At 72.4% G+C, this 57,671-nt stretch carries 45 protein-coding genes and 2 pseudogenes (1 of these 47 running past the window's edge); 17 read left to right on the forward strand and 30 right to left on the reverse strand.

Annotation, left to right across the window (positions count from 1 at the left end; all coding sequences use genetic code 11):
• Positions 1-138: 138 nt before the first annotated feature.
• The 4 genes from ACFTZC_RS25700 to ACFTZC_RS25715 form a co-directional block, all read right to left on the reverse strand.
• Positions 139-1,026 carry a FadR/GntR family transcriptional regulator gene (locus ACFTZC_RS25700; RefSeq protein WP_382893537.1) on the reverse strand — a complete coding sequence of 296 codons (888 nt, stop codon included), beginning with the start codon at positions 1,024-1,026 and terminating at the stop codon, positions 139-141.
• A 159-nt stretch (positions 1,027-1,185) separates the two neighbouring features.
• The gene (locus tag ACFTZC_RS25705) at positions 1,186-3,162 is read right to left on the reverse strand and encodes an ATP-binding cassette domain-containing protein (RefSeq protein ID WP_382893539.1); all 1,977 of its coding nucleotides are present in this window, start codon (positions 3,160-3,162) and stop codon (positions 1,186-1,188) included.
• 164 nt (positions 3,163-3,326) lie between these two features.
• Positions 3,327-4,091 (reverse strand): NUDIX domain-containing protein, encoded by a 765-nt coding sequence (locus ACFTZC_RS25710; protein WP_382893541.1) that lies wholly within the window; start codon positions 4,089-4,091, stop codon positions 3,327-3,329.
• Between the two features lie 89 nt (positions 4,092-4,180).
• Positions 4,181-5,506: a DUF4192 domain-containing protein gene (locus ACFTZC_RS25715; protein WP_382893543.1), complete on the reverse strand. Its 1,326-nt coding sequence runs from the start codon at positions 5,504-5,506 to the stop codon at positions 4,181-4,183.
• A 110-nt stretch (positions 5,507-5,616) separates the two neighbouring features.
• Between ACFTZC_RS25715 and ACFTZC_RS25720 the strand changes: the two genes are divergently transcribed.
• On the forward strand, positions 5,617-7,788 hold the full coding sequence (locus ACFTZC_RS25720) for a RecQ family ATP-dependent DNA helicase (RefSeq protein WP_382893545.1): 2,172 nt from the start codon (positions 5,617-5,619) through the stop codon (positions 7,786-7,788).
• A gap of 236 nt (positions 7,789-8,024) precedes the next feature.
• Positions 8,025-8,654, forward strand: coding sequence for a hypothetical protein (locus ACFTZC_RS25725; RefSeq protein WP_382893547.1), 630 nt, complete (start codon positions 8,025-8,027; stop codon positions 8,652-8,654).
• A 164-nt stretch (positions 8,655-8,818) separates the two neighbouring features.
• On the opposite strand, the gene ACFTZC_RS25730 is transcribed toward ACFTZC_RS25725, so the two are convergent.
• From ACFTZC_RS25730 to ACFTZC_RS25755, 6 genes are all read right to left on the reverse strand, one after another.
• A complete protein-coding gene (locus ACFTZC_RS25730) occupies positions 8,819-9,475 on the reverse strand; it encodes a hypothetical protein (protein WP_382893549.1) in 657 nt (218 codons plus the stop codon).
• Between the two features lie 231 nt (positions 9,476-9,706).
• On the reverse strand, positions 9,707-10,417 hold the full coding sequence (locus ACFTZC_RS25735; RefSeq protein WP_382893551.1) for a ribonuclease HII: 711 nt from the start codon (positions 10,415-10,417) through the stop codon (positions 9,707-9,709).
• 198 nt (positions 10,418-10,615) lie between these two features.
• Positions 10,616-12,361 carry a DUF4153 domain-containing protein gene (locus ACFTZC_RS25740; protein ID WP_382893552.1) on the reverse strand — a complete coding sequence of 582 codons (1,746 nt, stop codon included), beginning with the start codon at positions 12,359-12,361 and terminating at the stop codon, positions 10,616-10,618.
• Between the two features lie 261 nt (positions 12,362-12,622).
• Positions 12,623-13,546 (reverse strand): ADP-ribosylglycohydrolase family protein, encoded by a 924-nt coding sequence (locus ACFTZC_RS25745; RefSeq protein ID WP_382893554.1) that lies wholly within the window; start codon positions 13,544-13,546, stop codon positions 12,623-12,625.
• Between the two features lie 42 nt (positions 13,547-13,588).
• Entirely contained in the window at positions 13,589-14,248 is a 660-nt protein-coding gene (locus ACFTZC_RS25750) for a histidine phosphatase family protein (RefSeq protein ID WP_382893555.1), read from the reverse strand.
• A gap of 175 nt (positions 14,249-14,423) precedes the next feature.
• Positions 14,424-15,029 (reverse strand): YdbC family protein, encoded by a 606-nt coding sequence (locus ACFTZC_RS25755; RefSeq protein WP_382893557.1) that lies wholly within the window; start codon positions 15,027-15,029, stop codon positions 14,424-14,426.
• A gap of 204 nt (positions 15,030-15,233) precedes the next feature.
• Between ACFTZC_RS25755 and ACFTZC_RS25760 the strand changes: the two genes are divergently transcribed.
• Positions 15,234-15,755, forward strand: coding sequence for a TerD family protein (locus tag ACFTZC_RS25760; RefSeq protein WP_382893559.1), 522 nt, complete (start codon positions 15,234-15,236; stop codon positions 15,753-15,755).
• Between the two features lie 136 nt (positions 15,756-15,891).
• Here ACFTZC_RS25760 and ACFTZC_RS25765 read toward each other — a convergent pair whose 3' ends face one another.
• Both ACFTZC_RS25765 and nrdR read right to left on the reverse strand, forming a co-directional pair.
• A complete protein-coding gene (locus ACFTZC_RS25765; RefSeq protein ID WP_382893561.1) occupies positions 15,892-18,792 on the reverse strand; it encodes a vitamin B12-dependent ribonucleotide reductase in 2,901 nt (966 codons plus the stop codon).
• 144 nt (positions 18,793-18,936) lie between these two features.
• Positions 18,937-19,446: a transcriptional regulator NrdR gene (nrdR, locus tag ACFTZC_RS25770; protein ID WP_365819865.1), complete on the reverse strand. Its 510-nt coding sequence runs from the start codon at positions 19,444-19,446 to the stop codon at positions 18,937-18,939.
• 600 nt (positions 19,447-20,046) lie between these two features.
• Here nrdR and lexA point away from each other — a divergent pair.
• Positions 20,047-20,838 (forward strand): transcriptional repressor LexA, encoded by a 792-nt coding sequence (gene lexA, locus ACFTZC_RS25775; protein ID WP_382893564.1) that lies wholly within the window; start codon positions 20,047-20,049, stop codon positions 20,836-20,838.
• Positions 20,839-21,013: 175 nt separating this feature from the next.
• On the opposite strand, the gene ACFTZC_RS25780 is transcribed toward lexA, so the two are convergent.
• The 5 genes from ACFTZC_RS25780 to ACFTZC_RS25800 form a co-directional block, all read right to left on the reverse strand.
• Entirely contained in the window at positions 21,014-22,984 is a 1,971-nt protein-coding gene (locus tag ACFTZC_RS25780) for an ATP-dependent DNA helicase (protein WP_382893566.1), read from the reverse strand.
• Between the two features lie 38 nt (positions 22,985-23,022).
• A complete protein-coding gene (locus ACFTZC_RS25785; protein WP_382893651.1) occupies positions 23,023-24,879 on the reverse strand; it encodes an IucA/IucC family protein in 1,857 nt (618 codons plus the stop codon).
• Positions 24,880-25,140: 261 nt separating this feature from the next.
• Positions 25,141-25,878: a GNAT family N-acetyltransferase gene (locus ACFTZC_RS25790; RefSeq protein WP_382893568.1), complete on the reverse strand. Its 738-nt coding sequence runs from the start codon at positions 25,876-25,878 to the stop codon at positions 25,141-25,143.
• Positions 25,879-25,923: 45 nt separating this feature from the next.
• Positions 25,924-27,804, reverse strand: coding sequence for an IucA/IucC family protein (locus tag ACFTZC_RS25795; RefSeq protein WP_382893570.1), 1,881 nt, complete (start codon positions 27,802-27,804; stop codon positions 25,924-25,926).
• Positions 27,805-27,843: 39 nt separating this feature from the next.
• Positions 27,844-29,139, reverse strand: coding sequence for an aminotransferase class III-fold pyridoxal phosphate-dependent enzyme (locus ACFTZC_RS25800; RefSeq protein WP_382893572.1), 1,296 nt, complete (start codon positions 29,137-29,139; stop codon positions 27,844-27,846).
• Positions 29,140-29,432: 293 nt separating this feature from the next.
• On the opposite strand from ACFTZC_RS25800, the gene ACFTZC_RS25805 reads away from it, so the two are divergent.
• Positions 29,433-30,659, forward strand: a complete 1,227-nt coding sequence (locus ACFTZC_RS25805) for a trypsin-like serine peptidase (protein ID WP_382893574.1) — start codon at positions 29,433-29,435, stop codon at positions 30,657-30,659.
• A 66-nt stretch (positions 30,660-30,725) separates the two neighbouring features.
• The gene (locus ACFTZC_RS25810) at positions 30,726-31,931 is read left to right on the forward strand and encodes a trypsin-like serine peptidase (RefSeq protein ID WP_382893576.1); all 1,206 of its coding nucleotides are present in this window, start codon (positions 30,726-30,728) and stop codon (positions 31,929-31,931) included.
• 124 nt (positions 31,932-32,055) lie between these two features.
• Here ACFTZC_RS25810 and hflX read toward each other — a convergent pair whose 3' ends face one another.
• From hflX to miaA, 6 genes are all read right to left on the reverse strand, one after another.
• Complete coding sequence (gene hflX / locus ACFTZC_RS25815) at positions 32,056-33,546, reverse strand: GTPase HflX (protein ID WP_365817757.1); 1,491 nt, start codon at positions 33,544-33,546, stop codon at positions 32,056-32,058.
• A 37-nt stretch (positions 33,547-33,583) separates the two neighbouring features.
• Positions 33,584-35,158 carry a M1 family metallopeptidase gene (locus ACFTZC_RS25820; RefSeq protein ID WP_382893579.1) on the reverse strand — a complete coding sequence of 525 codons (1,575 nt, stop codon included), beginning with the start codon at positions 35,156-35,158 and terminating at the stop codon, positions 33,584-33,586.
• Positions 35,159-35,344: 186 nt separating this feature from the next.
• Entirely contained in the window at positions 35,345-37,459 is a 2,115-nt protein-coding gene (locus ACFTZC_RS25825; protein ID WP_382893581.1) for a RelA/SpoT family protein, read from the reverse strand.
• Positions 37,460-37,599: 140 nt separating this feature from the next.
• Positions 37,600-38,520 (reverse strand): diaminopimelate epimerase, encoded by a 921-nt coding sequence (dapF, locus tag ACFTZC_RS25830; protein ID WP_382893583.1) that lies wholly within the window; start codon positions 38,518-38,520, stop codon positions 37,600-37,602.
• Between the two features lie 164 nt (positions 38,521-38,684).
• A complete protein-coding gene (locus tag ACFTZC_RS25835; protein ID WP_382893585.1) occupies positions 38,685-39,122 on the reverse strand; it encodes a hypothetical protein in 438 nt (145 codons plus the stop codon).
• 129 nt (positions 39,123-39,251) lie between these two features.
• On the reverse strand, positions 39,252-40,190 hold the full coding sequence (gene miaA / locus ACFTZC_RS25840; RefSeq protein WP_382893588.1) for a tRNA (adenosine(37)-N6)-dimethylallyltransferase MiaA: 939 nt from the start codon (positions 40,188-40,190) through the stop codon (positions 39,252-39,254).
• Between the two features lie 262 nt (positions 40,191-40,452).
• On the opposite strand from miaA, the gene ACFTZC_RS25845 reads away from it, so the two are divergent.
• Entirely contained in the window at positions 40,453-40,695 is a 243-nt protein-coding gene (locus ACFTZC_RS25845) for an antitoxin (protein WP_382893590.1), read from the forward strand.
• 79 nt (positions 40,696-40,774) lie between these two features.
• Here ACFTZC_RS25845 and ACFTZC_RS25850 read toward each other — a convergent pair whose 3' ends face one another.
• Together ACFTZC_RS25850 and miaB are read right to left on the reverse strand one after the other, a co-directional pair.
• Entirely contained in the window at positions 40,775-41,497 is a 723-nt protein-coding gene (locus tag ACFTZC_RS25850) for a hypothetical protein (protein WP_382893592.1), read from the reverse strand.
• A gap of 154 nt (positions 41,498-41,651) precedes the next feature.
• Positions 41,652-43,169 (reverse strand): tRNA (N6-isopentenyl adenosine(37)-C2)-methylthiotransferase MiaB, encoded by a 1,518-nt coding sequence (gene miaB, locus ACFTZC_RS25855; RefSeq protein ID WP_382893594.1) that lies wholly within the window; start codon positions 43,167-43,169, stop codon positions 41,652-41,654.
• A 92-nt stretch (positions 43,170-43,261) separates the two neighbouring features.
• On the opposite strand from miaB, the gene ACFTZC_RS25860 reads away from it, so the two are divergent.
• The gene (locus ACFTZC_RS25860) at positions 43,262-44,260 is read left to right on the forward strand and encodes a TAXI family TRAP transporter solute-binding subunit (protein ID WP_382893596.1); all 999 of its coding nucleotides are present in this window, start codon (positions 43,262-43,264) and stop codon (positions 44,258-44,260) included.
• Between the two features lie 75 nt (positions 44,261-44,335).
• On the opposite strand, the gene ACFTZC_RS25865 is transcribed toward ACFTZC_RS25860, so the two are convergent.
• Positions 44,336-45,739: an ATP-binding protein gene (locus ACFTZC_RS25865; protein ID WP_382893598.1), complete on the reverse strand. Its 1,404-nt coding sequence runs from the start codon at positions 45,737-45,739 to the stop codon at positions 44,336-44,338.
• The gene (locus tag ACFTZC_RS25870; protein ID WP_365817737.1) at positions 45,736-46,443 is read right to left on the reverse strand and encodes a response regulator transcription factor; all 708 of its coding nucleotides are present in this window, start codon (positions 46,441-46,443) and stop codon (positions 45,736-45,738) included. The genes ACFTZC_RS25865 and ACFTZC_RS25870 overlap by 4 nt, the downstream gene beginning before the upstream one ends.
• A gap of 278 nt (positions 46,444-46,721) precedes the next feature.
• Here ACFTZC_RS25870 and ACFTZC_RS25875 point away from each other — a divergent pair, with 278 nt between their 5' ends.
• The 8 genes from ACFTZC_RS25875 to ACFTZC_RS25910 all read left to right on the forward strand — a co-directional run bounded on the left by ACFTZC_RS25875 (position 46,722) and on the right by ACFTZC_RS25910 (position 53,312).
• Entirely contained in the window at positions 46,722-47,507 is a 786-nt protein-coding gene (locus ACFTZC_RS25875; RefSeq protein WP_382893601.1) for an amino acid ABC transporter ATP-binding protein, read from the forward strand.
• A gap of 258 nt (positions 47,508-47,765) precedes the next feature.
• A complete protein-coding gene (locus ACFTZC_RS25880) occupies positions 47,766-48,605 on the forward strand; it encodes a glutamate ABC transporter substrate-binding protein (protein ID WP_382893603.1) in 840 nt (279 codons plus the stop codon).
• A gap of 75 nt (positions 48,606-48,680) precedes the next feature.
• Complete coding sequence (locus ACFTZC_RS25885) at positions 48,681-49,355, forward strand: amino acid ABC transporter permease (protein WP_382893605.1); 675 nt, start codon at positions 48,681-48,683, stop codon at positions 49,353-49,355.
• Complete coding sequence (locus ACFTZC_RS25890) at positions 49,352-50,263, forward strand: amino acid ABC transporter permease (protein WP_382893607.1); 912 nt, start codon at positions 49,352-49,354, stop codon at positions 50,261-50,263. The genes ACFTZC_RS25885 and ACFTZC_RS25890 overlap by 4 nt, the downstream gene beginning before the upstream one ends.
• 149 nt (positions 50,264-50,412) lie before the next feature.
• A complete protein-coding gene (locus ACFTZC_RS25895) occupies positions 50,413-52,116 on the forward strand; it encodes an FAD-dependent monooxygenase (RefSeq protein WP_382893609.1) in 1,704 nt (567 codons plus the stop codon).
• A 47-nt stretch (positions 52,117-52,163) separates the two neighbouring features.
• On the forward strand, positions 52,164-52,235 hold the full coding sequence (locus ACFTZC_RS25900; protein WP_309544753.1) for a putative leader peptide: 72 nt from the start codon (positions 52,164-52,166) through the stop codon (positions 52,233-52,235).
• Between the two features lie 76 nt (positions 52,236-52,311).
• The gene (locus ACFTZC_RS25905; RefSeq protein WP_382893611.1) at positions 52,312-52,869 is read left to right on the forward strand and encodes a cysteine dioxygenase; all 558 of its coding nucleotides are present in this window, start codon (positions 52,312-52,314) and stop codon (positions 52,867-52,869) included.
• Between the two features lie 2 nt (positions 52,870-52,871).
• A complete protein-coding gene (locus tag ACFTZC_RS25910; RefSeq protein ID WP_382893613.1) occupies positions 52,872-53,312 on the forward strand; it encodes a rhodanese-like domain-containing protein in 441 nt (146 codons plus the stop codon).
• Between the two features lie 443 nt (positions 53,313-53,755).
• On the opposite strand, the pseudogene recX reads toward ACFTZC_RS25910, so the two are convergent.
• Together recX and recA are read right to left on the reverse strand one after the other, a co-directional pair.
• A pseudogene (recX, locus tag ACFTZC_RS25915) lies at positions 53,756-54,433 on the reverse strand (recombination regulator RecX); the annotation flags it as partial.
• Positions 54,346-55,473 carry a recombinase RecA gene (gene recA, locus ACFTZC_RS25920; RefSeq protein ID WP_382893615.1) on the reverse strand — a complete coding sequence of 376 codons (1,128 nt, stop codon included), beginning with the start codon at positions 55,471-55,473 and terminating at the stop codon, positions 54,346-54,348. The pseudogene recX and the gene recA, both read right to left, overlap by 88 nt.
• Positions 55,474-55,966: 493 nt before the next feature.
• On the opposite strand from recA, the pseudogene ACFTZC_RS25925 reads away from it, so the two are divergent.
• Positions 55,967-57,070: pseudogene (locus tag ACFTZC_RS25925) on the forward strand (MMPL family transporter); the annotation flags it as partial.
• A 13-nt stretch (positions 57,071-57,083) separates the two neighbouring features.
• On the opposite strand, the gene ACFTZC_RS25930 reads toward ACFTZC_RS25925, so the two are convergent.
• On the reverse strand, positions 57,084-57,671 hold the final stretch of the coding sequence (locus ACFTZC_RS25930) for an AI-2E family transporter (RefSeq protein ID WP_382893617.1). Its footprint extends 696 nt past the window's final position; the window shows 588 of its 1,284 coding nt (coding positions 697-1,284); its start codon lies off the right edge, out of view; the stop codon is at positions 57,084-57,086.

Here is a 57,671-nt window from a genome sequence, read left to right on the forward strand (position 1 = left end):
CCGGGGCCCCTACACACCCCAAAGGGGCCCAACGGCGCCCTGCGGGTTTAACCCCCCCCCCCCGGTGGGGCGGCGGCGCCGGCCCCCCCGCCCACCCACGACGCGTACTTCCCCGTACGCCCTGGCCCCGGGGAGCGCTCAGTGCTCGCGCGGCGCCGGCACGACACGCTCCACGTCGGGCTGGACGGTGAGCAGTTGGCGCATGGCCGATTCCGCGGCGTGCGCGTCCCCGGAGGCGAGGGCGTCGACGATCCGCGCGTGGTGGTCGAGCGACGCCTCCGTGGGGCGGTCACAGCCGGTCACCGGACCGCCGGAGACCTGGAGGGCGGCCGAGACGATGCCCGCGAGGTGCTCCAGCATCCGGTTGCCGGCGAGCTGGATCAGCAGGGAGTGATATTCGGCGTCGGCCCGCGCGAAAGTGATCGCGTCGCCCTGGGCGAGGGCGTGGCCCATGATCCCGACCATGTCCGCGAGGCGCTGCTGCACATCGGCCCGGCCGTGGCCGGCCGCCAGCCGCGCGGCGAGGGGCTCGATCGTCCAGCGCAACTCGCTCAGCTCACGTCGCTGATCGTCGCGCTGCGGCCCGAAAGCGCGCCATTCGATGATGTCGGGATCGAGCAGGTTCCAGTCACTGACCGGCCGGACCCGGGTACCGACATTGGGCCGGGCACTGACGAGTCCCTTCGCCTCAAGAACGCGCAGCGACTCCCGCACCACCGTGCGGGAGACCTCGAAGCGCTGGCCGATCTCCTCGGGAACGAGCGGCCGGTCGGCGCCCAGATCACCGGAGACGATCATCTGTCCGAGCTGCTGGACGAGTTGGCCGTGCAGTCCGCGGCCCCGGCTGCTTGTCGTACGCCGTCCCACGCGGCCCAGATCGGTATCGGCGCCGTCCCAGACAGGTGCGGCCATACGGTCGGCGCCGGGTGCCTCGGCGAAGGGGTAGCGGTCGAGTTCACCGGGTTCGGCGAGGCCGGACTCGGCGGAGCGGGCGGCGGTCATCATGGTGTGCGCAAGGGTACTCACGCATCCTTTGTCGGCGTTGCCTCCACGCGCCTTGAGGTCTTTGGTGAAAAGCACACGAAAGGGTGATCGGCGCCCGCCCTTCGATTGACGCCTTATCGGAAAGAAGCGGGCGTTATCAGGGGAGTTACGGCCAGGAGGTGACTCTCCGGTCGTACATGGTCACCAACGGGGCCTGCGGCGAAGGCCGGTGAGCAGATACGCGCAGAGCAGGGCCGACAACGACAGGGTGAGCGCCGCCGCGACGGGCTGGGACGCGAGCTTGAGCGTCGCCGTCAGCCACAGGTCGGCCTGGCCGGGCCAAGCCGGCCAGGCCAGGTCCCGCAGTCTGCCCGGGAGTCCGGCGACCGAGCGCACGGACGGCCCGGCGAACACCTTCTGGATCAGCGGACCGACCAGCGTCGGTACGGCGACCACGGCGGCCATGCCCGCGATCGTGATCCGGAAGACCCCGGCACCGAGCAGCCCGGCCCAGGCGCAGCCGACCGCCAGTCCGGCCCAACCCGCTGACAGAGAAGCCCAGTTGGAGGGAACAGGGAAGGCGGCGGCGCCGTACACGAGGCGTAGCGCCGCGCCGTCGGCCAGTACCGCGAGGAACGCGAGGAAGAGGGCCACGGCGGCCGTGACGGCGAGCTTGGCGAGGAGCAGGGCGAGGCGGCGCGGAACGGTGCCGCGCGCGCTCCCGAGGGTGGGGTGGCGGAACTCGTCGCCGAAGGAGAGCGCGCCGAGCAGACCGGCGCCGAGGACGGCGGGCGGCAGCGGCAGGATCACGGGCCAGGCGGCGAGCAGTCCGGGCAGCGGGGTCCCGCCGGTGCGGGCGAGGGGCACGGCGAGGGCGACGGACGCGACGAGCGCGGCGGCCATGATCAGCGGCGCGGTGCGCACGCCGAACATGCGGCGCAGTTCGTAGCGGACGGGCCGGAGCGGGGAGCGGACCGGACGCCCGGGCAGTGGCGACGGCAGCCGGGCGGGTTCGCCGGCGCGGGGACGGCCGGTACGGGGACGGGGGTCCGCGACAGGACGGGCGGGGGGCCGGGTTCCCGCGCGGGCCTCCGGGGCGACGCCGGGACCGGGCACGGGCGCGCAGGCCGGGCCGGGGATGGGAACGGTGGTGCCGGCAGGGGCAAGGGCGGGAGCCGGGGCGGAGGCATGCACGGGAGCGGGGGCAGGGGCGGGGGCGGGTACGGGAGCCGGGGCGGAGGCAGGGGCGGGAGCCGGGGCAACGGCGGAGGCGGAGGCAACGGCGGGAGCGGGGGCGGGCGTGGGGCCCATGTCGCCGGTCTCGTCGGCGAGCCGGTGGACGAGGACGCCGTGCCGGAAGGCGGTCTCCCCGATCTCCGGGCAGCTGCTGCCGTAGACGGTGAGCAGGCTGCCCGCCTCGGCGACCACTTCGACGGAGCGCCGCCCGGCGCGGGCCTCGCGGTTCAGCGCGTCGGCGAGCCGGGCGGCGTGCGGGGTCCGGACGGCGACGCGGGGCCGCAGGCGGGTACGGGCGAAGGCGGCGGTGTCCTGGTCGGCCACGAGCCGGCCCTCGTCGAGGGTGACGACGCGGTCCGAGGCCCGGGCGGCCTCCTTGGGGTCGTCCGTGGTGTAGAGCACGGTGCCGCCCTGCCCCGCGTGGGCGCGCAGCAGTCCGTGCAGCCAGTTCCTCTCGCGCGTCGAGAGCTCCGCGGACGGCGCGTCGAGCAGCAGGGTGTGCGGATCGCCCAGCAGCGCGACGGCGAGGCCGAGTCTGCGGTCCGTGCCGCGCGACAGGGAGCCGAGCCGTTCGTCGCGCAGGGGGGCGAGCCCGACGACGTCGAGGAGTTCGTCGGCGCGGGAGGCGGGCACACCGGCGGCGGCGCAGACCAGCTTGAGCTGGCCGCGGACGGTGCGCGCGGGATGACCGGGCACGTCGCCGAGGAGCACCCCGATCTCGCGGGCCGGGTGGGCGACCCGGTGGAGCGGACGTCCGCGGAAGTAGGTGACGCCGCGGCCCGGTTCGAGTTCGAGCATCAGCCGGAGCGCGGTGGTCTTGCCCGCGCCGGGGGCACCGAGGAGCGCCGTGACCGAGCCGGGTCGCGCCTCGAAGGTCAGATCGTCCACGGCGGGCGTGAGGTCCCGGCGGGGGGCACTGGTCAGTCCGATGGCCTGGAGCATCGCTTCTCTCGCAAGGAGGTGAGACCGCACGACGGCAGCGGTACCGCAGCACGATAACGCGATATGTCCGATTCGCCAGTCAAGGGCGCCCGTTCGAGTTCCGCCCGTCGGACCTCGGACACCGCATCTCACCCGCCGGATCTCACCCGCCGGCACCGCACACGTCAGACCTCGGGGCGCAGCATCGGCGGGTTGAGTACGGTGGCCCCGCCGGCCCTGAACAGCTGTGCGGGCCGACCGCCCTGACGGGTGGTGGTGCCCCCGGACGGGACCAGGAAGCCCGGGGTGCCGGTGACCTTGCGGTGGAAGTTGCGGGGGTCGAGCACCACGCCCCACACGGCCTCGTACACCCTGCGCAGCTCGCCGACGGTGAACTCGGACGGGCAGAACGCCGTGGCGAGCGAGGAGTACTCGATCTTGGAGCGGGCGCGCTCCACCCCGTCCGCGAGGATCCGCGCGTGGTCGAAGGCGAGTTGCGCGGGCTGCTCGTCCTCCCGGCCGAAGCCGCCCTCCTGGCCGAGCAGCGCGTCGACCGGGGCCCAGCGGGCGTTGTTGGCGTCGCCCCCGGCCCGGGGCGCGGGCAGGTCGGGCGAGAGCGCGAGGTGCGCCACGCTGACCACCCGCATCCGGGGATCGCGCCCGGGATCGCCGTACGTGGCGAGCTGTTCGAGGTGCGCGGCGTTCCCGGGGGCCGGCGAGACCGGGTCGTGGGCGCAGAGCCCGGTCTCCTCCACCAGTTCGCGCGCCGCCGCGCCCGCGAGGTCCTCGTCGGCCTTGACGAAGCCGCCGGGCAGCGCCCACCGTCCCTGGAAGGGCGGCTCTCCGCGCCGCACGACCAGCGCGCAGAGCGCGTGACGGCGGACGGTGAGCACCACCAGATCAACGGTGACGGCGAATGCCGGGTAGGCCGAGGGGTCGTAGGGCGACATGCCGCGATCTTAGGCGTCTGCCTGACGATAAACACTCCTTCCGTCATTCACGCCCACTACTTCCGGGCCGTCACCGCCGCCGCCCGCCGTCATCGCCCGCTCCTGGTCCCGCGCTGTCCGCCGCGCCGTACCGCGACGTCCCGGCCGCGCGCCGCCCCGGCGCCGGGGCGCGGCCGCTTCGGCTCGGGGACCCTCCGCGGCGCGGGCGGACGCGCGGCCCGCGGCTTGGTCCGGCGGCTCGTGGCGCGCGGGCCGGGCAGCGCGCGGGCGACCCGCTCCTCGCGCAGACAACGGCGTAGCGTCTCGGGGTCCAGCCCCTCGTTGCACGCCTGGTGGAGCAACTGGGCGAAGACATACCGGGGATCGAGCCGCAGCGCGAGCCCGAGGGCCACCCGGGCGCCCGGGTCGTCCCCGGTGGACCAGGCGACCCAGCCGGCCAGGGTGAGCGGCGCGGTCGCGTGTTCCGCGTACGGGCCGACGCAGCGGCGGGACAGCGCGCGCCAGAGCCGTAACGCGGGTGCGGCGTCCGGCCCCTCCATCCACTCCGCGGCCCGGTCCCGGGTCACCCGGTCCTGGAGGCCGAGAAGGACGGCCGCGGCCTCGTCGTCCGTGATGAGCCGGTCGTCCTCGGCGTCCGCGCCGGTCCCGCCGGTCCCGCCGGTCCCGCCGGTCGGCGTACCGCCCAGCCGTTCCATCAGGGAGCGGGCCAGCGTCAGCGTCTCGGCGCCGACCTTCTCCCTGCTCCCCTCGATCAGGATCCTCGGCACGAGCGAGGCGCCCGCGTGGTCGAGCGCCCGCTCCTGCGCGATGACGGCGGCCGGGTCGGTCCAGGGCGCCAGCCGCGCCTCCATCTCCCGTAGCGAACCGCGCACCTGGACCCCGGCGTACGCGGCGGCCGCGGCCATCACCGAGGTGCCCGGCAGGGCGAGGCCGGTCCCCTCCGGCGGACAGCAGCGCGGGTCGGGGCAGCAGTAGGACCAGAAGCGGCCGTCTGAGATGCAGAGGACCTCGTGCACGGGGACGTCGAGGGCACCGCACGCGGTGCGCAGCCGCTGGGCGAGGGGGCGCAGCCGCTCCATCACCTGCCGGCCCGTCTCGTCCGCGCCCGGGTCCTGGCAGAGGAAGGCGACGATGGCGTCGGGGCGGGAGCCGCGGCGCTCGCTGCCCTCGATCAGGCACTCGGCGAGCTGGTCGGCGACGGGCGGCCACTCCGCGGGCGAGCGCGGGATGCCCAGCCTGAGCCGCCCGCCGAAGCGTCCTCGCTCGCCGTGCAGGGCGACCATGACGACGGAGTCGGAGGGATGGAATCCGAGGAGATAGGGCAGGGCGTCGGCGAGCTCGCCGGGGCTGCGCAGGGTGATCGGCTGCTCGGCGGCGGATCCGGCCGGTTCGTGGTGTTCGCGGTGCGTGTTCATGGCTCGACCGTGCCGGATTCCGCCGGATCCCGCTCGGGCCTGTGGATAACTTGTCCACAGGTCGCCGGCGCCATTCGCGGTTTGCCGGACCCATCGGGTTGCATGGGGCCATGACCAACGCAGACCGCGCCGCGCTCCGGGCCTCCGCCGACTCCGTCCTCGCCCGCCTGGTCGGTGACGCCACCGGCACCGCCCGGCTGCGCGAGGACCAGTGGCGGGCCATCGAGGCGCTCGTCGCCGACCGGCGCCGCGCGCTGGTCGTCCAGCGCACGGGGTGGGGCAAGTCCGCGGTGTATTTCGTGGCGACGTCGCTGCTGCGGCAGCGGGGCGCGGGCCCGACCGTGATCGTCTCGCCGCTCCTCGCGCTGATGCGCAATCAGGTGGAGGCCGCCGCGCGGGCCGGGATCCGCGCCCGGACGATCAATTCGTCCAACGCGGAGGAGTGGGACACGATCCAGGACGAGGTGTCCGCGGGCGAGGTCGACGTGCTGCTGGTCAGCCCGGAGAGGCTCAACAACCCCGACTTCCGCGACCAGGTGCTGCCCCGCCTCTCGGCGGCGACGGGCCTGCTGGTGGTCGACGAGGCACACTGCATCTCGGACTGGGGCCATGACTTCCGCCCCGACTACCGGCGGCTGCGCACGATGCTCGCGGAGCTGCCGGCCGGTGTCCCGGTGCTCGCCACCACAGCCACGGCCAACTCCCGGGTGAGCGCCGATGTCGCCGAGCAGTTGGGCACGGGCGCCGGGACGGACGCGCTGGTGCTGCGCGGGCCGCTGGACCGGGAGAGCCTCAGCCTCCATGTGCTGCGGCTGCCGGACGCGGCGCACCGGCTGGCGTGGCTGGCCGACCACCTCGGCGAGCTGCCGGGATCGGGGATCGTCTACACCCTGACGGTCGCGGCGGCGGAGGAGGTCACGGCTTACCTGCGGCAGTGCCGGCACACCGTCGCCTCGTACACCGGTCGTACGGAGAACGCGGAGCGGCAGCAGGCCGAGGACGATCTGCTGGGGAACCGGGTGAAGGCGCTGGTGGCGACGTCCGCGCTGGGCATGGGGTTCGACAAGCCCGATCTCGGCTTCGTGGTCCATCTCGGCTCGCCCTCCTCCCCCATCGCCTACTACCAGCAGGTGGGGCGCGCGGGGCGCGGGGTGGCCCACGCCGAGGTGCTGCTGCTGCCGGGCAAGGAGGACGAGGCGATCTGGGAGTACTTCGCGTCGGTGGCCTTCCCGCCGGAGGAGCTGGTCCGCCGCACGCTCGACGTGCTGGGGCGCGCCGACAAGCCGCTGTCGCTGCCGGCCCTGGAGCCGCTGGTGGAGCTGCGGCGGACCCGGCTGGAGACGATGCTCAAGGTGCTGGACGTGGACGGGGCGGTGCACCGCGTCAAGGGCGGCTGGACGTCGACGGACCGGCCGTGGGTGTACGACACGGAGCGGTACGCGTGGGTGGCGCGGCAGCGGGAGAGCGAGCAGCAGGCGATGCGTGACTACGCGTCGGCGACGGGGTGCCGGATGGAGTTCCTGCGGCGTCAGCTCGACGACGAGGAGGCGGTGGCCTGCGGACGGTGCGACAACTGCGCGGGGACGCGCTTCGAGGCCAAGGTGACCGCCGCCGCGCTCGACGCCGCCCGCGGCGAGCTGGGCAGGCCCGGGGTGGAGATGGAGCCCCGCAAGATGTGGCCGACCGGCCTCGCCGCGGTCGGGGTCTCCCTCAAGGGGCGGATCGCGCCCGGGGAGCAGTCCTTCCCGGGCCGGGCCCTGGGGCGCCTCTCCGACATCGGCTGGGGAAACCGGCTCCGCCCGATGCTGGCGGCGCGCGCCACCGACGGTCCGGTGCCCGACGACGTGGTGGGCGCCGTGGTGAGTGTGCTCGCCGACTGGGCGAAGGGCCCGGGCGGCTGGGCCTCCGGCGCCGAGGACGCGCCGCCCCGTCCGGTCGGTGTGGTCACGGTCGCCTCCCGCGCCAGGCCCCGGCTGGTGGACTCGCTCGGCGCCCGCATCTCGGAGATCGGCAGGATGCCGCTGCTCGGTGCGGTCGCGTACGCGCCGGGGGCCGCCGACACCCGGATCTCCCGCACCAACGGCGCGCAGCGGGTGCGAGGTCTGCACGAGTCGCTGACCGTGCCCCCGGAGCTGGCGGCGGCGCTGGCGGCGGCCGGCGGGCCCGTCCTGCTCGTCGACGACCTCTCGGAGAGCGGATGGACGCTCGCGGTGGCCACCCGGCTGCTCCGCAGGGCCGGGGCCGAGGGTGTCTTTCCGCTGGTCCTCGCCGTTCAGAGCTGAACCGGAGCCGGAGCTTCAGCACATGGAGCGCGGCACGGCGGGGACCGCGCGGGTATATAGCGGTCAAACCCCTCCATTCCCACCAGCGGCGCCAATTGCTCGTTGCCGCACGCCCCCGTGCCGGTGAGAATTGGAAGTGCCCCCGCACGGTCTCCTCGCGCTCCGCAAGGGCTGTGCCGCGGCGCGTCCCCACCCGACCCTGCCCGCATTGTGGGCGCGTATGCGAAGGGAGGAACGTGACCTTCGGATTCGCTCCGTCCACAGCCACTTCGATCAACGGTCAGGCCGCTTCCGTCAGCCGCCTCGCCAGAATGCTCGAACCCGCCGAGTGGGCCGCCGCCGGGATTCCGCTCCTGCGCAATCCCCGTGAGGTCGTCAGCGGTCTGCACAGCCGGCACGCGCCGACCCCGGCGACCGCCGTGGTGGCCGTGCTCGATCCCGAGGAACGGCTGGCCGCCAGCGCGTCGTTCGTGCCACGCGCCGCGCCCGTGGACGGCTGGGAGTTCCGCAACGCGCTGCTGGCACACCTGCGTCGGGTCATCCCGCACGATCTGCGTCGGCGCACGCCGGTGCGCACGGCCGTGCTGCTCTACTGCCGCGAGGGCGACGAGCGCTGGACGGAGGAGGACGGCGCCTGGATGTGGGGGCTGCGCGACGCGTGCACGCTGCACGGGCTGCGCTGCGGCGCGTACATCACGCTGACACGCGGCGGCTGGCAGGTACTGGGCGAGGGCCGCGGGGGCCGTCGCCCCAGCTCGGACTCGCCCCCGGCGAGCCTCGCGGAGACGGCGGCCGATCCCGTCATGTCACCCCTGCGGGGCGGTGGTGGCGCGGTCGAGGCGCTGCGCCGTACCGCCGCCCGCTGAACGGCCGCCCGCCGAGGGCGGAGCGGCCGCCGCGCGCATCCCCCGCGGACGGCTCTCCGAAGCGGCCCGGCCACCCTCCTGAAAGAGGCGGCCGGGTCACCGTCGGAACGTACCGGACGTACCGGCGTGACCGCTCCCGGCGGACGCGCCGGATGGCGCCCGGCTCAGACGCCCGCGCCGAGCACGGCGTTGATCCGCTCGGCGTCGCCGCAGACGACGAGCAGCGCGGTGGCCCGCGAGCGGGCCAGGGGCAGCGCCTTGGCGACGGCGGCGTCACCGCCACCGTTGACGGCGACGACCACGACGGGCCGGGACTGCGCGCGGGAGACGGCGGCGGCGTCCGCGAAGAACACGTCCTCGCGGGCGTCGTGCTGGGCCCAGTACGCGCTCTCGCCGAACGACAGCTCGTGGGTGGCCCACGGGTGCTGTTCGCCGGTGGTGAGCACCAGGATGTCGCCCGGCGCCCGGCCCGCGTCCAGCAGCAGGTCGATCGCCTCCTCGGCGGCGTCCAGCGCGCCGCCCACCGGAGCCGGGATCACCTGGACCTGGGGGGCGGTGGAAGAGGTGGAAGGGGCGGAGTCGGCGGTGCCGGACGCCTTCGGCTGACCGGCGGAGCTGTGCGAGCGCTGCGCCGGCGGCGCGGGCCTCGCGGGACCGGGACCCGGACGTCCGGGCCTCGGTGTCGTCGCGGAACGCGGCCCGGGTACGGGACGCGGACCGGGTACGGGACGGGGGGTCGAAGCGGTGCGACCGGTGGCCGGCGTGGCGCTGGGACCCTGGGCTCTCTCGTGAATCTGAGGCTCCTGAGGGATGAGAGGCATGACTGGATGTCTATCAAACACCGGTGCGAAAAGCATCGGTGGGTGGGCTCATTCGTGCCCGTGCCCGAGGCCGTGAGGCACCCGGGCGGGGTTCGCCGGACGGGTCACCGGGGTGACCCGGAGAGGACCCGTACCGGAAGTCTCACGTTCCGAGGCCGGATGTTCCGGAGCCGAACGTTCCGGAGCCGGATGCTCCGGACGCCGGACGGTCCGGTGTCGGATGGTCGACGGTCAGAAATCGAAGCCGAGTTGGCCCCCGCCTTCCATAGCGGCGACCTGTTCGGGGACCCGGACCTTCTTGAGGTGCCGCCACCGGGGCAGCGCGTCGAGATAGGACCACGAGAGCCGGTGGTGCGCCGTCGGCCCCCACTCCGCCAGCGCCGCCCGGTGCACCGGTGAGGGGTAACCGGCGTTGGCGCCGAACGCGAAGGGTACGTACTCCTCGGACCCGGCGCCCAGTTCGGCCATCATCGCGTCCCTGCGCACCTTGGCGAGCACCGAGGCGGCCGCCACGGAGACGCAGGACTGGTCGCCCTTGATGACCGTACGCACCCGCCAGGGTCCTCCGAGATAGTCGTGCTTGCCGTCCAGGATCACCGCGTCGGGCCGTACCGGCAGCGCCTCCAGGGCGCGTACGGCGGCGAGCCTGAGTGCCGCGGTCATCCCGAGGGCGTCGATCTCCTCCGGGGAGGAGTGCCCGAGGGCGTACGACGTGACCCACGCCTCCAGTTCATCGGCCAGCTCCGTACGGCGCTTGGGGGTGATGAGCTTGGAGTCGGTGAGACCCGCCGGGGGTCTGCGCAGTCCGGTGACGGCCGCGCACACCGTGACCGGACCTGCCCACGCTCCGCGTCCGACCTCGTCGACGCCGGCGATGATCCTGGCGTCCGTGGTGGCGCGCAGCGAGCGCTCAACGGTGTGCGTGGGTGGTTCGTACGGCATGGCACCTGCCAGGTTACGCCGCCCGCACGCCACACGACAGACCGGGTACCGGCCGTACGGCGCCGGGGAGTCGGGCACATCACCGCGAACCCGCCCAGCACGCCCCCGCGCGGGCGGAGTTCGCGGGGCATCCGGGGGCACGCGGGTCCGACGCGCGGCGGCGTCAGACCCGGATCCCGTCACCTGCGGCGCCCGGTCTCACCACCGGTAGCGGTTCTCCCCCGGGCAGGTCGCATCGCTCCGTACGCCGCGCTCCGCCAGCAGGTCGCGGGCCCGGCTCTCGGCCAGGCTGGTCGCGTACCAGGGCTCGTCCCCGGGCCCCAGGCCGTCGGCGATGCCGCGCAGGGCGCACGAGCGCAGCGGCTCGGGGAGCCGGTCCAGCGCCGGTACCGCGTCGGCGGACAACTCGCGGAAGTACTCGACGTCGATCTTGTGGGTGCGCTCGTACCGCTGTACGTTCCGCTCCGCGACCAGCGCGTCCGGCGAGACCAGGCCGAAGGCGAGGACGCCGGCCCCGGCGCTCGCGGCGACGGCGCGCGGCAGCCAGCGGCCCTTCGTGGCGCCGGCCACCAGCATCAGGACGATCACCAGCCCGAGCCACAGCTCCATCGCCGTCACGGAGACCCGCAGCCGGGTCAGGCCGAAGGCGTCGACGTACAGGTCCATCCGGCGCAGCGCGGCGGCGACCACGACGAGGGTGAGCACGCAGAGGGTGCCCAGTACCGCGCGGACCAGTACGGCGTCGCGCGCCCCGCCGCGCGGGGCCCACCGGATGGCCGCCACGATCACCACCAGGACGAGCAGCGTGACCCACAGGAGCTGCCAGAAGCCCTGGCGCGCGTACTGGGCGGGCGTCAGCCCGGTCTCCGCCGCCACCGCGTCGTATCCGGCGAGGAGCACCACGAGCTGGACGGCGATGAAGGCCGCGAAGAGCAGGTTGAGGACGATCAGCGGAAGCGCCCATTCCGTACGGCCCCGGGCCTTCCCTGGCCGTACGGTCACCCGGTCCCAGCGCGGCGGCGACGCGGCGGTGTGCGCGGCGGCCAGGGCGCCGAGGAGGCCGAGCCCGAAGAGGAGAAGCTGCCAGGGTGCCCCGGAGTCGGAGACGTCGGGGGTGAGGGAGCCGAGGAGTTCGGCGAACGCGGCGTCGGCGCTCGCGAAGAGCGTGCCGAACACGATCAGCAGGACGCCGGCGACCGCGAGCGCGCGCAGTACGGGGACCACCCGGCCGCGGGTTCCGCCCGCGCGCTCGCGCAGACCGCGCAGGGCCCAGACGGTGCCGGGGCCGACCGCGCCGACCAGTCCCACGGGCCCGAGGAGCACCCCCGGCCAGGTGCGGCTCCCGTGCAGCGCCAGCGCGCCGAGCGCCACGGCGGAGACGACGGCGAGGAAGACGGGCAGGCCCGCGTCGCGCAGCGCGGGCACGGCCAGCAGCACGAGTCCGCCGCCCGCCCAGACCAGCGTCCAGGGGCGCGGCAGCCGACCCGCGGCCCGGGCGGCGAAGAAGGCCGCGAGAGCGGCGGGGACGGCCACGAACAGCAGGTTCAGGCCGATCCCGTCGCGCAGCAGCAGGGCGCTGAGCAGGGCGGTCGCCAGGGACGACCACAGGGTGGCGGTCCTGATCCGGGCGGGCGGCTCGGGCCTCACCTCGGCCTGCCAGGCGGGTGGTTCGCGCCGGGGCTGCCACTGCTGCCACGGCTCGCGGTACTGGCGCGCGGGGTCCGGCGGGGGCACGGCGCCCTGGTGATGCTCGCCGTGGGCGCGGGTCCGCGCGGCGGACGACGGCTCGACCGCGTCCCGCGGTTCGCCTTTGGCTTGGGCTTTGGCTCCTGCTTCGACTCCTGCTCCGGCTTCTCCTTCTGCCTCGGCTTGGGCTGCTGCCTCGGCTTCCGGCGACGGGTCCGGCTCCGCGGCCGGCCCGGTTCTGGACGGTGAATCTGTCACGGGACCCCCTCCCGACCGGGCCCGTTCGCCGCGGAGGAGCGGAGCGCGGCACCCGGTGTCTCGATCGGCGCGCGCCGGTCGAAGATCAACACGGCGGCGTGGCCGAAAGGGTAAGCACAGCTTTCGGCGAGGCATGCCTCCGGGAGGGCGGCTGTGGCAGGGCCGTGACAATGAACGGCGCATACGCCGCGTAAACCGCCCCTCCCGGCCGCCTCGGGGCGGAACGTCCCGCCCCGAGGCGGCCCGTCAGGACGCGGCCCCTCAGGACGCGGCGGCCCCCGGCAGCCACCCCGGCAGCGCCTCCGTACGCCTCCGCCAGTGCCCCGGCGGCGCCCCGCTCGCCCCGGCGGCCGAGACCACTCCCCCGACGATGGCGCAGTTGGTGTCGACGTCGCCGCCGGCCCGCGCCGTCGTCCAGAAGGCCCGCTCGAAGTCGCCGAGCCCCCGCGCCGCAGACCAGAGGGCGAACGGCACGGTGTCGTGCGCGGAGGTGCGCCGCCCGTTGCCGAGCACGGCGGCGACGGTGCCCGGGTCGTCGTAGTCCAGCATGTCCCGCGCCCGGCGCAGCCCCGCCCCGACCGCGCTGCGCGGCACCAGCGCCACCACCCCGTCGAGCAGCGACTCCGCCGTGGGCGGCCCGCCCGGGGCGGCGGCGAGCGCGGCCGCCGCGGCCACCGCCATGGCGCCCGTCACCGCCTCGCGGTGCTGGTGGGTGGTGTACGCGGAGATCTCGGCCTGGTGCGTGGCCTGCTCGGGGTCGTCCGCGTACCAGGCGCCGAGCGGCGCGATCCGCATCGCGGCGCCGTTGCCCCAGGAGCCCTGGCCGTCGAAGAGTCCGGCGGCCAGCTCGCGCCAGTCACCGCCCTCCCTGATCAGCCGGAGCATCCGGTTCACGGCGGGCCCGTAGCCACGGTCGAAGTCGTGGTGCTCGGCGAAGGAGCGCGCGAGGGCGTCCTGGTCGACCCGGTGGTGCGCGGCCAGCACGGCCAGCACCGACGCGGCCATCTCGGTGTCGTCGGTCCACTGCCAGTCGCCGGGCGGCAGCTCCCGGCGCTTCAGCAGCGGATAGTTCGCGGGTACGAAGAACTGGGAGCCCAGGGCGTCTCCCACGGCCAGCCCCCGCAGGCTGGCGAGGGCGCGTTCGAAGCGCCGGCCGGATACGGAATCAACGGAATCAGAGGTCATCGAGCGGGGATTTTAGCCGGTACGGGCCGGTTCGGCGCGGGTTTATCCCGTGCGGCCGTACGGCTCCGGGACACGCCACTGTTCGAACGGCCGGTCCAGGGTGTAGCGGCCGTCGGGGCCCAGCAGCAGGATCCGGTACTCCGCGTTGCCGGGGTTGGACAGCGACTCGAACTCCGCGACCGACCAGTGGAACCACCGCATGCAGAACAGCCGCATGGTCAGCCCGTGGGTCACCAGCAGGACGTTCTCCGGCGAGTCGGGCGTCTCGAAGCTGCGGTGCAGGGACTCCAGGAAGGCCCCGACACGGTCGTAGACGTCGGCCCCGGACTCCCCCTGGGCGAAGCGGTAGAAGAAGTGCCCGTACGCGTCGCGGTACGCCTTCTGGAGGCGTACGTCCTCACGGTCCTGCCAGTTCCCCCAGTCCTGCTCGCGCAGCCGGGGCTCCTCGCGTATCCGCACCTGGCCGGGGTCGAGCCCGAACGCCTCGAAGGTCTCGTGGGTACGGCGGTACGGCGAGACGAAGACGCTGACCGGCTCGCGGCCGAACAGCTCGCGCAGCCGTACCCCCGTCTCCTCGGCCTGTCTGCGGCCCTTCTCGGTCAGCCTCAGGGCATGGTCGGGCTCGCGCTCGTACACCGTGTCATCTGCGTTGCCTTCCGATTCACCGTGCCGGACAAGGACAATGCGCCGCGGTCGTGCCATGACACGACCCTAGATCGCCCGGCTCCGCACCGTGCGACCGCCCGGCACTCCGGGCGCCCATCCGGCGTAGCCGGGCGGGCCCGGCACCCCGCGCGCACCGTCGGCCGGGCCGCCGGTCACGCCGTCCGGCACCCCCTCGTCCACGCCCTGGTCCGCCCCTCGTCCACACCGCCGTTCACACCGTCCAGGACGGCTCCAGATCGATGACGTCCCCGGCCAGCGCCGCGACGTCGGTGGCCGTCTGGGCGCGCAGCGTCAGCCGCTCGACCCGCTCGACGCGGTACTTGCCGTGCTCGGCCGCCGACTGCCACATGGACAGGACGATGAACTCATGGCCGGGCGCCTCTCCGAAGAGCCCGCGCACCATCCCCGGCGAACCGGCCATCGCGGGGTTCCACACCTTCTCCTGCATGAGGGCGAAGTGCTCCACCCGTTCCTCGTGCACCCGGGAGTGCGCGACGCGCACCACGTCCGCGTCGGTGAAGCGGGGCTCGAAGCCGGTCTTCACGTCGAAGCGGTAGTCGAAGAGTTTGACCTGGATGTCCTTGTACGTGCCGGACTGCGAGGCGGAGAGCCGGTCGTGCGAGCGCGCCATGAACGAGTCGTAGAACGCACGGCTCTCCCAGAACGTGAAGACATGGACGACACCCGGCCGCGACCTGCTCCATCCCCCGCCCTGCCCCCGGAACCCCGGCTCACCGAGCAACCCCGCCCATTTCCGCTGCCCGCGTTCGAAGCCTCGACGGTCGATCACGGTGCAGCGAATCCACTTGACCAGCACGGCGCCATCGTACGGGGGCGGAACGTGGCACGGGTCACGCCCCGTTCGGGACGCGGCGGCCACCCCGTGGCACCGCCGGATCCGTCGAGTATCGGCCAAGGTGGCGTCAACTGGCCAGATGCGGCGCCGGGTTGTCAGTGGCGCCGTCTAGCCTGGTGTACCAGGTCCGGACATCCGCACCGATTCCGAGGAGGGGGAGGACTGGTGAGCAGTTTCAACCGGGGAGTGTCCAAGGTCGAGGTCACCCTCAAATGGGATCCCAGCCCGATGGGCCGGCCCGCCCATGACCTGGATCTCATCGCGGCGACCTACACGGCGGACGCCCCGGGCACACCCGCCTATCTGGTCCACTTCGGCAGCCGCTCCCCGGACGGGACGATCACGCTGGACCGCGAGAGCCGTACGGGCCAGGGCTTCGGCTCCGACGAGGAGATGACCCTGGAGCTGGACCGGCTGGGGGCGGACTACCGCCGCGTGGTCGTGGGTGTGGCCATCCAGCAGCAGAACGGCCGCCGGACGTTCGGGGACATAGCCAACACCTCGGTCCGGCTGGCGGAGGGGTACACGGAGCTGTCGGAGCACGACTTCGCCGGGGTGGCCGCCGCGACGGCGGCGACCTTCGCGGAGTTCACCCGGGAGGCCGGCGGCACCTGGCAGTTCCGTCCGGTCGTGCACGGCTTCGACACGGACCCCCAGTCGTTCGGCGCCCTGATGGGCGGCGGCTGACGGTCCGGGGCGGCGGTCGAGGACCGAGAAGGAGGGGGTACGGAGGCTGAGCGCGCCGCACCGCCCAAGGGGCGGCGGGCCGCTTCGGCCCACCGCCCCTCAGTGTTACGGGACTACCTCGTCACCGCGTGGCGGCTCAGCTGCAGCCGCTCGTGGAGCCGCAGCCCTCGCAGATGTAGCAGGACCCGGCCCGCTGCATCTTCGTACCGCAGGAGAAGCAGAGCGGTGCGTCGGCGCTGATGCCGAGCTGCATCTCGACCAGTTCGGCCGAGGTGTGCGCCTCCTTGGGCGCCGGGACCACGGCCGGCTTGGCCGCCGCAGCGGTGGCCTGCTGCGACGCGGCCGGACGGGACGGAGCCGCCGGAGTCAGGCCCTCCGCGTCGAGGACACCGTCGACGTCGAGGTCGAGGACCGGCTCGTACGAACCGGTGTCCAGGTGGCGCTGGCGCTCCTCGGCCGAGTGGATGCCGAGCGCGGAGCGGGTCTCGAAGGGCAGGAAGTCCAGGGCGAGACGGCGGAAGATGTAGTCGACGATCGACTGCGCCATCCGTACGTCCGGGTCGTCCGTCATCCCGGCCGGCTCGAACCGCATGTTGGTGAACTTGGAGACGTACGTCTCCAGCGGCACGCCGTACTGCAGACCGACCGAGACGGCGATCGAGAAGGCGTCCATCATGCCCGCGAGCGTCGAGCCCTGCTTCGACATCTTGAGGAAGACCTCGCCGAGACCGTCGTCCGGGTAGGAGTTGGCGGTCATGTACCCCTCGGCGCCGCCCACCGTGAAGGAGGTGGTGAGGCCCGGACGGCCCTTGGGCAGACGCTTGCGGACCGGGCGGTACTCGATGACCTTCTCGACGGCCTCGCGGATGGTCTCCTCGGCCTTCTCCGCGACCTTCTCGTCCCTCTTCTTCGCGGAGAGCGGCTGACCGACCTTGCAGTTGTCGCGGTAGATCGCCAGCGCCTTGACGCCCATCTTCCACGCCTCGAAGTAGACCTCCTCGACGTCCTCGACGGTGGCGGTCTCCGGCAGGTTCACCGTCTTGGACAGCGCGCCGCTGATCCACGGCTGGATGGCCGCCATCATGCGGACGTGGCCCATCGCGGAGATGGAGCGCTCGCCCATCGCGCAGTCGAAGACCTCGTAGTGCTCGGTCTTCAGACCGGGGGCGTCGACCACCACACCGTGCTCGGCGATGTGCTCGACGATCGCCTCGATCTGCTCCGCCGGGTAGCCGAGCCGGCGCAGCGCCTGCGGCACGGTGCCGTTGACGATCTGCATCGAGCCGCCGCCGACCAGCTTCTTGAACTTGACGAGCGCGAGGTCGGGCTCAAGTCCCGTGGTGTCGCAGGACATCGCGAGCCCGATGGTGCCGGTGGGCGCGATGACCGACGCCTGGGCGTTGCGGAATCCGTTCTTCTCGCCGAGACGCAGCACGTCCTGCCACGCCTCCGTGGCGGCGGCCCAGACCGGGCTGTCCAGGTCGTCGACGTGGACGGCCGCGGCGTTGGCATCGGCGTGCTGCTTCATGACGCGCTTGTGCGGCTCCGCGTTGCGGGCGTAGCCGTCGTACGGACCGACGACCGCGGCCAGCTCGGCCGAGCGGCGGTAGGACGTGCCCGTCATCAGCGAGGTGATGGCGCCGGCCAGGGCCCGGCCGCCGTCGGAGTCGTACGCGTGGCCCGTGGCCATCAGCAGCGCGCCGAGGTTGGCGTAGCCGATGCCCAGCTGGCGGAAGGCCCGGGTGTTCTCGCCGATCTTCTGCGTCGGAAAGTCCGCGAAGCAGATGGAGATGTCCATCGCGGTGATGACCAGCTCGACGACCTTGGCGAAGCGCTCGGACTCGAAGGACTGGTTGCCCTTGCCGTCGTCCTTGAGGAACTTCATCAGGTTCAGCGAGGCCAGGTTGCACGAGGTGTTGTCCAGGTGCATGTACTCGCTGCACGGGTTCGAGCCGTTGATCCGGCCGGACTCGGGGCAGGTGTGCCAATGGTTGATCGTGTCGTCGTACTGGATGCCCGGGTCGGCGCAGGCCCAGGCGGCCTCGGCCATCTTGCGGAAGAGAGACTTGGCCTCGACCTCTTCGATGACATCGCCGGTCATCCGGGCGCGCAGCCCGAACTTGCCGCCGGCCTCGACGGCCTTCATGAACTCGTCGTTGACCCGGACCGAGTTGTTGGCGTTCTGGTACTGGACGGACGTGATGTCGTCGCCGCCCAGGTCCATGTCGAAGCCCGCGTCGCGCAGGGCGCGGATCTTCTCCTCCTCCTTGACCTTCGTCTCGATGAAGTCCTCGATGTCGGGGTGGTCGACGTCGAGGATGACCATCTTGGCCGCGCGCCGGGTGGCGCCGCCGGACTTGATCGTCCCGGCGGAGGCGTCGGCGCCGCGCATGAAGGAGACGGGGCCCGAGGCGTTGCCGCCGGAGGAGAGGAGTTCCTTGGAGGAGCGGATCCGGGAGAGGTTCAGGCCCGCGCCCGATCCTCCCTTGAAGATCATTCCCTCTTCCTTGTACCAGTCGAGGATCGAGTCCATGGAGTCGTCGACGGACAGGATGAAGCAGGCCGAGACCTGCTGCGGCTGGGGCGTGCCGACGTTGAACCACACGGGCGAGTTGAAGCTGAAGACCTGGTGCAGGAGGGCGTACGCCAGCTCGTGCTCGAAGATCTCGGCGTCGGCGGAGGACGCGAAGTACTGGTAATCCTCACCCGCCTTCCGGTACGTCTTCACGATCCGGTCGATGAGCTGCTTGAGCCCGGTCTCGCGCTGCGGGGTGCCGACGGCCCCGCGGAAGTACTTGCTGGTGACGATGTTGACCGCGTTCAACGACCAGAAGTCGGGGAACTCGACGCCACGCTGCTCGAAATTGACCGAGCCGTCGCGCCAGTTGGTCATGACGACGTCACGGCGCTCCCAGGCCACCTCGTCGTACGGATGCACGCCGGGGGTCGTGTGGATCCGCTCGATGCGCAGCCCCTTGCCGGTCTTGGAACCCTTGGTGCGGGAACCTCGTGCCGGGCCGCTCGCCGTCTCTGTCATGCCGCCTCCCATATACGTACAAAAACGCCCTGCCGTGCCATGTTCTTCCCGTGGCACGGAGTGTGTGTCTGATGCCTCGGGTGCACACAGAGCACCCGTGACAGGTCTTGATCGCCGCGGAGCGGCCGGGATCGAGCCGGCCGGTCAGTCCGCGGCGGTGGCGGGCACGGGGACCTCAAGGGTCTCGCCGGTGCCGCATTCCTCCGAGGGAGGCCGCTCACGCAGTTCCGCGATGGCGGCCTCGAAGTCTTCGAGCGAATCGAACGCCCGGTACACGGACGCGAAGCGCAGGTACGCGACGAGGTCGAGTTCCTGCAACGGGCCGAGTATGGCCAGCCCCACGTCGTGGGTGGTCAGCTCGGCGCTGCCGGTGGCGCGCACCGCTTCCTCGACCCGCTGGCCGAGCTGGGCGAGGGCGTCCTCGGTGACCGGCCGCCCCTGGCACGCCTTGCGCACGCCGGAGATGACCTTGGTGCGACTGAAGGGCTCGGTCACGCCGCTGCGCTTGATCACCATCAGCGACGCGGTCTCCACCGTCGTGAAACGGCGGGAGCAGTCGGGGCACTGGCGACGGCGCCGGATGGACGTCCCGTCGTCGGTGGTGCGGCTGTCGACGACCCGGCTGTCGGGGTGCCTGCAGAAGGGACAGTGCATGGCTCCCAACCCCTCCTTCACAGCACGACTGAATAGCCCCGTCAGGGCCCGGAAAAGCCCCTCGAAGCAAGCCCCAGCATAGGCGATGTCCTCGGGACCGAAGACCCGGGACCACAACTTCTGGGTGGCTGAGCCAATCCAACCACTAGATCTGGGGTTTGGTTGCATCCTAGGCCCCGGCGCGTGTCGCGCGTCGGGGCGGGTGCGGCGGGGCCGCAGCGACCGGCCAAGAGCGTACGGGAAGGGCGCGGCGCCGGGTCTCGCGGGCCACCGGATGCGAGACTGAGACGGCCCCGGGCGGCGCGCCGCAGGCCCCCGCGGACGGCCGCGGGACACCCCCCGGAGGCCCCCGTCGGCATCCTCGGGACGGCCCCCGGGCCCCCGCCGGCGGCCGGGGGACGAGCCCCTGCCGAGGTCCGGAGTCAGCCCCGCGGCGCACCGCCGGACGGCGCCGTCCCACCCGGAAAAGCCTGCTCATACACCCAGTCGGCCGCGCACAACAGACACTCCGCGATTTTTCACTCGAACGTGTGTTTGGCGCAACCTTTCGAAAGCTACTACCGTTGTCCAGCCAGGGAGAACATTTCGAGAGGGGCCACCGTGACCACCACCGCAGACAGTGCCACCATCACCGCCCAGGACCGCTCCCAGGGCCGACTCGATCCGGTGCATGTAATGAATGTGAATGACACAGCCACGAACCCGGAGGGCGCCAAGCCCACCCGTTCGATGCCCGGGCGACCTCCAGGGATCAGGGCGGACAGCTCGGGCCTCACGGACCGCCAGCGCAGGGTGATCGAAGTCATCCGCGACTCCGTCCAGCGTCGGGGATACCCGCCCTCGATGCGGGAGATCGGCCAGGCCGTGGGCCTCTCCAGCACCTCGTCGGTGGCCCACCAGCTGATGGCCCTGGAGCGCAAGGGCTTTCTGCGCCGCGACCCGCACCGGCCGCGGGCGTACGAGGTCCGAGGGTCGGACCAGCCGAGCACCCAGCAGACGGACACGACGGGCAAGCCCGCCGCGTCGTACGTCCCGCTGGTCGGCCGGATCGCCGCCGGCGGACCGATCCTCGCGGAGGAGTCCGTCGAGGACGTCTTCCCCCTCCCCCGCCAGCTGGTGGGCGACGGCGAGCTGTTCGTGCTGAAGGTCGTCGGTGACTCGATGATCGAGGCCGCTATCTGCGACGGCGACTGGGTGACGGTCCGCCGCCAGCCCGTCGCGGAGAACGGCGACATCGTGGCAGCGATGCTGGACGGCGAGGCGACGGTGAAGCGCTTCCGCCGCGAGGAGGGCCACGTCTGGCTGCTCCCGCACAACGCCGCGTACCAGCCGATCCCCGGTGACGACGCGACCATCCTGGGCAAGGTGGTCGCCGTCCTCCGCCGGGTCTGAAAGGGCCGGACCGAGCGCGCGGGATCCAGTTGCGGTACACGCCGAGTTCTCGTGTACCGCAACGTCACAGGCGCAATGTCGAACCCACGGCGTCGGAGCCACGACGTCGAACGCACGACGTCATAGGCGCGACGTCGAACGCACGACGGTCCGAGCCGGGGCAACGCAGGAGCGGCTACCGTCCGTCCGCCCGGGCCGCCTCGTCGATCTTCGCGAGGGACCGCCGTACCTGATTACGGTCCGTGGTGTACCAGAAATCCGGCAGCGAGGCCCGCAGAAAGCTGCCGTACCGCGCATTGGCCAGCCTCGGGTCGAGAACGGCGACCACACCGCGGTCACCGGTGGCCCGGACCAGCCGCCCCGCACCCTGGGCCATCAGCAGCGCGGCATGCGTGGCCGCCACGGCCATGAAGCCGTTGCCGCCGCCCTCCTCCACGGCCTTCTGCCGCGCACTCATCAGCGGATCGTCCGGACGCGGGAACGGAATCCGGTCCATCACCACCAGCTGCGAGCTCGGGCCCGGCACATCCACCCCCTGCCACAGCGACAGGGTCCCGAAGAGACAGGTCTTCGGATCGGCGGCGAACGCCTTGATCAGCTCGCCGAGTGTCTCCTCACCCTGGAGCAGGATCGGCGAGTCCAGCCTTTCCCGCAGCTCCTCGGCCGCCGCCTGGGCACCCCGCATCGACGAGAACAGCCCCAGCGTCCGCCCGCCCGCCGCCTCCACCAGCTCCGCCAGCTCATCCATCATGTCGCCGCGCGTGCCCTCCCGCCCCGGCGGGGAGAGATGGCGCGCCACATAGAGAATGCCCTGCTTGCGGTAGTCGAAGGGCGAGCCGACGTCGATGCCCTTCCACTGCGGGACGTCCTCGCCCTCCGTACCCTCCGGTGCCAGGCCCAGGGACGCGCCCACCCCGTTGAAGTCACCGCCGAGCTTGAGCGTCGCCGAGGTGAGCACCACCGAGCGGTCGGTGAACAGCTTCTCCCGCAGCAGCCCCGACACGGAGAGCGGGGCGACCCGCAACGACGCCCCGAACCGGTCGTGCCGCTCGCACCAGACGACGTCCCACTCCGAACCGTTCGCCAGCCGCTCCGCCACACCGTGCACGGACTCCACGGACGCGAGCGCCTGCTTCCGTACGACATCCTCGTCCTGCACGGACTTGTCGCGTGTGGAGCCGATCGCCGAGATGACCGTGCGCGCCGCGTCCCGCAGCGCCATCAGGGCGAAGCCGAGATCCTCCGGGATCTCCTCCAGCCGGCCGGGCAGCGCCAGCTCCATCAGCCGCTCGAAGGTCTCGGCCGCCGTCTGGAGCGCGTCCGCCGCCTTCTCGTTCACCAGCTTCGCCGAGCGGCGCACGGCCCGGTTGACCTGCCCCGGGGTCAGCTCCCCCGTGGCCACCCCGGTGACCCGTGAAACCAGCTCGTGGGCCTCGTCCACGATCAGCACCTCGTGCTGCGGAAGGACCGGAGCGCCCTCGATCGCGTCGATCGCGAGCAGCGCGTGATTGGTCACCACGACATCGGCGAGCTTGGCGCGCTCCCGCGCCAGCTCGGCGAAGCACTCCGCGCCGTACGCGCACTTCGACGCCCCCAGGCACTCCCGCGACGAGACCGAGACCTGCGACCAGGCCCGGTCGGAGACGCCCGGCGTCAGATCGTCCCGGTCGCCCGTCTCCGTCTCGTCCGCCCAGTCCCGCATCCGCAGCAGGTCCTGGCCGAGCTTGCTGGTCGGCACGGCCGCCTCGAACGGGTCGAAGAGGCCGTCCTCCTCGTCCTGCGGCACCCCCTCGTGCAACCGGTGCAGACAGAGGTAGTTGGACCGGCCCTTGAGCATGGCGAACTGGGGGCGGCGGCGCAGCAGCGGATGCAGCGCGTCGACCGTCCGCGGCAGGTCACGCTCCACGAGCTGGCGCTGGAGGGCCAGCGTCGCCGTGGCCACCACGACCCGTTCTCCGTGGGCCAGGGCGGGCACCAGATAGCCCAGGGACTTACCGGTGCCGGTGCCGGCCTGGACCAGCAGGTGGGAGGGGTCGTCGATGGCTTGGGCGACGGCCTCGGCCATGGTGACCTGGCCTGGCCGTTCCACGCCGCCGACGGAGCTGACGGCGGCGTGGAGGAGCTCGGGGAGTGATGGCTTCGTCATAGCCCGACCACCCTACGGGGCACCACCGACAACGACGCTCACTCGCTCGTCCGTACGACGGCGAGCGGGTTGGGCACCGTGCCGTGGACGGCGGCGTGCGGGCGGTCGGAGCGGTCCCGGTAGCCGTCGAGGTGCAGCCGGTTCCGATTGAGGCAGAGCCGCTCGATACGCGGTGTGAGCAGGTCGAACGTCTCGAAGCGCTCCTTCAGCTCGGGGAACCTGGCCTGGTAGCGCAGGATCTCCGCCCGTACGAGCGACCAGAACACGTCGTCGGGCACGCCCAGTTGGTCCGCGCACAGCGGGGCCAGATAGCGGAACACTCCGATGAAAAGCCCTGAATGGATGAACTGCGGGAGAAAGGCGGGCTCCTCCGTGAGCAGCGTGGCCTTCACGTCGGCGGGCATCGCGTCGTGCTCGGGCAGCGGCCGGGCGCTGAGGTTCACATCGTCGACGAAGTCCTTCATGGCGAGCCGTACGGGCACGTCCCGGTCGTCGAAGACGACGATGGCGTTCTCGCCGTGCGGGGAGAAGACCGTCCCGTAGCGGTAGAGGAAGTGCAGCAGCGCGGGGAGCAGCGCCGAGAAGAGGCGGCGCAGCCACTCCTGAGGGGCGAGCCCGGAGCGCTCCACCAGTTCGGCGGTGAACGCGCGGCCCCGCGGATCCGTATGGATGAGCGAGGCGAGCGTACGGGCGCGTTCGCCTGGGGCCAGCCGGGTCTGGAGGGGCTCGCGCCAGATCGTTCCGAGCAGTTCCTTGTACTGGTAGGGGACTTCGGGGAGGTGGTCGTAGAGGGGATGCTCGACGGTCACGGAGGCGACCTCGCCGAGGAGGATGACCCGGCACTCGTCGCGGAGGAACGGGTCGGCGTCGCGCACGCCGTGCATCCACGCGGTGACGGCGGGTGCGGCGAGGGTGCGCTCGGTGGGCAGTCCGCGCCAGACGAGGGTGTTGAGGATGGACAGCGGCAGCTTGACCGTGTGCCGGTCGGGCCGCCGGACGTTGAGGAACGTACGGATCGACTGCTGCGGCAGCCGGAGGTCGCCGTCGGTGGGGAGCGGGACGATCACTCCCCGGGCTATGGCGGGCGCGTAGAGCTGGATCAGCACCTCGTCCCACTGCCAGGGGTGGACGGGCAGGTAGAGGTAGCCGGCGGGGTCGAGGCCGCGGTCCCGGAGCACGGTGTCGAACCGTGCGCGTACGGCGTCGTCGAGTTCGAGCGCGTAGAGCTGGTCCGGGGTGGCGAGCGAGGCGACACCCCGGTAGGTGGCGAGGGTGGTGCTGACGGCGATCCAGGGCAGCGTGGCCGGGGTGCGGCCCTCGGGCGCCCAGCGGTCCGCGTCGGTGGCGGAGAACCCGACGCGGCCCTTGTTGAGAACGATCCAGGGGTGGCCGGTCTGGTGTCCTTCCAGTTCCGCGTAGTCGAGGCCGGCGAGTTCCGCGGCGCTGAGCGCGGTGTGGTCGAGCTTGGCGTCGGCGGCGAGCGTGGTGGTGAGTTCCCGGACGAGGTGGCCGAGGGTGGTGCCGTCCAGGCCGAGGAGCCGCCGCGCCAGCAGCAGGAAGCGCAGGGGGTCGGTGAAGGGCCGGCCGTCGCACCGTACGGAGCCGGGGTCGACCCGCCAGTGGCCGTACGCGGCGCGCTCCGCGCGGAAGGTGAGCGTCTCGCCGGCGTCGAGTGTCACGGCGTAGCCGCCGGAGCCGGGCCGCGCTGTGGGCTCCGCTGCCGGTTCCGCCATGGGTACCGGCTCGATGATCTCCTCGTACGCGAATTCCCCGAGCGTCTTGGCGAGCAGGCGGCCGGCCACGCGCTCCCACACTGCCGGGTTCAGCTCGGGCGGGGCGAAGAGCGGGGCGGGCCCGGCGGGGGCCTCGGGGACCGGCGCGCCCGGGGTGGCTATGGAGCCGGCGGGGTCGGCGGCGTCGGAGGTGGTGGCGTCGGGAGTAGTGGCATCAGGGGTGGCGGCGTCGGGCGTGGCGGAGGAGGCGGGCGATGCGGAGGATGCAGGGGAGGTCGGCACGAGGACTCCTCGGGAGGGAACCGATGGGGTTCGAGCGGGACATGCGGGACGTACGGGTCGTGCGGGACGTACGGAGCGAGCGGGGTGGTCCGGGGTGGCCGGCCGGGCGGGGCGTACGGGGCCGGAGGGACGGCGGTCCTGTCACAGGAGGTCGCGCAGCGCGCGGTCGCGGACCATGAGCGCGGCGCGTTTGTCCGGCAGTTCGACCTCGGCGGCGAAGCGGAAGCCTGCGCCGAGAAACGCGGAGACGGACGGGGTGTTGCGCAGATCCGGTTCGGCGACGACCCGTCCGCACCGGGGACGGTGGTCGAGGACCAGGTCGGCGACGGCCCGCAGCAGGATGGTGCCGACCCCGCGGCCCCGGTTCACGGCACCGCCGAGCAGCAGGTGGATCCCTGTGTCGTGGGGGCGGGCCGGGTAGTGGCGCGCGAGGGGGTCGAGGTCCGCGCGGTACAGCTCCCAGTAGCTCATGGGGACGCCGTCGAGCACGCCGAGGAAGGGGACGGTCCGTCCGTCGCCGTCGAGTTGGGGCCGCAGATGGGCCTCGGTGACGGCGGCCGGGCCCGCGAGGTCCCAGAAGGCGGCGACTGCCGGATCGTTCATCCACCCGCTGACCAGGGCGAGGTCACGCTCCACCCGGACCGGGACGAGCTGGAGGACCCCGGCGGGGGTGGTGGCGGGGCCCCAGCGTTCCGGGGCGTCGAGCAGATCACCGGTGCGGGCGTCGTCGGACGGTGGGGTCACGGCCATCGGATCGCCCTCTCCGAGCAGTGCGACGAGTTCGTCGGACAGCCTCAGGTCGAGGGTGTCCCCGGTGGCCTCGTCCGTGGGTGAGCCGGGGCCGGTTCCGGTGTCGGTGCTCGCTTCGGTGGAAGGCACAGTGGCGCTCTCCTCTCAGCAGTTCTGACGGTCCTTCATGTTCCTTCAGTCGCGCAGGGGGTTGGTGACGGTGACGTAGACGCTCTGCGTGTCCACCGGGCCGACGAGTTCGTCCAGGCCGTGCAGCCGGGTGAGCAGGTTGGCCTTGCAGCGCAGCGTGGCGCTCTCCAGGAGGAGGCCGGGCAGGGACGAGCCGAGACCCGTCGCGCCCGCCAGGAAGCGCCGGAAGGCCGCGATGAGGACGCGCTCGTCGGCGAGTCCCTGGGCGCCGAACGCGCCGATCAGGCCGAAGACGTTGTTGATGGCGAGGTAGTAGGCGAAGCGTTCGTCGGTGACGGCGTCGGAGACGAAGGTGTCGCTGGCGGATCCGATGCCGGGGAGTCTGCGCTCCAGCGCGGCGCGGTGGGACTCGCGGAAGTAGTAGCCCTGGTTGTCGCGGTAGCGCCCGCCAATGGGCCAGCCCGCCGGGTCGAGGACGACCAGGGTGTTCTGCTGGTGCGCCTCCAGGGCGATCCCGGCCGTACCGTCGAGCCAGAGCACGGGGCGTACGACCTGGTCCAGATAGCGCAGGAACCACTCGGCCGCGACGGCGCCCTCCGGGCGGCCGGTGCGGTCGGCGAGCCCGGTGACGATCGAGGCGAGCCGCGAGTACATTCCGGCGCGGCCCGGGTAGGGGCGCGGCGCGGTGAGTCCCGCGATGCAGACGGCGTCGTCGGACGGCCCGAACGGGTTGTGGCGGAGCATGACGTCGAGTCCGGTGACGGGGTCGCCGTCCGGGCTGTCGACGGCGAGCCAGGCGGGGTCGCGGACGATGTCGAAGCCGGGGTGCGCGGCCCCCCACTCCTTGCCGAGGCCGCTGCGCAGCAGCCGGTGGACCTCGACGCCTCGGTGGAGTTCCTTGCGCAGGTTCTCCCGGCGGGAGTTGGTGATGCGTACGCCCAGGGAGAGCTTGAGCATGGCGGGGGCGCCGGGGCGGTGCACGGTACGGATCGAGGAGGTGGGGTGCCAGGGGTCGCCCTGGGGCCCGAGGTCGTGCAGCAGACCGGCGTCGAGGAGGTCCCGTACGGCCGGGCGGTGGGCCAGGTCCCGTGCCTGCCAGGGGTGCAGGGGCAGCGCCACCGTGTTCTCGGGGAGGGGGTGGCCGCCGAGGAGCCGGGCGGTGAGCGCTTCGGCGGGCAGGACGCGGCCCTGTTCGGTCCAGGCGGAGTCGGTGGCGAGTACGGAGCGGTCGACGGCCATCCAGTGGAGCGGGAAGGAGCCGCGCAACTCCGGGGAGTAGAGGCGCGCTTCGGTCTCGGAGAGGCCTTCGCGGCTCTTGGGCGTGGGGTGCAGGGGGTGCCCGAGGAGCAGGGACTGTTCCGCCGTGAGGAACAGGTCGGCGTCGGCGTCGGCCTCGGGGCGGGCCCGCCGGTCGGCGAGGAACGCGGCGGTGTGGCCGAGGGAGTTGGCGACCCTGCCCACCAGGTCGGCGCCCTGGTAGCGGCCCGACTCACGGCCGAGGAGCGCGGCCACGGTGACGGCCTCGGCGGCAGGGGCGTCCTGTGGGCCGCCTTCCAGGAAGGGCATGCCGAAGCGGTGCCAGCCCGTCGCGGACCAGTGGCGTACGGGGACGAGGAGCGCGGCGCCGCTGGCGTCGAGCGGGATGCGGAGCACCGTGCCGTCGGGGCGGGGCAGTCCGGCCTCGCGGACCCAGCAGCGCAGCAGGTTCTCGGTGGCGGCGGCGTCGGCCGCCTTCTGCGGGTCGGGGTGGTCGAGGTGGTCGGCGCCCGGGACGGCCGGGTCGGCCCCGGCGGGGCCCGGCGTGGCCGCGGGGCCGGTGAGCCGCCCGTCGGGTCCGCCCGCTGCCTGCCGTGGCACCGTGACCGACTCCGCGGTGGTGGCAGGGCCGTCGGCCTCGGGCGCGTCGGGTGAGGGGGTGTGGTTCACGGGGGGGGGCTTCCTTGTGAGGAGTCGGGGTCGGCGGCGTCAGCGGCACAGACCGGCTTCTTTCCGGCGGAGCCCGGCTTCTCCGCCGCGGAGACCGGCGCCCTCGCCGCGGGACACGGCCGCTTCTCGGGGTGCGGGGAGCGTGGCCGCCGCGAGTGCGTCGGCGAAGCGGTCGAGGACCGCGTCGGCCTGCTCGTCGGTGAGCGTGAGCGGCGGGAGCAGCCGCACCACGGACGCCCGGTGTCCGCCGAGTCCGACGATGAGGCCGCGGCGGAGGCACTCCCGCTGGACGGCGGCGGCGAGCGCGGGGGCCGGCGGCGCAGGATCGCCGGCTGCCGGGGCGACGAGTTCCACACCGATCATGAGACCACGTCCGCGTACGGCGCCGACGCGCGGGTGGCGGTCCGTCAACTCCCGCAGCCCGCACAGCATCCGCGCCCCGAGGAGCGCGGCGCGCTCGGCGAGCCGGTTCTCCCGTACGTACGCGAGGGTGGCCGCGCCCGCGGCCATCGCGAGCTGGTTGCCCCGGAAGGGGTCCGCCGGGCCGGCGGGCAGCGGGGCGTCGAGATCCGCGTGGTGGACGATCACGGCGAGCGGGAGGGAGCCGCCGATCGCCTGGGACATCACCATCACGTCGGGGGTGATCCCGCTGTGCTCCACGGCCCAGAAGGCGCCGGTGCGCCCCACACCCGTCCGGGTCTCGTCGGCGATGAGCGGAATGGAGCGGTCCGCCGTGCTCCGGCGCATCTCGCGCAGCCAGGGGTCGGGCGCGGGGATCACCCCGCCCTCGTCCTGGACCGGTTCGAGCATCATCGCGGCGGGGGTGTCCGGGCCGTCCCCGCCGTCGAACAGGCCCGCGGCCCAGGCGTCGTGGTCGGTTCCGCCGAAGGTGAGCACGGTGTCGCGGCCGGTGGCGGTACGGACGAGGGCGAGCGCGCTCCCGACGGCGTCGGCGGCGGTGGGGCCGCAGAACCGGACCCGGGCGCCGGCGGCGAACCCGGCGGGGAGCGTGGCCAACAGTTCGGTGGTGAAGGCGTCCTCGACGGGGGTGGCGAGGTCGGGGACGTGCAGCGGGGCGCCGGAGTCCAGGACCTTCCTGATCGCCTCCAGCACGACCGGATGGTTGTGCCCGAGGGCGAGGGTGCCCGCGCCGGAGAGGCAGTCGAGATAGCGCCGGCCGTCGGCTCCCTCGATCGTCAGCCCCCGGGCGCGCACCGGGACGATGGGCAGGGAGCGCGCGTAGGTGCGGGCCGACTGCTCGCGCGGGGGCCGGCTCCGCAGGATGCCCGCGTGGGCGACGGTCGGTGCCGCCGGTGCTGATTCGGTCACGGTCACAGCGATCGGTCCTCCCCTGGGCGGCGTCGGTCCTCTGTCAGTACGGCGCCGGCTCCCCGAATGTTCGACGGTGAACCGCGGGCCGGGCCCTCTCGTACGTACCAACGACGCGCCGCGCCGGGGATCACGGGCAGCGGGAAGATCATTGCGCCGGGGGGAACCGCCGCCCTGCCGAACGCCGTCCCCAACGGCACCGGCATAGTGGGGGCGCGTCCCGGCTCCGGTCGCCGTCGCCGGGTGCGCCAACTGTTCCTATGTTCCGAACTGCCCAGAAGTCCCAGGGGGATATCGCCATGCGACCCATACGTCCGACACTTGCCGCACTCCGGGGAAGGAGCGCGCGGCGCAGACCCTCCCCCGTCCTGGCCGCCGTGTCGGTCGCCGCGGTCCTCGCGCTGACGGCCACGGGCTGCGGTCCCGACGAGGACCAGGCGGCGGCGAAGGCGAGCGAGTCCGCCGCGGCCGCCTCCGACGGCGCGATCACGATTCCTGACGATCTCAAGGACCGGCTCAAGGAGCACGGGATCGACATGGACAAGTGGCGCGGCGGTGAGTGGAAGAACTGGGACCGCGAGACCTGGCTGCGTGAGGCCAAGGACTTCGTCAACCCGATCATCGAGGGCCTCTGGGACCCGGACCGGATGCGGGACGCGGAGAAGCCGCCGGAGAAGTCCGTGGACGACCAGGACATCTCCGGGGACACGGGCGTCACCGACCCGGAGCCGGCGCCGGTGACCGCGCGGGCCGTGAGCGCGCCGTACGGCGACAACGCCGCGCAGGCGGGCAAGTTGTTCTTCGACGGGCCCGAGGGCTCGATGGTCTGCTCGGCGACGGTGGTCGAGGACCCGGCGAACCCCGGCAAGTCCAACATGGTCTGGACGGCGGGCCACTGCGTGCACTCCGGCAAGAGCGGCGGCTGGTACCGGAACATCGCGTTCGTGCCCTCGTACAACGACAGCGCCCTGTCGGTGGCCGAGTTGGAGACCGCGCCCAAGGAGCGGATCGCCCCGCACGGCGTGTGGTGGGCGGACTGGGCGCAGACCTCCTCCCAGTGGATCGCCGAGGGCGGGCCGACCGGCGGTCAGGGCGCGCCGTACGACTTCGCGGTCATCCATGTCACGCCGGAGAAGGGCGGTGCGGGCACCTCGCTGGAGGAGACGGTCGGTTCGGCGCTGCCGGTGGAGTTCAACGCTCCGGCCACCCCGGAGATCGCGGCCATGACGGCGACCGGCTACCCGGCTGCGCCGCCGTACGACGGCCAGAAGCTCTTCCAGTGCGAGGGCAGGCCGGGCCGGCTGTCGCTGGCGGCGGACGATCCGACGATGTACCGCATCGGCTGCACCATGACCGCCGGTTCGTCGGGCGGCGGCTGGGTCGCGGCGGGCCAGGACGGCAAGCCCGCCCTGGTCTCCAACACCTCCATCGGTCCGGTGACCGCGGGGTGGCTGGCGGGGCCGCGTCTCGGCGACGGGGCCAAGGGCGTCTACGACGGCGTCAGCAAGAAGTTCGCGGGCCGGTGAGCGGGCGGCGGCCCCCACAGGTATGGCACGCTCATGCCAAATTTTCGATCCAGGGGGAACCGCACCATGCGATCCGTACGACCACTGCTGACGGCCGCCTGCGCGGCCGCAGCGCTCGCCCTGACCGCCACCGGCTGCGGCGGCGGCGACAGTGACAGCTCCGGCGACGGCAAGGCCGCCGGGGCCTCCGCCGCCTCGTCCGCCTCGTCCACCCCGGAGTCCGGCGGCGGAGCGGACGGCCCCGCGGTCCCCGCTGACCTGGCCGACGCGCTGAAGAAGCACGGCGTCGACCCGGAGAAGTGGAAGGACGGCGGGTGGAAGGACTGGGACAGGAAGAAGTGGCTCAGTGAGGCCAAGGACTTCGTCAATCCGGTGATCGACGGGCTGTGGAAGCCCGAACGGATGCGGAGCGCGAAGTCACCGGTGAAGACGCTCGCCGCGCAGGACGTCTCCGGCGACCAGGACGTCACCGACCCGGAGCCGAGCCCGGTGCGGGCGGTGGCGGAGAAGACGCCGTACCACGAGAACGCGGCGCCGGTCGGGAAGGTCTTCTTCGACTCGCCCGAGGGCTCGATGGTCTGCTCGGCGACCGTGGTGAAGGACCCCGCGAACCCTGGCAGGTCCAACCTCGTGTGGACCGCGGGCCACTGCGTGCACGCGGGCGGGACGGGCGGCTGGTACCGCAACATCGCCTTCGTCCCCGCCTACAACGACCTGGGCAAGTCCGCGGCGGCGCTCGACACCGCGCAGCCGGGGGAGATCGCCCCGTACGGCGTCTACTGGGCGGACTGGATCTCCACCTCCGGTGAGTGGATCAGTGGCGGCGGTCCGACCGGCGGCGCGGGCGCGGCGTACGACTACGCCGTGATGCACGTCGAGCCGGAGAAGGGCGGCAGGTCGCTGGAGGAGACCGTGGGCACCGCCCTGGACGTGGACTTCGACCTCCCCGAGGTCGCGAACATCAGCGGCATGGGCGCCTGGGGTTACCCGGCCGCCGCCCCGTACGACGGGCTGCGGATGCACAAGTGCGTCGACAAGCCGGGCCGGCTCTCCGTCAGCCCCGGTACGCCGACGATGTGGCGGATCGGCTGCACCATGACCGGGGGCTCCTCGGGCGGCGGATGGTTCGCCACGCAGCCCGGCGGCAAGCTCGTGCTGGTCTCCAACACCTCGATCGGCCCGGTCACCTCGGGATGGCTGGCCGGGCCCCGGCTGGGCCCGGGCGCCGAGCGGATCTACACCGCGATGAGCGACAAGTTCGGCGCCCGCTGACGGTCCCTGACGGGCCCTGAGGGTTCCTGACCGGCACGGGGCCCGTACGGCGCCGAGCGGAACGACGGAGGCCCGTCTCCCTCACCCACTGGTGAGGGAGACGGGCCTCCGGCCGTCAGAGACGTCAGCCGGCCACCGGCACGTACGGTGCGAGCGCCGCGGCCAGCTCCTCGTGGACCCGCGCCTTGAGCAGCGTGCCCTCCGGGGTGTGCTCCTCGGAGAGCACCTCGCCCTCGGCGTGCACCCGCGAGACCAGCGCGCCCGCCGTGTACGGCAGCAGCACCTCGACCTCGACCTCGGGCCGGGGCAGCTCCGCGTCGATCAGCGCGAGCAGCTCCGCGACGCCCTCGCCCGTACGCGCGGAGACCGCGATCGCGTCACGCTCCGTGCGCAGCAGCCGCTGGAGGACCAGCGGGTCGGCCGCGTCCGCCTTGTTGATCACGACGATCTCGCGCACATCCACCGCGCCGACCTCGCGGATCACCTCGCGCACGGCGGCGAGCTGCTCCTCCGGCACCGGGTGCGAGCCGTCCACCACGTGCAGGATCAGGTCGGAGTCGCCGACCTCCTCCATCGTGGAGCGGAACGCCTCGACCAGGTGGTGGGGCAGATGGCGGACAAAGCCGACCGTGTCGGCCAGGGTGTAGAGCCGGCCGCTCGGGGTCTCGGCCCGCCGGACGGTCGGGTCCAGGGTGGCGAACAGCGCGTTCTCCACCAGGACACCGGCGCCGGTGAGCCGGTTGAGCAGGGACGACTTGCCCGCGTTGGTGTATCCGGCGATGGCCACCGACGGCACCTTGTTGCGTCGGCGCTCCTGCCGCTTGATCTCGCGGCCGGTCTTCATCTCCGCGATCTCCCGGCGCATCTTCGCCATCTTCTCGCGGATCCGCCGACGGTCCGTCTCGATCTTGGTCTCACCGGGACCGCGGGTGGCCATGCCGCCACCGCCGCCGCCACCCATCTGCCGGGAGAGCGACTGGCCCCAGCCGCGTAGCCTCGGCAGCATGTACTGCATCTGGGCGAGCGCCACCTGCGCCTTGCCCTCACGGGACTTGGCGTGCTGGGCGAAGATGTCCAGGATCAGCGCCGTACGGTCGACGACCTTGACCTTGACGACGTCTTCGAGGTGGATGAGCTGGCCGGGGCTGAGCTCTCCGTCGCAGACGACGGTGTCGGCGCCGCTCTCCTCCACGATGTCCCGCAGCTCCTGGGCCTTGCCGGAGCCGATGTACGTCGCGGAATCGGGCTTGTCGCGGCGCTGGAACACCCCGTCGAGCACGAGCGCGCCCGCGGTCTCGGCGAGGGCGGCGAGCTCCGCGAGGGAGTTCTCCGCGTCCTGCAGCGTGCCCGAGGTCCAGACACCGACCAGGACGACGCGCTCCAGGCGCAGCTGCCGGTACTCGACCTCGGTGACGTCTTCGAGCTCCGTGGAGAGACCCGCCACGCGCCGCAGCGCGGCCCGCTCCGAGCGGTCGAACTGATCGCCGTCCCGCTCTCCGTCGATCTCGTGGCTCCAGGCGACGTCCTCTTCCATCAGGGCATCGGCCCGAAGGCTTTCCGTGCGGGAGTCCGCGAAGTTCTGCGTGTCCTGGGAAGGGGAGGAAGAGGAGGTCATTGGATCCTTACGTCGAAAGGAAATTCCGCTACATCAGTCACAACGCGTGACGGCCCGGATTGATTCCCGGCCGCGTCGCCGACTCGTCGATGGTGGCACGCTTCAGCCCCGCCGTCACTCCGGTTTCCCCGCTCTTCCCACTCTTCCCGGCCTTCCCGGCCTTGGGCGGGTCGCTGCGCCAGTCGGGGTGGCCCGGCATCGGCGGGGTCGTCCGGCCGTACAGCCACGGCCTGAGGAAGCCGGCCAGGTCACGCCCCGCGACCTCGGACGCCAGCGCGGTGAAGTCGGCCGTGGTCGCCGTGGCGTCCCGGTGGATCCGCACCCAGTCGCGTTCCAGCCGGGCGAAGGCGTCCTTCCCGATCTCCTGGCGCAGCGCGTACAGGACGAGGGCGCTGCCGTCGTAGACGACCGGTCGGAAGAGGCTGATCTGATTCCCCGGTGTCGGCGGCTTCGGGGCGGCCGGCGGGCCACCGTCCGCCCGCCAGCCGTCGGACCGCCGGTAGGCGTCCCGCATCCGGGTCTCCAGTGCCTTGCCCGCGTGCTCCTGCGCGTACCGGGCCTCGTACCAGGTGGCGTGTCCCTCGTTGAGCCAGAGGTCCGACCAGGTACGAGGGGCGACGCTGTCGCCGAACCACTGGTGGGCCAGTTCGTGGACCATGACCGAGTCGACGTACCACTCGGGATAGACGGAACCGGTGAACAGGGAGCGCTCGAAGAGCGAGAGGGTCTGTGTCTCCAGTTCGAATCCGGTGTCGGCGCCGGCGATCAGCAGGCCGTACGTCTCGAAGGGGTACGTCCCTACCTGCTCCTCCATCCAGCGGATCTGGTCCGGGGTCTTCTTGAGCCAGGGCTCCAGCACGTCGCGGTCTGCGGCCGGCACCACGTCGCGTACGGGGAGGTCGCCGGGGCCCTGGCGGCGCACGACGGCCGAGTCGCCGATGGAGACCTGCGCCAGCTCGGTCGCCATGGGGTGCCGGGTGCGGTAGACGAAGGTGGTGCGCGCGCCGGCCATGGCCCTGGCCACGGGAAGGCCGTTGGCGACCGCGGTCAGCCGGCCGGGCACCGTGATCCGGAAGGTGAAGTACGCCTTGTCGGCGGGATGGTCGTTGCCGGGGAAGACCCGGTGGGCGGCGTCGGCCTGGTTGGCCATCGCCAGCCCGTCGGTGGTCCGCACCCAGCCGCCGGCCTCTCCGCCGGGGTCACTGGTGTGGCGGACGGTGATCCTCGTCCGCTCGCCCGCCTCCACCTCCTCGGCGGGGGTGATCACCAGGTCCTCCCCGGCCGTCGCGAACCGCGCCGGGGCGCCGTCGACCTCGACCGAACGGACCGTGCCGTGGGTGAAGTCGAGGTTGATCCGGTCCAGGCGCTGGGTGGCGGTCGCGTCGATCTTGGTGACGGCGTCGAGGGGCTTGGTGTTGTCGCCCCGGTAGGTGAAGGCGATGTCGTAGGCGAGGACGTCGTAGCCGGGGTTGCCCAGGTACGGGAAGAGCGGGTCCCCGATGCCGAGCGGCTGGGGCGGGGGCAGGGTCGCGGCGAGAAGGGTGACCGAGGCGGCCGCCAGCAGGACGGCACGCAGTCGGCGGGAGCGGGAGGTGGAGCACGTTGACAGCACGGACCACGGCTATCAGCGGCCGCCCGGCGCACGGCGGCGGCGCGCGCCGCCCCCACTCGAAAGGGGCAGGTGGCGGGCGGGCCTGGCGGCCGGATGCCCCGAGGCACGAAGTTAACGGCGGGTGAGGACAAGGAGGAGCCCGCCGTGCGACGCCCGCCCTGGAGGACGTACGGGCACGGCGGGCGCTCAGGCGGTCGCCGGCTGCTGCTGGGCGCGGCTGACGTCGTAGACGCCCGGTACGTCGCGCATGGCGCGCATCAGACCGGGCAGGCCCGCCGCGTCCGGCAGCTCCAGCGTGTACGTGTGCCGTACGCGTTGTTCGCTCGGCGGCTCCACCGTCGCCGCGACGATCGCGGCGCCCGCCGTGGCGATGGCCTCCGTGAGGTCGGCGAGCAGCCGGGGCCGCCCGAACGATTCGGCGTACAGCGTCACCCGGCACTCCGGCGCGTCGCCCCACCTCACCGGGATCGGGCGCCGGTCCAGCGCCCGCATCCGGTCCACGGCGCGGCACTCCTGCCGGTGGACGGTGACGACGCCGCCGCGTACGGAGAAGGCGGTCACCGCGTCGGGCGGTACGGGCGTACAGCAGCCGGCGAGCCGTACGGTGGCGCCCGGCAGGTCCACCACGGCGTTGGGCTCGCCCCGCCGGTCGGCGGTGACGGCGAGCGCCGCGCGGGGCGCCGCGTCGGGCGTCCCCACGGCCTCGGGGTGGGCCGTCAGCCAGCCGGTGATCGCGATCCGCGCGGCGGGCGTACGGGCGTGGTCGAGCCACTGCGGCGAGGGCCCCGACGCGGCGTCCTGGGCCAGCAGCAACTGCACCGTGTCGCCGTCCCGCAGGACCGTACTGAGCGGCGCCAGACGGCCGTTGACCCGCGCCCCGAGGCAACCGTGCGCGGCCTCGCCGTGCTGCGCGTACGCGGCGTCCACGCAGCTCGCCCCCGCGGGCAGGCCGAGCAGCCCGCCCTCGGCGCGGAAGACGGTGATCTCCGCGTCCTGGGCCAGGTCGTCGCGGAGGGTGGCCCAGAAGGCGTCCGAGTCGGTGGTGGCCTCCTGCCACTTCAGGAGGCGGGAGAGCCAGCCGGGCCGGGTCGGGTCGGCGCGTTCGCCGTCCTGCGGGTCCGCGGCGGAGGCACGCTCCGTGCCGTCCTGGCCCCCTGTGGCGTCGGCGGACGCATACGGGTTGCCCAGGGCAACCACCCCTGCCTCGGCGACCTTGTGCATCCGGTGCGTACGGATGAGGACCTCGGCGACCGCGCCGTCCGGGCCGGCGACCGCCGTGTGCAGCGACTGGTAAAGGTTGAACTTGGGCGCCGCGATGAAGTCCTTGAACTCGGAGATCACCGGGGTGAAGCAGGTGTGCAGCTCGCCGAGGACCGCGTAGCAGTCGGCGTCCTCGGTGACCAGCACCAGCAGCCTGCCGAAGTCCGTGCCGCGCAGCTCGCCGCGCTTCAGTCCCGAGCGGTGCACGGAGACGGAGTGCCGGGGCCGCACCAGGACCTCGGCGGTGATGCCCGCCTCGCGCAGCACGCGCCGGACGTCCTCGGAGATGGCCGCGAGGGCGTCCCCCGCGGTGGCGTTGTCCGCGATCAGGGCGCGGGTCTGCGCGTACTCCTCGGGATGGAGGATGGCGAAGACCAGGTCCTCCAGTTCGGTCTTGAGCGCCTGGACGCCGAGCCGTTCCGCGAGCGGGATGAGTACGTCGCGGGTGACCTTCGCGATCCGGGCCTGTTTCTCGGGACGCATCACCCCGAGGGTGCGCATGTTGTGCAGCCGGTCCGCCAGCTTGATCGACATCACCCGGACGTCGTTGCCGGTGGCGACGAGCATCTTGCGGAAGGTCTCGGGCTCGGCCGCCGCCCCGTAGTCGACCTTCTCCAGCTTGGTCACGCCGTCGACCAGGTAGCAGACCTCGTCGCCGAACTCCGCCCGCACCTGGTCCAGCGTCACATCGGTGTCCTCGACGGTGTCGTGGAGGAGGGAGGCGGTCAAGGTCGTGGTCTCGGCGCCCAGTTCGGCCAGGATCAGGGTGACGGCGAGCGGGTGGGTGATGTAGGGCTCGCCGCTCTTGCGGTACTGCCCGCGGTGCGAAGCCTCCGCCAGGACATACGCCTTGTGCAGTACGGCCAGGTCGGCGTCCGGGTGGTGCGCGCGGTGCGCGTCCGCGACATGGCCGATCGCGGCCGGCAGCCGGTCCCTGGTGGCGGGGCCGAGTAACGCGGCCCTGCCGAGCCTGCGGAGGTCGATCCGGGGAAGGCCGCGTCTGCGGCTGTGGGCACCAGGGCTGGTTGCCTCTGCGCTCATGGGGCACCTCCGGGCAGCATCGACCGGCGGGGAGAGGGCGGGGACGCCCTCCGGGCCGGTGCTTGATGCTATCGACCCCGTGGCGTGCGGCAGTCCCGGTCCCGCCCGACGTGAAACGGATCACCCATCCGAGCGAAGATTTAACCGAAGGCGGATTCGAGCCAGACCGGGTCGATGTGACCCTCCGCCACGATGACGGCGGGCCCCGTCATCTCGATCCCGCCGTCCGGGCGCTCGGTGATGACGAGCCGTCCGCCGGGGAGGTCCACGGTGTACGTGACGGGCTCGCCCGTCACCGCGGGGTCGGCACCGTCCCTGCGGGCCGCGGCGACGGCCACGGCGCAGGCGCCCGTACCGCAGGAGCGGGTCTCGCCTGAGCCGCGCTCATGGACGCGGAGGGCGACGTGGCGCGGTCCCCGGTCGACGACGAATTCGACGTTCACCCCGTCCGGGTAGACGGACGCGGGGCTGACGGGCGGCTCCGTGAACAGGTCCCCCGCGTGCGCCAGGTCCTCGACGAACGCGACCGCGTGGGGATTGCCCATGTTGACGTTGAGGGCGGGCCACCGCCGGCCGCCGACCGTGACCGTGGCCTGCTCCTCGGGGAGCGCCGCGCGCCCCATGTGGACGGTGATGTCCCCGGCCCCGCCCTCCGCACCGTGCCCGTCCTTGGCGAGATGCGCCTTCTTGACCCCGCCACGGGTGGCGACGGCCAGATCTCCCGCCTCCACGTGTCCGGCGCGCTGGAGGTACCGGGCGAAGACCCGCACTCCGTTGCCGCACATCTCGGCGACCGACCCGTCGGCGTTGCGGTAGTCCATGAACCACTCGGCCTCCCCGGCCATGGCACGCGCCTCGGGGTGGGCCGCCGACCGTACGACATGGAGCAGCCCGTCGCCGCCGATCCCGGCCCGGCGGTCGCACAGGGCCGCCACCGCGCGGGGGGAGAGGTCCAGGGCGTTCTCCGGGTCGGGAACGATCACGAAGTCGTTCTCCGTCCCGTGTCCCTTGAGGAAGGCGATGGGCGCGGTCGGCCGGGCTGCGGTCTGGGAAGTGCTCACGGAACCATCGTACGAGGCAGGTAGGACAGCGCCCTCCGGAGCGGCCGACGCGGCGGGCCCGGGACCGCTCGGGACCAGGACCGGGGCCCGCGCCGTGCGGGGCCCCGCTGTGCCGGGCGCGCGCCGTGCCGGGCCCCGTACGGGGCCCGCGCCGTACGGGGCGGTCAGCGCAGCCGGGCGACCCGCCAGACGGCGAGGGCGACCAGGGCGGCGCCCACGGCGACGTACAGGGCGAGGACGCGCCAGTCGGGGCGCTCGCCCGAGGACCGGCTCGGCAGCCCCGGCCATGTGTGCCCGACGCGGCGCGCGGCCATCATGCCCGCGCCCGCGGCGCAGCAGCTGATCAGCAGCCCGAGCATGGCGACGACCGCCCCGCCGTCCCCGGTGCCGAAGGCGAGGGGGAAGGCGAACATGAGGGAGCCGACGGCGGCCAGCGTCACGATCGGGGCGAGCTGCCAGATCCGCAGCCTGGGCCGGGGCCTGAGTTCGACCTCGACCTCGTCGGCCAGGGTCTCTTCCTCCGGACCGTCAGGGCTCAGCCTGGGGCCGTCCTCCGACGTCTCCGAGGACGTGGGTTCTCTGTCGCGAGGGCCGGCCTCCATCGCCACGCGCCCTCCCAAGTCGGACTCCACTGGTCGATCGATCGATGCCCGATGGTCGACCGTTGCTCGATGATGGCACGCCCGCGGGGACCGCACGGACGCCCTGAGCGTCCCGATGCCATCACGTGATCAGGCTGTGACCGCTCGTTCGACCAACGCGAGCGCCCGGTGCGGGAGTTCTTCCCTGTGCTCCGTTCCGCCGCCCAGCCAGTGCACCCGGGAGTCGCGGCGGAACCAGGAGTCCTGACGGCGCGCGAAGCGTTTGGTGGCGCGAACGGTCTCCGCGCGCGCCTCCTCCTCGGTGCACTCACCGGCCAGCGCCGCGAGCACCTGCTGGTAGCCGAGGGCGCGGGAGGCGGTACGTCCCTCGCGCAGCCCGCGCGCCTCCAGGGCGCGTACCTCGTCCACCAGACCCTCGTCCCACATCCGGTCGACCCGGCGCGCGATCCGCGCGTCCAGTTCGGGGCGGGCGACGTCGACGCCGATCTGGAGGGTGTCGTACACCGCGTCATGACCCGGCAGATTGGCCGTGAAGGGCTTGCCGGTGATCTCGATCACTTCCAGCGCGCGGACGATGCGCCGGCCGTTGCTGGGCAGGATCGCGCGGCCCGCGGGAGGGTCGGCGGCGGAGAGCCGGGCGTGCAGGGCGCCGGAGCCGCGGAGCAGCAGCTCCGCCTCCAGCCTGGCGCGCACCTCGGGGTCGGTGCCGGGGAAGTCGAGGGCGTCGATGGCTCCGCGTACGTACAGCCCGGAGCCGCCCACCAGGACGGGCGTACGGCCCTCGGCGAGCAGCCGGTCGATCACCGTCCTGGCGGAACGCTGGTACTCGGCGACGCTCGCCGCCTGGGTGACCTCCCAGATGTCCAGGAGGTGGTGCGGCACTCCGGCGCGCTCCTCGGTCGTCAGTTTGGCGGTGCCGATGTCCATGCCCCGGTAGAGCTGCATGGAGTCCGCGTTGACGACCTCACCGTCGAGTTGCCGGGCAAGGTGTACGCCCAGATCGGACTTGCCGGCCGCGGTGGGACCGACGACGGCGATGACCCGCGGTGCGGTAGGTGCGCTTCTCACTGCCCCAGTCTCGCAAACAGCGGTCCCCTGCCCGAACGAGTTACGTGACAGCACGCCTCCGGGGCCGGCTCGGGGCAGGGCGGATCTCCATCCCCGCGAGTACGATATGGGGAGGTTAAGGGCGTTTTTTCATGGTTCGACAGTCGGCCCGGTGTCTCACCGTCCGCAGTCGGCTCCGTGAGATGGGAGCCGAGTGCGGACGGTGAGGCGGGGAAAAAGCACCCACAAGTAGGCTGTTGTCTCCTCCGAGGGAAGGTGGCCCATGGGCTTCCTGGATTCATTGAAGGCCAAAATCGGTCCGGCCAAGGAAAAGGTCGCCGACCTCGCGCAGCAGCACGGGGGCAAGATCGAACACGGGCTGGACAAAGCCGCCCGCACGGTCGACGAGAAGACCAAGGGCAAGTACAGCGACAAGATCGACGCGGGTACGGGCAAGGCCAAGGACGCGCTCGGCAAGCTCTCCCACAAGGACGACGGCACTCCCCCGCCACCGGCCGCCCCCTGATCGGTCGCACAGGGACGGCGACGGGGACGGGGCGGTACGGGGCCATGGCGCCCCGTACCGCCCCGTCGCGCCGTATCCGCTACGACCAGGCCGCCACGAGGTAGCCGACCCCGTACGGCGCGTCCTCGTACAGCAGCGCGCCGCCCAGCCGCGCGCCCTCGGCCGCGCCGGCGAGCACCTGCCAGGGGGCCCGGCCCGCCGCCTTGAGCGCGGCCGCCAGCTCCGTGTCGAGCGCCGTGAGCGCCGCCACGTCCGCCGCCGACAGCGCCGCCGCCACCGCCGCGTCGAAGCCGGCCGCCCGGTCGTCCAGGTAGCCGGGCGCCTTGAGCGTGCGGCACGCGCTGGCGTCGCCCATCACCAGCAGCGCCACCCGGTCGTCCCCCGCCGCGATCTCCTGTCCGGCCGCGACGCAGCGCCCGGTGGCGAGCCGCTCGTCCACACCCAGCGCGGACACCGGGGCGGCGGACCAGCGGACATGCTCCAGCAGCCACGCCGCGACGGCGAGGGAGGGCGGCAGCGCCCGCGCGGGGGCCTCGGCGCCGCCCGGCGCGGCCCCGCCGAGGACGACATCCACGTCCACCCCGAAGCCGCGGAACGACCCCGTGGCGCCCCGTGGGTGGTCTCCCGCGGCCACCGGCTCCGCCGGGCCGACGACGACCAGCCGGTCGGGCCGGGCGGCCGCGAGCACCCCCAGCGCGTCCGCGCACGCGGCGCGCGCCGCGTCGAGCTCGGGCGCGGCGTCGGCCGCCACGGCGGGGACCAGCAGCGGCGGACTGGGACATACGGCAGCGGATACGAGCATGATCAGCAGCCTACCCAGGCCACGTTCCGGGCCGGTCCGCCGTTCGCCGGTCTGCCGGGCGCCGGTCTGCCGGGCGCCGGGCCACCGGACGCCGGGCCACCGGCCGAACGCCCGGCGCCGGTCACGGGCCGCCGACCGGTCGGCAGGCCGCCGGTCACGGGGCGGCGCAGCCCCCCGTCGCGGCGGGGAGCGGTGCGGGGACACCCACCGTGGGCAGGCCCAGCAGGACCCCGGCCGGCTTCGCCGCCTCCGCGGCGTGCCGCTTCTCCCAGGCGTCGCCGGCCCGGGTGCGCCGTACCCGCGTCGTCGGGCCCTCGGCGAGCAGGTGGTGCGGGGCGGCGTAGGTGATCCCGACGGTCACCACGTCGCCCGGCCGCACCTCCTCGTCCGGCTTGGTGAAGTGGACGAGCCGGTTGTCGGGCGCGCGCCCCGAGAGCCGGTGCGTGGCGCCGTCCTTGCGCCCCTCGCCCTCCGCGACCATGATCTCCAGCGTCCGGCCCACCTGCTTCTTGTTCTCCTCCCAGGAGATCTCCTCCTGAAGGGCGGACAGCCGCATGTAGCGCTCCTGGACGACCTCCTTGGGGATCTGGCCGTCCATCTCCGCGGCCGGGGTCCCGGGGCGCTTGGAGTACTGGAAGGTGAACGCCTGCGCGAAGCGCGCCTCACGCACCACGTGCAGGGTCTGCTCGAAGTCCTCCTCGGTCTCGCCGGGGAAGCCCACGATGATGTCGGTGGAGATGGCGGCGTGCGGGATCGCGGCCCGCACCTTGCCGATGATGCCGAGGTAGCGGTCCTGCCGGTACGAGCGCCGCATCGCCTTGAGAACCGGGTCCGAGCCGGACTGGAGCGGCATGTGGAGCTGCGGCATCACGTTCGGCGTCTCGGCCATCGCCGCGATCACGTCGTCCGTGAAGTCGCGCGGGTGCGGCGAGGTGAAGCGGACGCGCTCCAGCCCGTCGATCGCCCCGCAGGCGCGCAGCAACTTGGAGAACGCCTCGCGGTCACCGATGTCGGAACCGTACGCGTTGACGTTCTGGCCCAGCAGCGTGATCTCGGAGACACCCTCGGCGACCAGGGCCTCGATCTCGGCCAGGATGTCGCCGGGACGGCGGTCCTTCTCCTTGCCGCGCAGGGCGGGGACGATGCAGAAGGTGCAGGTGTTGTTGCAGCCGACCGAGATGGAGACCCAGGCGGCGTACGCGGACTCGCGCCGGGTCGGCAGTGTGGAGGGGAACGCCTCCAGCGATTCGGCGATCTCGACCTGCGCCTCCTCCTGGACACGGGCACGCTCCAGGAGGACCGGCAGTCTGCCGATGTTGTGCGTACCGAAGACCACATCGACCCAGGGCGCGCGCCGCACGATGGTGTCGCGGTCCTTCTGGGCCAGACAGCCTCCGACGGCGATCTGCATGCCCGGGCGCCTGGTCTTCATCGGCGCGAGCCGGCCGAGGTTGCCGTACAGCTTGTTGTCGGCGTTCTCCCGGACGGCGCAGGTGTTGAAGACGACGACGTCGGCGTCCCCGTCGGAGCCCTCGGGCGCCCGGACGTACCCCGCGTCCTCCAGGAGGCCGGAGAGCCGTTCGGAGTCGTGGACATTCATCTGGCACCCGTAGGTGCGCACCTCGTAACTTCTCGTACCGCCCACTGCCTGACTCCGGTCGCCGCTGCTCATGCCCACCAGAGTAGGCGGAAGAGGCACGTGGTAAGTGGCGGGTACCGGACAGGGCCTGGCCATCACGGGGAGTGAGCTGACAGGATCGGCCCATGTTCACCGTTCCGCCCCGGATCAGCCGTGGCCGCGCCCTGGGGGCCGTCGCCGGGCTGGTGGTGCTCGGGCTGCTCGCGTGGTGGCTGGCACCGCTCCGCGCGGCCACGCCGAGCGGTTCGGTCACCTTCAGCACGGGAGTGACCACCGGGGTGTACCAGCGGTACGGGACACTGCTCAAGGAGGACCTCGCCCGCGATCTGCCGCGGGTGTCGGTCGACCTGCGGGACAGCGAGGGCTCCCAGCAGAACCTGGCGCGGGTGGCGACGGGCGACGCCGACTTCACGATCGCCACGGCCGACGCCGTCGCCAAGTACCAGAAGGACCGGCGTCCCGGCGCGGACGGGCTGCGCGGCTGCGCGCGGCTCTACGACGACTACGTGCAGCTCATCGCCGCCAAGAGCGCCGGCATCAGCTCCGTCGCGGGGCTGCGGGGCAAGAAGGTCGGTGTGGGCCAGGAGGGATCGGGGGTCCGGCTGCTGGCGGAGCGGATCCTGACGGCCGCGGGGCTCGATCCCGACCAGGACATCAGCCCGGTCCTGGCCGGGATAGACACCATGCCGCAGCTGCTCGAAGAGGGTGACCTGGACGCCTTCTTCTGGTCGGGCGGGCTCCCCACCACCGCCGTGGAGAAGCTGTCCGAGCGCTACGACATACGGCTGGTCCCGCTGGACGCCGCGCTGGTCGAGAAGCTGCACACCTCCGGCGGGGCCTCCGCGCGCTACTACCGCTCCGCCGAGATACCCGCCGACGCATACGGGAAGATCCGGAACAGCGCCCCCGTCCCCACCGTGGCGGTGGCGAATCTGCTCGTCACCGACGACCGGATCGACCCGGACCTGGTGGAGGGGTTCACCCGCACGGTGATCAAGAGCCGGGACCGCATCGGCCACCAGGTGCACCCGGCCCAGCTGGTGGATCTGCGGACCGCCATCTACACGGCTCCGCTCCCGTTGCACAAGGGCGCCCAGCGGTACTACCAGTCGGTCAAGCCGTAGCGTTCCGGGCGATCCGCAGAGGCAGGGCCGACGAGCGGGGTCAGGGCCGCCCCGTAGGGGCTGAGCCGCGCGGGGTCAGGGTGCCGTGCGCGGGACGGCCACGGTGACCCGCAGGCCGCGCGGCTCGCCGTGGGCGTACGTGATGGTGCCGTCGCCCGCCGCGAGCAGCGCCCGCGTGATGGAGAGGCCGAGCCCCGACCCCTTGATGTTCTGGTGGCGGTTGCTGCGCCAGAAGCGGTCGCCGATCCGGGACAGCTCCTCGTCGGTGAGCCCGGGACCGCCGTCGTTGACGACGACGGTGGACGTCGTGCCGTTACGGGCGACCGTGACCGTGACCTCCTCACCGGCCGGGGTGAACTTGAGGGCGTTGTCGATCACGGCGTCCAGGGCGCTGGAGAGCGCGATGGGATCGGCCCAGCCGGTGACCGCGGCGCGGTGCTCGGTCAGCCGTACGCCCTTCTCCTCGGCGACGGCCCGCCATGCCGCGACCCGTTCGGCGGCCACCTCCCCGATGTCGGTGATCCGCAGGTCGGCGGCGGTGTGCTCGGCCAGCGCCAGGTCGAGGAGGTCGTCGAGGACCTGGGCCAGCCGCCTGCCCTCGGTGCGTACGGAGGCGATCTCCTCGTTCCCCTCGGGCAGTTCGAGGCCGAGCAGCTCGATCCGCAGCAGCAGGGCGGAGAGCGGGTTGCGCAACTGGTGGGAGGCGTCGGCGACAAAGGCGCGCTGCTGCTCCAGCACGTCCTCGACGTTGTCCGCCATCTCGTTGAACGAACCGGCCAGCCGCCGCAGTTCCGGCGGTCCGCCGGCCGCGGCGACCCGCGACTTCATCCGTCCGGTGGCGATGTCGTGCGTGACCGCGTCGAGGACCCGTACGGGCCGCAGCACCCACCCGGTCAGCCGGATCGCGGCCCCGACCGCCACGAGCATGGCCACCGCCTCGCCCACCGCGATGACCAGCCAGCTCCGCAGGGTGCGCGAACGCATCTGGCCGGTCGGTGAGTCCGTCACCACGACGGCGACGACATCCCCGTCCCGTACGACCGGCGAGTCCACGATGAGCCGGCCGTTCTGCCAGGGCCAGACCTGCTCGGGGTCGTCGCTGCGGCGGCCCAGCAGAGCCTCCTGGAAGGACTGGCGCCCCTTGCCGTCCGCCGGCACGCGCCAGTTCCCCGGGGCGCTGGCCATGGCCCTGCCGTCGCGGTAGAAGACGCCGACCCTGATCCCGTACACCTCGTGGTAGCGGGTCAGCTCCTCCTCCAGCAGTTCGCGCCGTTCCTCGCTGCCCGCGCGGCCCTCCGTACCGGTGCGGCCCTCGGAGACGAACTGCGCGAGGGCCGCGACGCGGGCCGTGTCGTCGATCCGGTCGATGACGACGTCCTGCTGTTCGGCGGCGGCCCGGCTGACGGCGAGCGGGAAGCCCAGGGCGAGGAGCACGGCCGCCATGAGGATGATCAGCAGCGGCAGAAGCCGGGTGCTCACCGGTGCGGATGCCCGGCCGGCACGACCAGCCGGTAGCCGACCCCCCGTACGGTCTCGATCAGCGCGGGCATGCCGAGCTTGGAACGCAGCGACGCCACATGAACCTCCAGGGTGCGCCCCGTCCCCTCCCAACTCGTGCGCCACACCTCGCTGATGATCTGTTCCCGGCCGAAGACGACCCCGGGGCGCTGCGCGAGCAGGGCCAGCAGGTCGAACTCCTTGCGGGTGAGCTGTACGGCCGTACCGTCCACGGTGACGCGGCGGGTGGGCAGTTCGAGCGTGAGCCGCCCGAGGCGCTGGACCGCCTCCTCCGGGTGCCCCGGCTCGTCCCCGCTCACGGTGCGCCGGCTCACGGCGTGAATGCGGGCGAGGAGTTCACCGGTGTCGTACGGCTTGACCACGTAGTCGTCGGCCCCCAGGTTGAGGCCGTGGATCCGGGACCGTACGTCGGCCCGGGCCGTCACCATGATCACCGGGGTCGAGGTGATCTTCCGGATCTTGCCGCAGACCTGGTAGCCGTCCTGGTCGGGCAGGCCGAGGTCGAGCAGCACCACCGCGAACGGCGGCTTGCCGGCGGCGGGCAGCACGGCCTGCAGCGCCTCCTCACCGCTGCGGGCATGGACTACCTGGAATCCGTGCTTGGCGAGCACGGCGGACAGGGCGGCGGCGACATGGTCGTCGTCCTCCACGAGCAAAAGCCTCACAGGCCCCCTTTTCGGTCACTTTCCTGCATGTCGTGATCTTGAGTCATGTCCGAAGTACGTAAATGGCATCCACGCCGATGACGGGGCGCCAGTCAAGAGCCTTCCCGTTACACCAACGTTTCCGTTACCCACCCGGTACTCCCCGCACTGCCCAGTTCACACGGAGTGTCCGGTTGCGGCCGGATCGTTATGCTCAATTTCAGCTCAGATGTAATGACGCTGATCGCAGCGCGTGACTAGGGTCCTCCCCAACCGAGTGAGGACGGAGCAAAAAGCCGATGAGCGGAGTGTCAGTGACCAAGGACACCGGGGGCGCCGGGCAGGCGACGGGCGACCTGGTCGTACTGAGCAACGTGAACAAGCACTTCGGCGCGCTGCATGTGCTCCAGGACATCGACCTGACCATCGCCCGTGGCGAGGTCGTGGTCGTCATCGGGCCTTCCGGGTCCGGCAAGTCCACACTGTGTCGCACCATCAACCGCCTGGAAACGATCGATTCGGGTTCGATCTCGATCGACGCCAAACCCCTGCCCGACGAGGGCAAGGAACTGGCGAGGCTGCGTGCCGATGTCGGCATGGTCTTCCAGTCGTTCAACCTCTTCGCACACAAGACGGTGCTGGAGAACGTCACGCTGGGCCAGATCAAGGTCCGCAAGACGGACAAGAAGAAGGCCGAGGAGACCGCGCGCACGCTGCTCGACCGCGTGGGGGTGGGCTCGCAGGCCGACAAGTACCCCGCCCAGCTCTCGGGCGGACAGCAGCAGCGCGTCGCCATCGCGCGGGCGCTGGCGATGAACCCGAAGGTCATGCTCTTCGACGAGCCCACCTCGGCGCTCGACCCGGAGATGATCAATGAAGTGCTCGAAGTCATGCAGCAACTGGCCCGTGACGGAATGACGATGGTCGTCGTCACGCACGAAATGGGCTTCGCCCGGTCCGCCGCGAATCGGGTCGTCTTCATGGCCGACGGCCGGATCATCGAGCAGGCCACGCCCGACGAGTTCTTCAGCAATCCGCGCAGCGACCGCGCGAAGGACTTCCTCTCGAAGATCCTGCACCACTGATCCGCGATCCCGCACCACACCGGTCCGTCGATGTACTGATCCGCCGATTCGCCGGTCTGCTGATCCACTGATCCACCCATCAGCTGATCCACCGACCCGCTGATCAGCTCCACCGACTCCGCTCGACGGCTTACGGCTCTTCGTACGCCACGGCTTACGGCTCTACGGCTTATGGCTCTACGTCTCTACGGCTCTACGGGCACCACCGCGTTCCGCAGAACCTGATTCGTTCACGTCTCACCCGAGGGAAGTTCACGCATGAAGCTCCACAAGGCAAGCGCGGCCGCGGCCGCCGCCCTGGTCCTCTCCCTGACCGCCACCGCCTGCGGCGGCGAGAGCAACGAGGGCGACAGCGGTTCCGGCGGCGGCGACAAGATCACCATCGGCATCAAGTTCGACCAGCCCGGCCTCGGCCTGAAGAAGCCGGACGGCACGTACGCGGGCTTCGACGTCGACGTCGCCACGTATGTCGCCAAGGAACTGGGCTACGACGCCAAGAACATCGTCTGGAAAGAGGCGCCCAGCGCCGAGCGCGAGAACCTGATCTCCAACGGCGACGTGAAGTTCGTCGCCGCGAGCTACACGATCAACGACGAGCGCAAGAAGAAGGTCGACTTCGCCGGCCCCTACTTCCTCGCCCACCAGGACCTGCTGGTCCGCGCGGACGACAGTTCCATCACCAAGGCCGCGGACCTGAACTCCAAGAAGCTCTGTTCCGTCACCGGCTCCACCTCGGCGCAGAACGTCAAGGACAAGCTTGCCCCCAAGGCGGACCTCCAGGAGTTCGGCGGCTACTCCGAGTGCCTGACCGGCCTGGAGAACAAGGCCGTTGACGCCCTGACCACGGACGACTCCATTCTCGCGGGGTACGCCTCGCAGCAGGAGCACCAGGGCAAGTTCAAGCTCCTGAGCCTCAAGCTCAGCGACGAGCCCTACGGCATCGGCCTCAAGAAGGGCGACACCGAGCTCCAGAAGAAGATCAACGACGCGCTCACCAAGATGGAGTCGGACGGTTCCTGGGAGAAGGCCGTGACCGCCAACTTCGGTCCGGCCAACTACAAGAACGAGCCCGCCCCGAAGATCGACGCGACGAGCTGAGAGAAGCAGTGACGCGCCGCCGGCCGGGCCGGCGGCGCGTACCGACCAGCAAACCAGGGGAGAGCGCGGGGCATCGTGTTCGACTTTCTTGATTCCGGGCAGTACGACCTGCTCGGCGCCTTCTGGGTGACGGTGCAGCTCACCCTCTATTCCGCAGTGGGTTCCCTGATATGGGGAACGCTGCTGGCCGGGATGCGTGTCAGTCCCGTACCACTCATGCGTACCTTCGGCACCGTCTACGTCAACTTCGTGCGCAACACCCCGTTGACCGTGGTACTCGTGGGCTGTTCGCTGGCGCTCGGCCAGACCCTCCAGATCACGCTCGGCGGCGGGGACTTCAAGTCCATCGGCTTCCGGCTCGCGGTACTGGGCCTGGTCGCCTACACCGGCACCTTCGTCTGCGAGTCCCTGCGCTCCGGCATCAACACCGTGCCCGTCGGACAGGCGGAGGCCGCTCGCGCGCTGGGGCTGAGCTTCTTCCAGGTGCTGACGCTGATCGTGCTGCCCCAGGCGTTCCGCTCCGTGGTGGCACCGCTGGCCAATGTGCTGATCGCCCTGACGAAGAACACGACGGTCGCGGCGGCCATCGGGGTCGCGGAAGCCTCGGCGCTGATGAAGACAATGATCGAGAACGAGACCAGCGCGCTCTTCACCGTCTTCGCGGTGTTCGCCTTCGGCTTCGTCGTTCTCACCCTCCCGACCGGCCTGGTTCTGGGCTGGGTCAGCAAGCGCGTGGCGGTGAAGCGATGAGTGGCACGTCCGTCCTGTACGACGCCCCGGGGGCCCGCGCCAAGCGGCGCAACATCCTCTACACGGTCGTGTTCCTGGTGGTCTTCGCGCTCGCCGCCTGGTGGGTGCTGGCCATCATGGCCGAGAAGGAGCAGCTCGCGTCCGAGAAGTGGAGCCCGTTCGTCACGGACTCCGCGGTCTGGACGACCTATCTGCTGCCCGGCCTCTGGGAGACCATCACGGCCGCGGCTCTCTCCATCGTGATCGCCCTGCCGTTCGGCGCGCTCCTCGGCATCGGGCGGCTCTCCGACCACGCGTGGGTCCGGGTTCCGGTCGGCGTGGTGGTGGAGTTCTTCCGCTCCATCCCGGTCCTGCTCATGATGGTGTTCGCCTCGGCGCTCTACGTGCAGTTCAGCAATGTCTCCTCGGACCTGAGGCCGCTGTACGCCGTGGTGACGGGTCTGGTGCTCTACAACGCCTCGGTCATCGCCGAGATCGTCCGGGCCGGCATCCTCACGCTGCCGAACGGGCAGACCGACGCCGCGAAGGCGATCGGGATGCGCAAGGGCCAGACCATGTCGTACGTCCTGCTGCCGCAGGCCGTGACCGCGATGCTGCCGGCCCTGGTCAGCCAGCTCGTGGTGGTCGTCAAGGACACGGCGCTGGGCGGCGCGATGCTCGGCTTCTCCGAACTGCTCGCGCAGAACCGTTCGATCACCGCCAACTACGGCGCGAACACCATCGCCACGCTCGTCGTCATCGCCCTGATCTACATCGCGCTGAACTCCGCGCTCACCGCTTTCGCCGGATGGCTGGAGCGGCGGCTGCGGCGCGGCAAGAAGAGCACCGGAGAGGTCCTCGGGGCCGGGGAACCTCATCTGGCCTACGGCCCGGGGCACACCATGGACGGCGGCAACAACTCTGCCTGATGAGGCGGGCGGGGCGGGGGGTGTACGCGCCGCCCCGCCCGTCGCTTGACGCGAGCACCCCCAATAGGTTGCATACGTTCTGTGATCACACACCGGGCTCCTGCCGCCGCCCCTGACCGTATGACCGCACGGGCCCGAAGGGGCGCGCCGTGGACCCGGTGATCGTCGTGGGCGCGGGCCCGGTCGGGCTCGCGCTCTCGCTGGCTCTCGCCGTGCAGGGTGTCCCCTCCGTCGTGCTGGACGAGGGCACCGGCACGGACGATCCGCGCCCCGCGCGGACCGCCGTACTGCGGCCGGACACCGTCGCGCTGCTGGCCCGGCTCGGCTGCACCACCCTCGGTGACGAGGGAGCACGCTGGGCCGGCTGGCGTCTGATGCGGCGCAAGCAGCTCATGCGGGAACTGCCCCTCGGCCGGGCCGGTGACGATTCCCCGGCCCCCCTGCACATCCCGCAGCACGCCCTGACGCGCGGACTGCGTGCCTCCATCGCCGAGGAGGGCCTGATCCGGGTGGTCCCCGGCAGCCGGCTCGACGCCCTGGAGCAGGACGGCCACGGGATCACCGCGCACACCCGCGGCCCCGGGGCGACCTGGTGGCGCGGCAGCCACCTCGTGGGGTGCGACGGCGCCCGCTCCACGGTCCGCAAGCTGCTCGGCATCCGCTTCCCCGGGCGTACGGCGGTGGAGCGGCACGCGGTCGCCGCGATCCGCGCTGAGCTGCCATGGCCGGACGAGGCTCTGCTGCACCGCAGGCCACCGTGGCCGGGCGGCGGCGAGGAGGTCTCCGCCAGGCCGCTCGGCGACGGCGTGTGGCGGCTCGACTGGCTGCTGCCGGCCCGCGGCGACTTGGTGACGCCCGACGCGCTGGTGTCGCGTTTACGGGACACCCTGGCCGGCTGGTGCGGTGAGACGCCGCCGTACGAACTGCTCGACACGGGCGTCTACACGCTGCACCACCGGCTCGCCCGGCGCTGGCGCGCGGGCCGGGCCTTTCTCGCCGGGGACGCCGCGCATCTGCTGGGCGCCGTCGGCACGCAGGGGCTCGACGAGGGGCTCCGCGACATCGGCAACCTCTCCTGGAAGCTCGGCGAGGACTGGCACCACGGGGCTTCGGAGACCCTCCTCGACAGCTACCAGGCCGAGCGCCGCACCGCCGTGGCCGCTCGGCTGCGCGCGGCCGACCAGTCGCTGCCGATACTGCGGGGCGGTGGCGGGCTGCGTACGTACATGCCGGGAGCGACCCGCGGGCACGACACCCTGCTCGCCGACGGGCACCTCGGGCACGGCCCGCTGGGCGCGCCGCCCTCCTATCCGCACTCCCCCCTCGCGCCCCCGCCCACCGAGACGCAGACGGCGGTGGGCACGCCGCCCGGCGCCCAGGTCGACGACGTACGGGTGACGGCGCCGGACGGCACGACCACCCGGCTCGGCGAGCGGCTGGGACAGGGCCGGCTGCTGGTGGTGCTGGTTGCCCCGGGCACCGGGGTCTGGGACCGACGGCACTGGCTGACGGCGGGGGTGATGCCGCGGCTGGCCGAGGCTGTGTCGGCGCTGCCGGTACGGGCGGAGCTGCTGGTCACGGAGGCGTATCCGGGAGCCTCCGCGCACAGTGTGCTGCTGGTCCGGCCGGACGGGCACCTCGTGACGGCCTTCGGCGGGGTACGGCCGGGCGACCTCTACGCGGCGGCGGACGCGGCGCGCGGCGGCGCGCCGGACGCGCCTTCCGGGGGTCCGGGTGCCGGCCGGCCGTCGGGCGGCGCGAAGGCTCCGGGCGGCGCCGATCAACCGACGGCGCACACCGTTCCGAAGCCGAACGCTCCGGTAACTCCTGACCGCACCGCGAACATCAATTGACCGCCGCGGGCTCACATGGTGTACTCCGAATCGTGACTGACACCGATGTGCGCCTGTGGCGGAGGGTCCATATGGACCTGGTCCGCTATGCGGGCTGCGTGTGTCGCCCGTCCTGTTGATTCGCCCCTTTCCGCTCCGCGCCTCCCGCTCCGCGCCACGGCGGCGTACCCCCGCGAACCTCTCAGGACGGTCACCGTGTCTCTTCTTCCCGTACCCACCTCCGCACCCGCCGCCGGGGCCGTCGCGTCCGGCCCGGCCGCCGGTCCCACCCCCGCCGAGCTGCTGGACTTCGTCCGCGGCGCCGCCGCCGACCGCGCGCTGATCGACTCCCTGCCGCTCGACCCCGAGGGGCGTACGTGGATCAGGCTGGAGGGGCCCGGCGGCAGCGAGGCGTGGCTGATCGGCTGGCCGCCCGGCACGGGCACCGGCTGGCACGACCACGGTGGCTCGCACGGCGCGTTCGCCACGGCGGCGGGCACGCTCAAGGAGGACTCGCTGGCGGCGCGGCTGCCCACCGAGGGGTGGAAGACCCTGGAGCTGGCCGAGGACGTGGACCGCGAGCGGCAGCTGACGGCGGGCGAGGGCCGGGCGTTCGGCAGGCACCATGTCCACGAGGTGCGCAACGAGTCCGGGACCGCGCACGCCGTGTCCGTCCACGCGTACTACCCGCCGCTGCCGCTGATGCGGCGCTACAGCCGCACCGGGCAGGTGCTCCGTCTCGAACAGGTCGAGCGTCCCGAGGAGTGGCAGTGAGCGTGCGAGGTACCGATGAGCGGCCGGGCGGCGAGCGGGGGACCGGCGAGCGTGCGGGCGACGGGCCGGTGGGCATAGACGAGCTGCTGGAGCGGGTCCGTGCGGACCTGGACCGGCTGGAGCCCCGGGAGGCGTTCGAGGCCGCGGCGGACGGCGCGCTGCTGGTGGACATCCGGTACGCGGCGCTGCGCGAGCGCGACGGGCTGGTCCCGGGGGCGCTGGTCGTGGAGCGCAACGAGCTGGAGTGGCGGCTCGACCCGCGGGGCAGCCACCGGGCCCCGGAGGCGACCAGCCATGAGCTGCGGGTCGTGGTCATCTGCAACGAGGGGTACGCGTCGAGCCTGGCGGCGGTGTCCCTGCGGCAGTTGGGACTGCACCGCGCGACCGACCTCGTCGGAGGCTTCCAGGCGTGGAAGGCCGAGGGGCTGCCCGTCACGCGGTGAGCGTACGCGCGCTGCGCCGAGCCCTCCCGTACGGAGCCGGACCAGCCGCGGCGGCGGCCCGCCCGGAACCCCCGGCTCCGGTCTCCGGTCCGAGTCCGGTCTCCGGTTCCGTCCGGGCCCTCAAGCCCAGCTCCGGCCCCCGATCCGTGTCCGGTCCCTGTGTCCGGGGCCGGTCGGTGTCAGGTCCCGGTCCAGCTCGGCCCCGGTCCGTGTCCTGGTCCGGTTCCTGAGTCCGGGCCGGTCCCGGGTCCGTGTACCGGTCCGGCCGCCCGTTCCGGGTCCGCGCCCGTGTCCTGAGCCCAGGTCCGGCCTCCGGTCCGGGGCCCGGGTCTCGTGTCCGTCTCCGGTTCTCATGCCCGCCTGAGTCCGGGGCCGGTCCCGGGTCCGGGTGCTGGTCCCGGGTCCGGGTCTGTGCGTCCAGGTCCTGGCTCGGAGACCACCCCTCAATGGACGCCCTCCTCCAGCCCCTCGGTGTCCTCGCCCTCCTCCTCCAGCGCCCGCTTGACCACCCGGAGCGCCATGCCCTCCGGATATCCCTTGCGCGCCAGCATCCCCGCGAGTCGGCGCACCCGTCTGTCCCGCTCCAGGCCACGGGTGGCGCGGAGCTTGCGGGCGACCAGCTCGCGGGCGGTCTCCTCCTCCCGCTCGGAGTCGAGCTGCCCGACCGCCTCGTCGATCAGCGCGGACTCCACGCCCTTCGTCCGCAGCTCCCGCGCGAGGGCGCGCCGGGCCAGGCCGCGGCCGTGATGCCGCGACTCGACCCAGGCGTCCGCGAACGCCGCGTCGTTGATCAGTCCCACGTCCACGAAGCGGGAGAGCACCTCCTCCGCGATCTCCTCCGGGATCTCCCGCTTCTCCAGGGCGTCCGCGAGCTGTTTGCGTGTACGGGGGGTGCCGGTGAGCAGGCGCAGACAGATCGCCCGCGCCCGCTCGGCCGGGTCCTGGGGCGACAGCTCCTGCTCGGCCCTCGACGAGTCGGAGCCGCCGCCCGGCTTTTCAGTCCGTCGCCTCTTCGCGTAAGGCACGGCAGGAACTAACTCTTGGCCGCTGCCGACTTGGCCGACTTGGCCTTGGAGGCAGTGGCGGTGGCCGGCTTCACCGGCTCGGCACCGGAGGCGGGGGCGCCTGCGGCGTCCGCTCCGGGCTCGGCCGTCGGCGCCTGCGGCTGGACCCCGACCCCCAGCTTCTCCAGGATCTTCTTCTCGATCTCATTGGCGAGATCGGGGTTGTCCTTGAGGAAGTTGCGGGAGTTCTCCTTGCCCTGGCCGAGCTGGTCGCCCTCGTACGTGTACCAGGCGCCGGCCTTGCGGACGAAGCCGTGCTCCACGCCCATGTCGATCAGACCGCCCTCGCGGCTGATGCCCTGGCCGTAGAGGATGTCGAACTCGGCCTGCTTGAAGGGCGGCGAGACCTTGTTCTTGACGACCTTGACCCGGGTGCGGTTGCCGACGGCCTCGGTGCCGTCCTTCAGGGTCTCGATACGGCGGATGTCCAGGCGGACCGACGCGTAGAACTTGAGCGCCCGGCCACCGGTCGTGGTCTCCGGCGAGCCGAACATCACGCCGATCTTCTCGCGGAGCTGGTTGATGAAGATCGCGGTGGTCTTGGACTGGTTGAGCGCACTGGTGATCTTCCGGAGCGCCTGGCTCATCAGCCGCGCCTGGAGCCCGACGTGCGAGTCGCCCATCTCGCCCTCGATCTCCGCGCGGGGCACCAGCGCGGCGACGGAGTCGATGACGATGAGGTCGAGCGCGCCGGAGCGGACCAGCATGTCCACGATCTCCAGGGCCTGCTCACCGTTGTCCGGCTGGGAGAGGAGTAGATTGTCGACGTCGACGCCGAGCTTCCTCGCGTACTCCGGGTCGAGGGCGTGCTCGGCGTCCACGAAGGCCACCGCGCCGCCCATCCGCTGCGCGTTCGCCACGGCGTGCAGCGTCAGCGTCGTCTTACCGGAGGACTCGGGGCCGTACACCTCCACCACACGGCCGCGCGGCAGGCCGCCGACGCCGAGCGCGACGTCGAGCGCGGTCGATCCGGTGGGGATGACCTCGACGGGGTCGTTCGGCCGGTCGCCCATGCGCATCACTGCGCCCTTGCCGAATTGTCGTTCAATTTGTGCGAGAGCGGCGTCGAGCGCCTTCTCGCGGTCGGTTCCTGCCATGGGTTCCACCCGATTTGCTTGAGTCGATCGCTTCACGTCAACGACGCTATCCCCTGCCACTGACAACGCGCCCCCGACGCCTCCCCGCCTGTGGACAACTGCGGACAACCTGGCCGGGCCCAACCGCCGGCCGACGCCCCGGCCACCACGCCACCACACACTCCGCCGACCGGACCGGGGAAACACCGGCAGCCCTCCCATAAGAATGGATGTTCGATTTCGGTGTCAAGCGACACGTGACAAGCCCCACCTCTCCTTCCTCGCATGGTGCTCACCTCCCCCGCCTGCCGCCGACGGCTGTCCGTACGGGAGACCGACCTCGTCGTGGCACTCGCCGTCTCGGCCGTCGTGGCCGTCTGGACCCTGCTCCAGATGCGCTCGGGAGGCGAACCGCCCGGCCGCGCGCTGATCGGCTGGGGCCTGATCACCCTCAGCTGCGGCGCCCTGTACTTCCGGCGGCGCCGGCCCGTGGCCGTGGGCGTCCTCACCACGGGCGCGGATCGCCCGTCAGGTCGCCCGGCGCGCGGCAGTTGCCCGGACGCCCGAGGGGGCGGCCTGGCGGCGCTGGGCGAGCGCGGTACAGCGACGGCCCTGGGCCGCGCTGCTGGTCTCGCTGGCCGCCCCGGCGGCCGGGCTGCGCCTCGGCTTCGCGGACGCGGGCAGTGACGCGGGGACGAAGACGAGCCGGCAGGCGTACGACCTGCCGGCGGACGGCTTCGGGCCCGGCTTCAACGGCCCGCTGATCGTGGTCGCGGACGGCGGTGGAGCGGGGACCGGCGCCGCGCTGCGGCAGGCGCTGGAGAGCGCTCCCGGCGTCGCCGCGGCGACGGCGCCGATCCCGACGCGGGACGCCACCGTCACCACGGTCGTCGCCTTCCCCGACTCCGCGCCGCAGGCCGAGGCGACCTCGCTCCTCGTCGACCGGTTGCGCGACGAGGTCCTGCCGCCGCTGGAGCGGCGGACGGGCGCGGATCTGCTGGTCGGCGACGCCACCGCCGCGACGGAGGACTTCGCGGCCACGGTGTCCGCGCGGATGCCACTGTTCGTCGCCATCGTGGTGGGCCTCTCGGCCCTGCTGCTGCTCGTGGTCTTCCGGTCCGTACTGATCCCCTTGAAGGCCGCGCTGCTCAATCTGGTGAGCACCGGGGCGGCGCTCGGCGCGACCACCCTGGCTTTCCAGCACGGCTGGTCCGGGGTCGAGCCGGGGCCGATCGAGGCGTTCATCCCCGTCATGATCTTCGCGATCGTCTTCGGTCTCTCGATGGACCACGAGGTGTTCCTGCTCTCCCGCATCCATGAGGAGTGGGAGCGCACAAAGGAACCGCAGGCCGCGGTCCGTGAGGGCCTGGCGGCGACCGGGAAGGTCATCACGGCCGCGGCGGCGATCATGATCGTGGTCTTCGCGGCGTTCGTCCTCGGCCCCGACCGGGTGCTCCAGCAGTTCGGCCTCGGGATGGCGGTGGCGATCCTGCTGGACGCGGTGGTCATCCGCTGTCTCATCGTGCCCGCGCTGATGCGGCTCCTGGGAGGCGCCGCCTGGTGGCTGCCGAAGCCGCTCGGCCGGATCCTGCCGAGGGTGGCGCTGGAGCGTCGCTGAGGCCGGCCGGCTCCTACGCCCGCGTACGGCCGGTGTCGTCCCCGTCCCTACGCAGCACCCGTCGTATCTGCCCCCGCAGCGGGACGCCGGGACGCCGCGGCCGGCCACCCACCGACGGGGTGTCCATCACGTCGTACCGCTTCACGTACGCGCCGAGAAACGCCTGCAGGGTCGCGATGGCGGGGATCGCGATCAGCGCGCCGACGGCGCCGAGCAGCGCCGTACCGGCGATGACCGAGCCGAAGGCGACCGCCGGGTGGATGTCCACGGACCGGGCGGTGAGCTTGGGCTGGAGCATGTAGTTCTCGAACTGCTGGTAGATGACGACGAAGCCGAGGACCCACAGCGCGTACCAGGGGTCCACGGTGAAGGCGATCAGCATGGGCAGGGCGCCCGCCAGGTAGGTGCCGATGGTCGGGATGAACTGGGAGACCAGCCCCACCCACATCGCGAGGGCCGGCGCGTACGGAACGCCGAGGATCTCCAGCAGGATGTAGTGCGCGACACCCGATATGAGGGCCATCAGTCCGCGCGAGTAGAGATAGCCGCCGGTCTTCACCACCGCGATCTCCCAGGCGCGCAGCACCTCGGCCTGCCGGGC

The organism is Streptomyces sp. NPDC056987 (assembly GCF_042673865.1).
Lineage (GTDB): Bacteria > Actinomycetota > Actinomycetes > Streptomycetales > Streptomycetaceae > Streptomyces.

Coding starts and splice junctions, on each gene's coding strand:
- nrdR (WP_365819865.1), bottom strand. CDS start 19,446: ATGCACTGTCCCTTCTGCAGGCACCCCGACAGCCGGGTCGTCGACAGC.
- ACFTZC_RS25805 (WP_382893574.1), top strand. CDS start 29,433: ATGCGACCCATACGTCCGACACTTGCCGCACTCCGGGGAAGGAGCGCG.
- ACFTZC_RS25850 (WP_382893592.1), bottom strand. CDS start 41,497: ATGCTCGTATCCGCTGCCGTATGTCCCAGTCCGCCGCTGCTGGTCCCC.
- ACFTZC_RS25715 (WP_382893543.1), bottom strand. CDS start 5,506: ATGAACACGCACCGCGAACACCACGAACCGGCCGGATCCGCCGCCGAG.
- ACFTZC_RS25780 (WP_382893566.1), bottom strand. CDS start 22,984: ATGACGAAGCCATCACTCCCCGAGCTCCTCCACGCCGCCGTCAGCTCC.
- ACFTZC_RS25845 (WP_382893590.1), top strand. CDS start 40,453: ATGGGCTTCCTGGATTCATTGAAGGCCAAAATCGGTCCGGCCAAGGAA.
- ACFTZC_RS25765 (WP_382893561.1), bottom strand. CDS start 18,792: ATGACAGAGACGGCGAGCGGCCCGGCACGAGGTTCCCGCACCAAGGGT.
- ACFTZC_RS25835 (WP_382893585.1), bottom strand. CDS start 39,122: ATGGAGGCCGGCCCTCGCGACAGAGAACCCACGTCCTCGGAGACGTCG.
- hflX (WP_365817757.1), bottom strand. CDS start 33,546: ATGACCTCCTCTTCCTCCCCTTCCCAGGACACGCAGAACTTCGCGGAC.
- miaB (WP_382893594.1), bottom strand. CDS start 43,169: ATGAGCAGCGGCGACCGGAGTCAGGCAGTGGGCGGTACGAGAAGTTAC.
- ACFTZC_RS25880 (WP_382893603.1), top strand. CDS start 47,766: ATGAAGCTCCACAAGGCAAGCGCGGCCGCGGCCGCCGCCCTGGTCCTC.
- ACFTZC_RS25860 (WP_382893596.1), top strand. CDS start 43,262: ATGTTCACCGTTCCGCCCCGGATCAGCCGTGGCCGCGCCCTGGGGGCC.
- ACFTZC_RS25810 (WP_382893576.1), top strand. CDS start 30,726: ATGCGATCCGTACGACCACTGCTGACGGCCGCCTGCGCGGCCGCAGCG.
- ACFTZC_RS25890 (WP_382893607.1), top strand. CDS start 49,352: ATGAGTGGCACGTCCGTCCTGTACGACGCCCCGGGGGCCCGCGCCAAG.
- ACFTZC_RS25875 (WP_382893601.1), top strand. CDS start 46,722: ATGAGCGGAGTGTCAGTGACCAAGGACACCGGGGGCGCCGGGCAGGCG.
- ACFTZC_RS25825 (WP_382893581.1), bottom strand. CDS start 37,459: ATGAGCGCAGAGGCAACCAGCCCTGGTGCCCACAGCCGCAGACGCGGC.
- ACFTZC_RS25735 (WP_382893551.1), bottom strand. CDS start 10,417: ATGCCGTACGAACCACCCACGCACACCGTTGAGCGCTCGCTGCGCGCC.
- recA (WP_382893615.1), bottom strand. CDS start 55,473: ATGGCAGGAACCGACCGCGAGAAGGCGCTCGACGCCGCTCTCGCACAA.
- ACFTZC_RS25720 (WP_382893545.1), top strand. CDS start 5,617: ATGACCAACGCAGACCGCGCCGCGCTCCGGGCCTCCGCCGACTCCGTC.
- ACFTZC_RS25730 (WP_382893549.1), bottom strand. CDS start 9,475: ATGCCTCTCATCCCTCAGGAGCCTCAGATTCACGAGAGAGCCCAGGGT.
- ACFTZC_RS25745 (WP_382893554.1), bottom strand. CDS start 13,546: ATGACCTCTGATTCCGTTGATTCCGTATCCGGCCGGCGCTTCGAACGC.
- ACFTZC_RS25750 (WP_382893555.1), bottom strand. CDS start 14,248: ATGGCACGACCGCGGCGCATTGTCCTTGTCCGGCACGGTGAATCGGAA.
- ACFTZC_RS25705 (WP_382893539.1), bottom strand. CDS start 3,162: ATGCTCCAGGCCATCGGACTGACCAGTGCCCCCCGCCGGGACCTCACG.
- ACFTZC_RS25710 (WP_382893541.1), bottom strand. CDS start 4,091: ATGTCGCCCTACGACCCCTCGGCCTACCCGGCATTCGCCGTCACCGTT.